This window comes from Geothrix sp. 21YS21S-2 (assembly GCF_030846775.1).
Taxonomy (GTDB): domain Bacteria; phylum Acidobacteriota; class Holophagae; order Holophagales; family Holophagaceae; genus Mesoterricola.
This window is the reverse complement of sequence record NZ_CP132910.1, coordinates 3,475,001-3,530,292: the sequence shown is the minus strand read 5'-3', so window position 1 is coordinate 3,530,292 and position 55,292 is coordinate 3,475,001. Positions and strand designations below refer to the sequence as shown.

Sequence of the window (55,292 nt, the reverse complement as noted above, 5' to 3'; positions counted from 1 at the left end):
CGCCATGAACGTGAACTTTCTTTCCGCCGCCGAAATCATCCGGGTCCTGCTCCAGGCTGCGCCCAACGGGAAGGCGCTCCGCGACATCCTGCTGATCTCAAGCATCTACAGCCGCCTGGGCGCCAAGGGCCAGGGCATCTATTGCGCCACCAAGGGCGCTGCCGACGCCTATGTGAGAGCCCTGGCCGCCGAGCTCTCGCCCCGTGTGCGGGTGAATTCCCTGTTGCCGGGAGCCGTCCTCACTCCGATGACCGAAGCGCTGCCGGCGGCCTACCTCGACCGGTGCCGGGAGGCGCACCCCCTGGGCCTGGGGGAGGTGGCCGACGTGGCCAGCTACGTGAAGTTCCTCCTTTCGGACGGGGCGCGGTGGGTCACGGGACAGAACATTGTCGTCGACGGGGGCTTCAGCGCCTGCAAGGGACTCTAGGAGGTTGGGATGGCCAGCGACTGCAGACTGTTCCGCGCCGGCTCGGGGGAGTGGGTCACCCGGGCCTCCCTCGCCGAAGGGCTGCGCCAGGTCGGCGCCTGCGGCCACCAGATCCTCTATGTCCACACGGACATCTCCTTCGGCCAGCCCAACTCCGACCTCGGCCGCGATGGCCTCCTGGGCGCGCTCCTGGAGACCCTCCTGGACCTGGGCGCGGGCACCCTCCTGGTTCCCACCTTCACTTTCAGCTTCTGCAACGGCGAGGACTTCGATGTCCGCCATTCCCGCTCCCACATGGGTGCGCTGAACGAATACATCCGCAAGCGGCCGGAAGCCCGGCGCTCCGTGGACCCGCTCATGTCCACCGCGCTGCTCGGAGCCAGGCCCTACCTCGTCACCGACGTGGGCCGGAACTCCGTGGGGGAGGGCTGCACCTTCGACCTTCTCCATCGCGAGCGGGATGCGCACTTCCTCTTCCTCGGCGTGCGCCCTTCCAAGTGCTTCACATTCTCCCATTTCGTGGAGGAGCGGCTCCAAGTGCCCTACCGCTACCCGCGCCCGTTCACCGGGCTCATCACCGAAGCCTCGGGCCGCGCCTACGAGGACACCTACACCCTGTACGTGCGCCACCAGGACGTCGTCCCCGCCTCCAACGGCGCCTTCGAGGCCGAAGCCGTGGCCACCGGCCTGATGCTTCAGGCGCCCTGTGGGGACGGCTTCCTGTCCGCCATGGACGAGAAGGCGGCGTACGACCTCTATGCGGCCCGGATCCAGGGGGACATCAACTACATGCTCGAGCGGCCCTACCCCGAGCAGCTGGTTGAAACGTTCCACGCGGACCACATGATCGCTCTCTGAAGGCCCCCCCATGTTCGTCGAGAAGATCGCCATCGATTCGCAGGCCCTGGGGCGGACCGTCCTGGAGTTGCGGGACCCCTCACCCCACGCGGATTTCCCGTCCTTCGAAGCCGCCTACCGGACCCAGCACGACCCCCGCTACTGCGTCTGCAAGGTGCCCATCGAGGACCTGGAAGGCATCCATCACTTGGAGGAAATGGGGTTCCGGTTCCTTGAGCTGCAGCTCAAGCTGGTGGGCCGGCCCCGGGAACGGGACACGTCGGCCTTCCCCTTTGAATTCTCCCCGGTGGCCGGCGAGGCGGAGCTGGCGGAGGTCCTGGCGATCGCCGGATCCACGTTCGTCGCCGACCGGTTCAGCGTGGATCCCATCCTCAGCGTCAGCGATCCGGGGGTCTCCGGGCGCCGATACCACCTGTACGTGGAGAAGTCTTACCGCATGGCGGACGAGCGGCTCTTCAAGCTCGTCAACCGGGAGTCCGGCCGGATCGTGGGGTTCAATACCCACAAGTACCTGGGAGCGGACGAGGTGCTCATGTTCGTCGGTGGCGTGCTCCCCGCCCTCAAGACGACTGGACTGGGGGCGATCACCGACTTCTTCCTGATAAATGAACTGAAGCAGCGAGGGGTCCGGAAGTTCTACACCCATGTCTCGGCGAGAAATTATCCGGTCATGAACCTGGAAATCGCCGGTCTGGGCTTCAAAGTCTTGCAGAACTTTGCAATACTTAGGAAAATTTACCCCTGATCCCTCCTTGGAAACCCGACGCCCCCCCCTCTGGACGCCTTGCGTCATCCCGGGTGACGCGGGACGGCACACAGCGACCCGATCCCAGAGCGAAAGATTACTTTTTCCCAACCTTCCCGCTTTGCTCAACTGATAATATGCTATAGGCCGCCTCACCCCAACCTCCCCCCCTCCCTAATGGCACTGGAATTGCTTGCATTAGGGTCCATCTCACGAAGGAGATCTTATGAAGAGACAGTCCGGCTTCACCCTCATCGAATTGCTCCTGGTGCTTGCCATCATCGGCATCATCAGCGCGATCGCCATCCCCGCCCTGCTCAGCCAGCGCGCCCGCGCCCGCGACAAGACGGCCATCTCCAACATGGAAGGGCGTGTCGGCGACCTCATCGGCCAGTACGACAAGTACAAGGAGATGGGCCTGACCTCCACGCAGATCACCACCAGCCTCGGCAAGTACCTGGCCCAGACCGGCGGTTCCGACAAGAACCCCTGGAACGGCTCCCTGCAGGCCTTCGACTCGGCCGTGAACGCCGCCGGTGGTCTTGGCACCACGCAGTCCGCCGCCATCTCCAACATCAAGGCCCTCGCCACCGTCCAGGGCCAGGCCAAATTCGCGATCCAGTACCCCAACGGGACCACCCCCGGCTGGCTCGGCGGCGCCGTCCTGATCAATGGTGTCGTGGCCAATTCCAACCACGTCGCCAAGGTTTCCGCCATCGAGTAATGGGCAGGGAGCTAAATTGAAAGGAGGAGCTTTCCGGCTCCTCCTTTTTTTTCGGAGAATCGCATGGGCCACAAACTTGGACGGTGGGCCGCGCCGCTGGCGGCGGGGCTCGTGGCTCTGCTGGCGCTCGCGATCGCCATGGCGGTGCGCATGCGGAGCGCTGAAGCCGGGTTGACCTCGGTGATGACCTCCGGGTTCAGCCTTCCTCCCGTCAAGCACTTCGCTTTCCGGTTCGTGACCCGGTTGCTGCTGCCCTTCTACCTGGGGGCCGCCCTCCTGCTGTGGGGCTCCACCCTGGTCCTGGCCAACGCCTTCCAGTCTGGCTGGTCCAAGACCTGGCGCCCGCTCGAGGGCTTCCTGTTCACGCTTTCGGCCCTGGTCTGGGTGCATCTCATCCTCTGGTGGCAGGTGCCCTCGACCCTCTGGCTCATCCCCGGCATGCGCCTCCTGCCGTTCTGGGTCGACTACCCGCTGCTCCTTGCGGCCTCCCTGGCCTACCCCGTCCTCTGGATACGGAAGCACGGCCTGGGCTGGCTCAAAGGAACCGCGTTGACAGCGTGCCTCCTGCTGGCCTGGTCCCTCCTCCCCTGGGCCCCAGAGCGGCTGCCCCGCTTGCTCACCACGAGCCTGGGCGGCACCGACAAGACCCAGGTCCTGCTCATCGGCCTGGACGGGTTGCGCGAAGACGTCGGCCAGGCCGCCACCACGGACTGGAAGGGGACGTCCTACACCAACGCTTACACGGTGATACCTGCCACCCGGCTCCTCTGGCACATCCTCTGGGGCGGCGATCCCCTCTTCTACACCATCGGCCACGCGCCCCCCACCCGGGAGGAGCTCATGGGCCAGCAGCCCCTGCCGGTAATTGACCAGGCATTCAAGAAGGCTTGGCGGCCCCGGTTCTACATCGATGATGGCGGGACCATCGGCCTCACCGGCAAGGTGGCGAGCTTCGACGATGTGGTGATGCCGGCTCCCGGGTGGGAGAACTTCGTCAACTCGAACCTGAGCTCGGCCTTCCCACTTTTCGCCGACTGGGAGAACTGGGGCCGCGCCTTCCCCACCACCAATCCCTGGGCCCCCCTGGACGGCGGCCTGAAAGAGGCCATCCGGCTGGGCCGGGGCGCCAAACTCGTGATGTTCCATTCCTGCCTCGCCCACCAGCCCATCTTCCTCAACCGGGAGGAACTGGCTGAGCTGCCCAGGTGGTGGACCATGGTCCCCCGGAACCTGGAGCCCTACCTGGCCCGCCAGCAGGTCACGGTGGCGCGCGCGGCCAATTACGACCTCCGCCGGGACCCCTTCACGGCCTACCGGATCCGCATGCGGAGCGTGCTCCGGGCCTGGTCCGGCATCTGGAACAACCTGGACCGGGACCCCGACTACGGGGGCGCCACGAAGGTCCTCTTCTCGGACCACGGGGAGCGGTTCTACCACGTGACCGAGACCATCCGCCTGGGAGGGGTCCACGGGTACGACATCGATCCCTGGGAGGCGCGGATCATGCTCAAGGTGGACGGCCCGGAATTCAAGGCGGCCCCCGGCGCGCCGCCGGTGGCCTCGACCGTCAGCGTCCTGTCCATCCGGGACGCCCTGGGCGAGGCCATCGCCAAGGACCGGCCCCTGTCCCGCCGGACCCTGGAGACCAGCTACCCCACGGCGCCCCTGCGGTACCAGACCCTGGGCCGGGACCTGTTCACCTCCGACCAGATCGGCCTGTATCGGGAGATGACGGTGGAGCGCCTCGCCATGCAGACCGCGGTGGCCCCGGACGGCATCTGGTTCGTGAACACGGATTCCACCGCAAAGGAACGGGCGGAGGAAGTGACCGTGGCCTTCGCCCGTGGCAGCGACCTGGAAGTGATCAAGCCCCTGAAGGCCGGCGGCGCCAACAAGCTCTTCTACCAGGGCTACCAGCTGAAGGCCGTGGACACGGTGCCGGAGGCGGACTACACGGCGGCCAAGGAGAAGGTCATGAAGATCCTCGCGCCCCCGGCGCCATGACCCTGCCCGCCCGTTCCTGAAGTGCCTGCAGGCGGCGGCAGGCTTCGCCGTTGCCCGGTTGCAGCACCAGGACCCGCTGGAACCAGGCCCGGGCCTGGGGGGCGTCCCCGGACGCATCCAGCGAAATGGCCAGGTTCAGGGCGAAAGCCGGGCTGGAGGGATTGAGCTGGGCGGCGGCCTTGAAGTAGGGAACCGCCTCCGCGTCCCGCCCCAGGGTTCGCAGAAGGAGGCCCAGGCGCATTCGCGCGTCCTGGGACTTGTCCAGCTGGCGGAACGTGTCGGGATCGTCCCGCAGCCGGACCGGCTCCAGGGCGAGGATGCCCAGACAGTACGGGATCGCCTCCTCCAGCCGCCCCATGGACAGGAGAAGGTAGGTGATGTCATCCATGGCCTGATGGTCCTGGGGATGGACCTCGATCCAGCGCCGGAAGCCGGCCAGGGCCTCCTCGTTCTGCCCCGACCAGGCCAGGGCGCGGGCGAGGTTGATCTGGGCCATGCGGACGCCCGGGTCCATGGCCACGGCCGCGCGGTATTCCACGATGGCCTCCTGCGCCCTGCCCCGGGAAAATAGGGCCTGCCCCAGGTTGTTGCGGGCGACCATGTTGTCGGCGGCGACCGCGCGTTCGTGGCGGAACAGGGTGAGGCTGTCGTGCCAGTGGGCGGCCTGGACCCGGGCCTGGCTCATCAACAGGACCGTTGCGAGCGACCCCAAGCCCCACGTGATCCAGGGCCGGACCCGTAGTCCGGCCGCCAGGTCCCGGCCGCCCCAGGCGATGGCCAGGAAAGGTCCCAGGAGGGGGATGTACGTGTAGCGGTCCGCCATGCTCTGGGAGCCCACCTGGATCAGCCCGATGACCGGCAGGAGGGAAACCAGGTACCACAGCCATCCCGCCAGCAGGTAGGGCCGGCTGCGCCTCTCCCGGAAGGCCAGGATGGACAATGCCAGGAGGGCTGCCCCGGCAAGGAGGCTGTTCCAGATCCGGATGTCGGCCGCGATGATCGGGTAGAGCGGCGCCAGATCGAAGGGCCAGACCATTTTCCGGAGGTACTTGGCATAGGCGAGCAGGGCGTTGCCGACCCGGTAGCCCAGGGGCAGCCGGGCCATGGTGATCACGGCCCCGCCGCTGTGCTGGACGAGAAAGGTCACCAGCGAAGAGGCGGCCGCCAGCCCGAACAGCGGGAGCTTCTCCAGGACCAGATCCTTCCAGGGGGCGGCCCTGCGCAGGGGCCAGCGATCCAGTATCAGCAGGAGCACGGGCAGCGTGACCAGCATGGGCTTGGCCATGAGCCCCAGGACGTAGCAGGCCAGGACCGCAGGCCGGAACCGCCGGTCCGAGCAGCTCCGGTGGTAGGCGGCGAGGGTGAGGAGCAGGAAGAACATGCTTAGCACGTCCTTGCGCTCGGCCACCCAGGCCACGCTCTCCACGTGCAGCGGGTGCGCCGCGAAGAGGGCCGCCACGAAGGCGCTGGGCCCGAGATCCCCGGTCATGGCCTTCAGGAGGAGAAAGAGCATCACCGCGTTGGCGGCGTGGAAGACCGCGCTGGTCACGTGGTGCATGCCCGGGTCCGGCCCGAACAGCGAGAAATCGGCCATGTGGGAAAGCCAGGTCAGGGGATGCCAGTTGGCCGCCGCCCCGGAGGTCAGGGCCCAGCCCAGATTGGCCCAGGTCAGTCCCTTTGCCGTGTGGAGATTCCCGGCCACGTACAGGGGATCGTCGAAGTTCAGGAACTCGAAGCCCCGCACCTGTCCGAAGATCACCCAGACCACAGCCAGGAGGGCAAGGGCCACGCCCGGGACCGCCAGCCTGGAGGCGCCGCTTCTCATGCGGGCGTGCGTCCGGCCCGGAAGCGCGGCGACCGGAACAGGCCCAGGCGGGCCATCCGGTAGTGGAGGGCGGTGGCAAGACAGCCGAAGCCGTAGCGCACGCTGCGCCGGAAGTTGATGGACGAGGCTTCGGCGAAGTAGCTGGCCGGGCAGGTGACTTCGGCGATGGTGAACCCGTGCCAGAGCACCTGGGCCAGCATCTGGTTGTCGAAGACGAAGTCGTCGCTGTCGGGGGCCAGGTCGATGGTCTCCAGTACCTGGCGGGAGAAGGCCCGGTAGCCTGTGTGGTATTCCGACAGCTTGGCCCCCATCATCAGGTTGCCGAACATGGTGAGGAAGCGGTTGGCCAGGTACTTCCACCCGGGCATGCCCTGGGCCATGGCACGTCCGCCCAGGATTCGGGAACCCAGGACGCAGGGGTAGAGGCCGTTGGCGATAAGCGAAGCCATGGCGGGAAGGAGCTTGGGGGTGTACTGGTAGTCCGGGTGGATCATCACCACCACATCCGCACCGGCCTCCAGAGCCAGCCTGTAGCAGGTCTTCTGGTTGCCCCCGTAGCCCACGTTCCGTTCGTGCACGTGCACCAGCGTGTTCGGCAGGCTCCGGGCCAGGGTGGCGGTCCCGTCCTGGCTGCAGTCGTCCACCAGGATCACCAGGTCCACGATCCCCTGGTCCATGACCTCCTGATGCGTCCTCAGGAGGGTGCGTTCCGCATTGTAGGCGGGCATTACGACGACGAGCTTCTTGTCCTTGATCATCGGTCCTTCCGGGAGCCAGGGTGGGTCCTTCCCAGCATAGCCGGGACATGCAAGGTCCGCGCCCCTACCCTGGCCGGTTCAGCTCGAGGGATCCACCTGCTCCCAGGTCACGCCGAAATGGGCGAGGATCCCCTGCCGCTCCTGGCGCTCCTGGTCGGCGATGCTCGCGTAGGGACGCAGGAAGACGACCCTGCGCACCCCGCGGCGTACCAGGGCCCGGGTGCAGGTCAGGCACGGCTCGTCGGTCACGTAGGCCGTGTGCACGGGGCCGTCGCAGAATCCCAGGGCGTTCTCCTCGGCATGGCTGGTATGGAGGCAGCGCGTTCCCGGTCCGCAGGTGTCCGGCGTGCAGTGGGGCATGCCGGGAAGGGCGCCATTGTAGCCGCCCGAGGCCAGGCCGCCGTCGGCCCTGAGCAGGACGCAGCCGACCTTCAGCCGGCAGCAGGTCCCCAGGCGGCTCAGCTCCAGCGCCATGCGGAGGAAGACGTCGTCCTTGAGTTCGGATCGGCTCATCGGCAGACTCCTAGCGGCCTGGCACCACTTCAATGTCTATCTGATGCACGGGGCCGTCGCCGCGTTCCTGCCAGAGGATATGGGCCCCCAGGGCCCGGGCAAGCTGGTTGACGCCCTCGCGGGTCTCGGGCTGCAGGGCGTTCTTGAGCTCGGAATGCAGGGTTAGCCGGAGCTGGGCGCCCCGCAGGCGCTCCCCCTGGCGGGCCATCTCCCGGTAGACGCCCAGCACCACGGTCTCCGCGCTCTGCCTGCGGCCCGAGCCCTCGCAGTGGGGGCAGGCGCTGGTGAGGAGCCGCTCCAGGCTGGGGCCGGTGCGCTTGCGGGTCATCTCCACCAGCCCGAAATCGCTGATCTCCACGGCCCGGGCGTGGTTCCGGTCCCGCTCCAGCTCCTCCTGCATGCGCTTCATGACGGCCTCGCGGTGGGCGGGGTCCATCATGTCGATGAAGTCGATGACCACGATGCCGCCCAGGTTGCGCAGGCGCAGCTGGCGCACGATCTCGGGGATGGCCTCCATGTTCGTGAGGAAGACCGTCTCCTCCAGGTCCTTCTTGCCCACGAACTTGCCCGTGTTCACGTCGACGCTTACGAGGGCCTCGGTCTGGTTGATGACGATGCTGCCGCCGTGCCGGAGGAAGACCTTGGGCTGGCGCGCGGCGTCGATCTCCTTCTCGATGGCGAAGGCCTCGAAGATGGGCAGGTCGGAGGTGAAGTGCTTGATGCGGCCCACCCACTCCGGGTGCAGCCGGCTCACGAAGTCCACCACTTCGCGGTAGGTGTCGTCCCGGTCCACCCAGAAGCTGGCCACCTCCTCCCGGAAGAGGTCCCGGAGGACCTTCTGGAGCAGGCGGAAGTCCTTCCACACCAGGCTGGGGGCCTGGAGGTGCTGGCAGCTGGCCTGGAGGTCGGTCCACAGCTCGCGCAGGTAGGCCACGTCGCTGACGAGGTCTTCGTCCTTTTCGCCGATGGCCGCGGTGCGCACGATGAAGCCCTCGCCGGGCAGCGCGTGGCCCTTGATGAGGGCCCGTAGCCGCTCCCTTTCGGCGGGGTTGGTGATCTTGCGCGAGATGCCCACGTGCTCGATGCCCGGCATCAGCACCAGGAACCGGCCCGGGAAGCTGATGTGGCGGGAGAGGCGGGGCCCCTTGCTGCCGATGGGATCCTTCACCACCTGGACGAGGATCTCCTCGCCCTCCTTCACGGGGGGCAGGGTCACGGGCAGAGCGGGAAACTCCAGGACCCCCTCGCCCCCCTCCTCCTCCTCGACCACCTCCTCCGAAGGCAGGCGGTGGGTCTCGGGCTCGTCCAGGTAAAGGAACCCGTCCTTGGCGCCCCCGATGGCCACGAACGCACTCTGCATGCCCTGCAGGAGCTTGGCCACCCTCCCCTTGTACACGTCCCCCACCTGGCTGACCTGGGTGGTTCTCTCGATGAACAATTCGCAGAGCTGGCCGTTTTCCAGTAGGGCAATGCGCATCTCCAGCGGGGTCGCATTGACCACGAGGGACCGTCGGACTTCCATGGCTTACACCTCTCAAGAATTCGGCGGAAACGCCTCGCGCGGTTCCCCAGTTGCTCCTGGTCCTGCCTGGCCAGGGGCTGACACTCTTTTAGCAAGTCTAAGGAATAATGGGAAGCTCGATTAGAAAAATACGCGTCCCGGGGTGCCGGAGGCGTCCTCATTCGCGGGCGCCGAGGGATCGTGCGACCTGGATCTCCCGGGCGGCCTCCTGGACCCGGCCGGCAAGTCCAAGCTCCCTGCCGAACTCCAGGTGCGCGGCGGACGAAGCGGGAGCCAGGGCCACGCAGCGACGGAACTGCTCGAGGGCATCCTGCCGTCGGCCTGCTTCCCGTAGGGCCAGGCCGAGATTGAGGAGCAGGCCCGGCTCCTGGGGATCGGCCTGGACCGCCGCCTGGAGTTCGGCACAGGCCTCCTCTGGCCTGGCCAACTGGCGCAGGATCAGGCCCAGCATCCGCCTCGCTTCCCGGGTTCCCACCTTCTGGGCCCTGGCGTCGGGTTCCTGCTCCAGGCGCCGGGGTTCCAGTGCGATGTAGGCCCGGAGGGGCGCGATCGCCTCCCCGTAGCGTCCCTGTCGCATCAGGATCGGGCCCAGGCGCAGGATGGCCCGGTAGTTTTCCGGTTCAAGGCTCCAGACGGCGCCGAAGGCCTGCCGCGCCTCATCTTCCCGCCCCAGCCCCAGCAGGGCCTCCCCCATCCAGTACCAGGCCAGGCCATGGCCCGGGACCAGGGCCACGGTCTCCCGGAATTCCCGCACGGCCTCCTCCCTGGCCCCGTCCCGGTACCAGCCTAGGCCCAGGCAGAGGTGGGCGACCGCGTTGTTCCCCACCACGGCCAGATCCCGGGTGAAGAGCGTCCGGTCATCCTTCCAGTAGCCGGCCTCCACCCAGCTCCTGGCCATCCCGGCCGCGGCCAGGAGGCCCAGCAGCGCGGCCGCCAGGCCCCGCGGCACCCGCCACCGGCGGAGCACATCGGACCCGAGCCAGGACAGGGCCGCGAAAACGCCCACCAGGGGCAGGTAGGTGTACCGGTCCGCGATGCTCTGGGCGCCCACCGGCAAGAAACCTGCGACCGGAACCAGGGCGACGAGGAACCAGGCCCAGCCCGCGAGCAGGTAGGGCCGCTCCCAGGCCTGGCGAAGGGCGGCCCAGGTGAGGACCACCAGCGCCGCCAGGGAGACCGCAGCCAGCCACGCCAGCCTCCCCGGGGGAAGCGCGGGGTAGAAGGCGGCCAGATCCATGGGCAGGAGCGTCATGCCCAGGTATCGGCCATAGGACGCAAGGGCGTTGAGAAGGTTGTGCCCGAAGGGCGACTCCGTGGAGGTTACGCGGCTCCCGGCCTGGGAGACCACCGTGATGACGCAGACCGCCGCAGCCATGAGCAGGAACGGTCCTTTCTCCCAGACCAGGCGGGCCATGGATCGTCCCCACGGCCTGCAGGTCCGCCCCAGCGGCCAATGATCCAGGCAGATCATCAGGATCGGGAGACTCACCAGCATGGGTTTGGCCATAAGCCCCAGGGCATAGAGGAGAAGCGTGCCGGCCAGCCACACCCGGGACCTGGAGCGCGTGTACCGGACGTAGGCCATGAGGGTCAGCAGGGCGAAGAACATGCTCAGGACGTCCTTCCGCTCCGCGATCCAGGCCACGCTCTCCACGTGGAGGGGGTGGATGGCGAAGAGCATCGCGGTCGCAAGGCTCGGCCAGAAGGCCTTCGTGGTGTCCTCCAGCAGGAGCAGGAGCAGCATGGCGTTGAGTCCATGCAGGACGACGCTGGTCAGGTGATGCCATCCCGGCGCGGCACCGAACAGGGCCACATCGGCCATGTGGGAGAGCCAGGTAACGGGGTGCCAGTTGGCGTAATGGGCCTCCGTGAAGGCCCACCGGAGGTTGTCCCAGGTGAGCCCGTGGAGGACGTGGGCGTTGAGGACATACTGCGGATCGTCGTAGGACAGGAAGCCGGCCCCAAGGAGGCGGCCGAAGGTCGCGAGAACCACAAGCAGGAGGAAGGCGCAGGCCAACCCGTTCCGCCTGGGTCCCGGGCCGGCCTCCACTCAGGCGCTCGTGTGGCCGGCGAACGCCAGGCGATCCGGGGTCCGTTCCCGGTCCACGGTCTCAAGGATGCGGTTGTGCGCGTCCACGAAGACCACCCTGGGTTTCCGGGCGGCGGCCTCCTCCTCCGTCATCCAGCCGTAGGCGGCCAGGATGACCAGGTCACCGGCCCTCACATGGTGCGCGGCAGCGCCGTTGATGCCGACCTCGCCGGACCCCTCCGTTCCAGGGATCACATAGGTGCTGATCCGGGAACCGTTGGTGACGTCGTAGATGTCGATCTTCTCGTTCTCCAGGAACCCGGCGGCCCGGATCAGGACCGGATCGAGGGTGATTGAGCCGACATAGTCGAGATCGGCCCGGGTTACTACGCAGCGGTGGATCTTCCCGAGCATGAAATTCCTGAGCATGGCTTCCTCCGGTCCAGGCCCGAAAAGGGGGTCCCGGCCAGCTATGAATAATGGGGCCCTCAGGGCTTTCCGTCCAGCGTTGAACCGCCAACCGCTACGTTTCCCAGCCGCTCCAGGCCGGATCGGGCCTCGGCGTTGCCGGGATCGGCCGCCAGGACGCCTCGATAGGCCTCCCAGGCTTCCGGCCAGCGTCCCGCCCGCTCCAGAGCGGCCCCGTCCGCAAGGCCGAAGTTGACCCGGGCCGTCCGGTTTCCGGGATCGGCCAGCAGGACCGCCTCGAAATGGCCACGGGCCTCCTGGGGCCGGTGAAGGCCCGCCAGCAGCAGGCCGGCGATCATGTGGGCATCTTCGACCATCCCCGAAGCCGGGTCCACTCCAGCCAGGCCCAGGAATTCCTGGAACCTCGCGAGGGCCTCCTCCCGTCGCCCAAGGGCCGCCAGGGCGCGGCCAAGGCGGTAGAGGGCCTCGCCTCCCGGGCGGAGCCGGTGGGCCTCGCGGAAGGAAGCCAGGGCCTCCTCGCGGCGCCCGGCGCTCCACTGGGCCTTGCCCAGCCCCGCGTACGCCTGGGCATCGCCCGGCGACATCGCCAGAGCCCGCCCGTACTCCCGGACTGCATTTTCGGCATCCCCTTCCAGCAAATAGCCCAGGCCAAGGTTCTTTCGCACAAGCGCACCGTCATTGCCCGAGTCCACCGCATGCCGGAAGAGCGCGACGCTGCTCCGCCACGTGGACGCCTGGGCCCAGGCCAGGCAGGAGAGGACGGCCACCACCGCCGTGGAGGCCGCCATCATCACGCGCGGCCGGGTCCGGGCCACCTCCTCCCCGGCCCAGGCCGCCATGCAGAACGGGCCGACCAGGGGGAGGTAGGTGTAGCGGTCGGCCATGGCCTGGATCCCAACCTGGACCAGTCCGATGACCGGCAGGAGGGTGATCAGGAACCAGGCCCAGCCCATCCAAAGGTAGGGCCGCGCCACGCGCGCCCGGAAAGCCGTGGCCGTCACCGCACCCAGGGCGGAAAGAGCCAGGGCGCCCTTCACCGCCAGCCCACCCAGGGGCGGAAAGGGATGGAAGGCGGCGAGTCCGGAGGGCCACACCATCATCCGGAGGTACCCCACCCCGGCGAGTCCCGCATTGGCCAGCCTCACCGGCAGCGGATGGGCCTGGAGGCTGGACAGGCTTCCTCCGGCCCGCTGCGCCACCACGGTGATGGCCGCCATGCACCCCGCCGCCAGGAAGAAGGGCCATTTCTCCCTAATCCGGTCAGCCCACGGCGTGACCGTGCCGCCCCTGCGCAGGGGCCAGGCGTCGAGCAGGAGCATCAGGACGGGCAGGGTCACCAGCATCGACTTGGACATCAGGCTCAGAAGGAAAGCCCCGAAGCTCACCTTGAGCCATGGTCCGCCGGGTTGCTTGCCATGCCGCACATAGGCAAGCAAGGCAAGCATACCGAAAAAGGTGGAGAGGACGTCCTTCCGCTCCGATACCCAGGCCACGCTCTCCACATGGAGGGGATGGATTGCGAACAGGCAAGCTACCAGAAAGCTGGGCCGGGCCTCCGCGGTCATGCCCTCCAGGAGCCAGAACAGCAGGACCGTGTTCGCGGCATGGATCCCGGCGCTCACCAGATGGTGGGCCCCGGCGTTCCGCCCGAAAAGGGTCACGTCCGCCATGTGGGAGAGCCAGGTGAGGGGATGCCAGTTGCCCCCGGTCCCGGTGCCGAAGGCCCACCCGAGCCCGCTCCAGGACAGGCCCCCCAGGACCTTGGGGTTGTCCGTGACGTACAAAGGATCGTCGAAGTTCACGAAGCCGAAGTGGCGGACCTGCCAGTAGACCGCCATGACCAGGAAGACCAGGGCGACCGGACCGAGCCAAGAGGATCTCGGCCAGGTCCGCTCCATCAGGCTTCCAGGTGGCTGATGAACTGCATCGGCTCGCCCGACGGCGTGAGGAGCACGTTGTCGATGAGCCGCGTGCCCCCGACGACCACCGCCGCGCAAAGCGCCGCGGGCCGGAGGACCATGCCCGCGATGGGATCGAGGCTGGAGGGGTCCACCACCTGGCAGTACTGGATCTCGCCCGCGCCCTCCATGCCCTTGCGGGCCAGGGCGGCCAGCGCCGCGGCGTCCCGCTGGCCCCCGTCGAAGGCGGCGGCCGCGGCGAACAGGCCCCGGCTGATGCCCAGGGCCCGGGCCCGCTCGGCCTCGGTGAGGTAGGCGTTGCGGGAGCTGAGCGCGAGCCCGTCGGCTTCCCGCACCGTGGGGGCCACGAGGATGTCCACGGGCAGGTTCAGGTCCTTGACCACCCTCCGGATGATGGCGGTCTGCTGCAGGTCCTTCTGGCCGAAGAAGGCCAGGTCGGGCTGGACCATGTTGAAGAGCTTGGCCACCACCGTGGCCACCCCCCGGAAGTGCCCGGGGCGGAACTCGCCGCACAGGGCATCGGCGATGGGGCCCACGGAGATGGAGGTGCAGAAGCCCGTGGGGTAGACCTCGGCGGCCTCGGGCATGAAGAGGATCGCCACGCCCAGGCGCAGGCAGAGGTTCTGGTCCCGCTCAAGGTCCCGGGGGTACCGGGACAGGTCCTCGCCGGGGCCGAACTGGGTGGGATTGACGAAGACCGAGACCACCGTGGCGTCGCACCGGGCGGTGCTCTGCTTGATGAGCGACGCGTGCCCCTCGTGGAGGTAGCCCATGGTCGGCACGAAGCCGATGCTCTTGTGGCTCTCGCGGAGCGCCTTGAGGGCGACCTTCAGTTCGGAGATGGTGCGGATGATGCGCATGGCTGAAACCTAGCGAGTGGGCTTCCAGGCCCTGACCTGATCCCGTGCGGGTTCTGGAAGCATATAGGACTCTTGGGGTCCTGGGAACCTTCCGGCACGCACATCCTCGCCCCAATGGACCATGGCCTCCGTCAACTTCTCGAAACCATTCATGTATGTCCTGACGAATTTTGCTGAAGGCGTTGGTAGGAGGCCGAGAATATCATGGAATACGAGTACCTGACCGGAACAGCCCGGGCCGGCGCCGATTCCGATCGTTGGAATTGACAACTCCTGGGTGATCCGTTCTGCCAGTTCGGCCGGTATGCCCTCCAGCACCACGCTGAAGCAGCCGGCGTCCTGGATCCGCAGGGCGTCCTCCAGCAGCTCGACGGCCGCCGACGCTTCCCGCCCCTGCACCTTGAAGCCGCCCATGGCGTTCAGGCTCTGGGGGGTGAGTCCCAGGTGGCCCATGACCGGGATCTCCGCCTCCACCAGGGCCCGGATGACCGGCACCCGGCGGGCCCCGCCCTCCACCTTGACCCCCTGGGCCCCGGACCGGATGAAGCCGCCGGCGTTGCGCAGGGAGTCCTCTGCGCCCAGGTGGAAGCTCAGGTAGGGCATGTCCACCACCAGCAGCGCCCGGGGCCTGGAGCGGACCACGGCCTCCAGGTGGTGGGCCATCATGGCCATGGTGACCGGCAGGGTGTTCTCGAATCCCAGGCAGACATTCCCCACGCTGTCGCCCACCAGCACCACGTCCACCCCGGAGGCGTCGGCGATGCGCGCGGTCACGGCGTCGTAGGCGGTGGTCATGACGATCCGGTCCCCCCCGTCCCGCATGCGCTGCAGGTCTGGGACGGTCACGGAACGGCTGGAGGCGGGGGCATGGCTCATGGGTTCACTCTGGGGTTCGGCACCGGGGGCAGGTTGGCCTGGGTGGGGCTCCAGTCTGCCAGATGATCGGATCTGGGAGGCAGGGTGAAGCGCATCCCCGTGGCCTCCACCGCCTGGCGGAAGGCATGGAGGTCGGGCCGGGCCAGGAAGCTCTCCTCGTATGGGGAGGGGAGCCGGGACCACAGCTCCTGCAGGCTGGGCAGGGCGTCCTGGATGCGGGACCTGGCGCCCAGCCGCTCCCCCCGGGCCAGGAGCAGTTCCGAGCTGCGGGTCTCGGCCTCCAGCACCTGCGCGTGGAACTTCAGCTCCCGGGCAAGGGCCACCACCTCGCCCCAGGCCAGCAGGGCCTCCGAGATCACCGCCTCCCCCGTGCCCGACCGGGACAGCAGCAGCGCATGGGCCCGGTGCCACTCCAGCTCCAGCCAGCGCGAGCCGGTGCCCTCGACCGGGCCCTTGAGCCGCTCCAGGTGGACCCAGGCCGATTCGGGAGCCAGGGGGCCCGCCTCCAGGGTCTCGGCCTGGATGTAGCGCAGCCGGGACAGGCGCTCCCGCCAGACGTAGCCCGCCTCGCCGAGGCGGTTGGCGGCCTCCAGGTACAGGCGCCGGGCGTCGCGCCAGGATTCCCTGAACGCGGCGATCTCTCCGCCCAGGAACACCGCCTCCCCCAGTTCCAGGGCCGTGGCCGCCTCCAGGGGGCCCTCCGAGGCCTTGACGAGCAGGAACTCCGCCTGGACGAAGTCGCCCAGGGCCGCCAGCGTCCGCGCCTTCCACGCCAGGGCCCGCGCGGCCAGGGGCCGGTCGCCCATGGCCTGGTACCGGCGCAGGGCGCTGTCGATGTGGGCCAGGGACGGCCCCAGCAGCTGCTGGCAGCTGCGCAGCATGCCCAGGTCCAGGTGGCAGGCCGCCTTAAGCCCGGCGTCGTCCAGGGACCGGGCGAGGCCCAGCGCATCGTTGAAGTACTGCCAGGCGGCCTCCATCTGGCCGAGGCCCAGGTGCGCCTGGCCCAGGGCCTCGGCGACGCCCGCGAGCCTCCTGTGGTCCCCCTCGTGCTCCAGGAAGCGCTTGCCCGCGCCCAGGGAGGCCACGGCGTGCTGGAACTGCGCCCGGTGCCCCTGGACCCGGCCCAGCTCCAGGAGAAGCGCCACATGGTCCTTGTGCCCGGCGCCCGCGCCCTTCTGGGCCAGGAGCGAGAGCCCCTCCTCCATGGCGCGCACCGCCTTGGTGCCCGCGCCCTGGGCCACGTGGAGCCGTCCCAGGGCCAGGCGGAGCCGGGGCTGTTCGGCATGGAAGGGATGGTCCGCAAGGCACGCCGCGGCCATGCGGATGGATTGGTGCGCGTCCCGGAACCTCCGCAGGCGTATTTCCAGGAAGGCCTTCTTGCGATGCAGCCTTGCGGCCTGCTCCTCCTCGTCGGCGCCCGGGCCGGGCTCGCCCAGGGCGCGGATGGCCCGGTCCAGGGCCTCCCAGGCCAGCTCGTACGGCGAGCGCTCCCCGGCGGACTCCCAGGCCACGTGCTCGCCCCCGGGGCCCAGGGTCCACGCGTCGGAGAGGAACTCCCAGAGCCTGGCCTGCTCGCGCGGGTCCGGCCCCAGGTCCAGGGCCTCGTTCACCACCTCCTGGGCCTCCAGGGGGCCCGGCAGTTCCCGCTCCACGGCCGCGAGCACCTGGGCCAGGGCCGTGCCGCGGTCCTGGGCGCAGGCCTGGAGCCGCACCGCGAGCACGGGCCTGCGTCCCTCCTCCTCCATGGCCCGGAGCAGGGCGCGGGCCAGCCTCGGCAGGTCCCCTGCGTGGCCCAGGACCAGATCCCGCACCTGCGGGCCCGGGATGCGGTAGCGCCCCTCCGCCAGCAGGGCCAGGCGCGCGCCCACCAGCGTCCCCAGCGGCTCCTCCGCGGTGTCGGCGTCCAGGCCCAGGGCCCTGACGAGGGTGGCCTGGTCCAGGGGCGCGTCGGCCAGGGCCAGGGTGCGGACCGCGGCCAGAGCCTCGGGCCCCAGCCGCTCCAGCCGGCCCGCAAGGATGGCCTGCTTGCGGCCCTCCTGGGTGTCCAGCGCCGGGGCCTCCCCCCCGGGGCAGGTCCAGCAGCCGCCGGCCCACACCAGGCGCCCCTGCAGGATGGCCATTTCGAGGATGCCCTGCAGCAGTCCCGGGTTGCCCAGGCAGGCCTGGCAGGCCTCCGCCACGAAAGCCGCGGGAAGGGCGTGGGGCCCCAGGAGGTCGCCCAGGATTTCCGGGAGCCGCGCATCCTCCAGGCGGTCCAGGAAGACGGTGGCGGCGGTGTCCTGGTTGCGCATGGACTCCAGGTAGGACTTCAGCCCCTGGCAGCTGCCCGCGCCCCGGAAGGAAAGGAGCCAGGGCATCCTCGAATGCCCCACCAGGCCCCGGAGCAGGTCCAGGATCTCCGGCGTGACCAGTTCCAGGCCCCTCACCTGGATGAGCCTCGGGTGGTTCGCGTGGGCGTAGTCCAGGGCCCCCACGGCGGCCTCCACCTCCTCCACGTCCAGCTTCCTTTCCGCGAAGCCCGGCCTGCGCCCCCCGCGCAGGAAGGCGAAGGTGGCCAGGCGGCGGGAGAGGGCCTTGGCCAGGGCGGGCTCCGCGGCGTAGAGGTCGGCCTCGAGGCCGGCGATGGCCTCCTGCAGGAGGCGCCCCAGGAATCCGCCGGCCCTTTCCCCGGGCAGCAGCTCGGTGGTGCACACCCAGATGCCCTCGGATTCCGCCGCGGCCGCGGTCCAGTCGCAGAGCCGGTCCTGGCCCAGGCCCTCCTCGCCCTGCAGAAGGAGGACGCGCTCCATGGGCACGCTGGAACCCAGGCCGAACATCAGCGACTTGGTGTAGGTGAGCTCCTGCGAACGCCCCCGGATGGGGCAGCCCGAGGCCTCCACCAGCTCGGGCGGCTGCTCCCAGATGCGCGGGTTCCCGACCCTGCGGGCAGGCACGTCGGGGAGGGCCACCAGCCCGTCGTGCCCCCAGGGCGCCGTGCCCAGCACCCGGGGCACCAGGATGCGCCCCGGCTTCACGCCGATGACCTCGGGTGCCAGCAGGCGCGGGAAGCGGGACCGCCCCATGGCCTCGCGAACCGTTTGGACGAGGCTCTCCCGGCCCGCTTCGTCCTCATCGCCCCAGAGCCGGAGGAAAGGGACCCCGTCCAGCCCCTGGAGGAACCAAGCCGCCTTGTCGTCGAAGCCCAGATGGCAGACCGGCGGATCCGCCGGTTCCCCGAGGCTGAAGCGCTCCAGGAACCCGGCCTTGATGCTGTCCAGGCCCTTGGGGCCGGGCAGCGGTTCCCAGAGCTGGAGCAGGTTGCGGGGGCCGTCCCCGTCCCGCCGCACGACCCACCACGTGCAGCCCTGGCTCCCTTCGGGCACGGGCAGCTCCTGGACCGCCTTGTACCAGCGTCCGTCAAGCCTCCAGCCCCGGCTCACCGGGACCTGCCGCGCAAGGTTGGGGTGGGGAGGGCCATGGGCGGATTCTACCCCGGGCCGGGTGCAAACACGATGGCGGCATCGTGTTTGGACCCGCGCCAGACGCGGCGTTGCGGGCCATTTTTCCTTTGACGGATATGCGAGTGATACGCAGAATCAAATTCATTGCGTGTCACAAGAATGGTTTCAATGTGGCATTAAGTTCCTATAGTTGTGGTACCGAAACCTGGTCATTGCGGAGCGTGCTAGATGGCACAAAGCGTTGAACTTACCAAAAACTGGGACAGCCGGCTGGCCGCGTGGGCGGACGAGGAGCACAGCGCCTCCAGGCGCTTCCTCATCAGCGCCGCCGTCTGGGTCCTGGTGGGAACCCTGTTCGGCCTTGTCGCCGCATCGGAATACTACTGGCCCGACCTCGTGCACAACCTGCCGCAGCTCCAGTTCGGGCGCCTGCGCCCCACCCACGTGAACGTCGTCGCCTTCGGCTTCATTTCCATGGCCAACGTCGGCGCCATCTTCTACGTCATCCCCGAGCTGTGCCGCACGAGGCTCTACAGCGAGCGCTGGGGCAACGTCCTCATGGTGGCCTGGAACGCCGTCATCGTCGCGGGGATCCTCTGCCTCACCAACGGCATCACCGAGGGCCGCGAATACGCCGAGCTCCCCTGGTTCCTGGACATCGCCATGATGGGCGCCCTCATCCTCTACATCGTCCTCGTGTGGGGCACGGTCCTCAACCGCAAGGAGAAGCAGCTCTACGTGTCCATTTGGTACATCGCCGGCACCACCCTCTGGTTCCCCGTGGTCTACCTCATCGGCAACCGGGTGTTCTTCGCCGTGCCCGGCATCGGCGACGCCATCGCGAACTGGTTCTACGGCCACAACATCCTGGGCCTCTGGTTCACCACCAACGGCATCGGCCTGCTGTACTACTTCCTGCCCAAGATCACCCGGAACCCGCTCTACTCCCATCTCCTGTCCATCGTGGGCTTCAGCACCATCGCCATGTTCTACACCCCCACGGGCACCCACCACCTGCTCCAGAGCCCGGTGCCGGAGTGGCTCAAGGCCGTGGCCGTCATCTCCTCCGTGATGCTGCTTGTGCCGGTCATGAGCGTGCTGGTGAACTTCTTCCTGACCATGAAGGGGAAGTGGTCGATGATGGCCACCCACCTGCCCCTGCGGTTCTTCATCACCGCCCTGGGCTTCTACCTGCTGACCTGCTTCACGGGCCCCTTCCAGGCCACCCGGTGGATCAACTGGTACCTCCACTTCACCCACTGGGTGGTGGGCCACGCCCATTTCGCCCTGCTGGGCACCTTCGGGTTCGTGGGCTGGGGCGCCATCTACTACGTCGCGCCACGGGTCTCGGGCCGGCAGTGGTACTCGAGGCGCCTGGCCAACGCGCACTACTGGCTCTCGCTCATCGGCACCATCCTCATGATCGTGGCGCTCACCGTGGGCGGCCTCATCCAGGCCTCGGCCTGGGAGGAGGGCATCCCCGTCTACCGGGGCGTGATCATGGTGGCCCCCTTCATGCTGATGCGGGCCTTCTCCGGGCTGCTCATCGTGCTGGGCCAGGTGCTGTTCCTCTACAACGTGGTCAAGACCCTGGTGTTCGCCGAGGCTTCGGTGGAGGGCCCCCTGGAGGAGCCCGCCACCCTCGCGCCCGCCACCGCCACCGCCCGCGTGCAGAGCTAGGAGTCCATACATGACCACGCAGCGAGCCAACTACCTCTACCCGGCCCTCGGGCTCACCCTCATCATGGCCTCCATCATCTTCGTGGTGGTCCTGGTGCCCCGGTGGACCTTCAAGCCCCCCGAACCCAGGGACCTGCGCGACTACACCGCCCAGGAGCAGCGGGGCCGGGAGATCTACAAGCGCGAGGGGTGCTGGTACTGCCACTCCATGGTGAGCCGCCCCCAGGACTGGGACCACGGCCGCCGCTCCAAGTCCTCCGACTACTACTACGACGCCTACCACCTCCTGGGATCCGAGCGCACCGGTCCCGACCTGGCCAACATCGGCGGGAAGTTCCCGGACCAGTACCACATGCTCCACCACAAGAACCCCCGGTACGTGAAGCCGGGCTCCATCATGCCCCGCTACGACTACCTCTCCGAGCAGGAGCTCACGGACCTCACGGCCTTCCTGCAGAGCCTGGGCCCCAACGGCACCCGCGCCCTGGACGTGAAGGACGGCAAGGCGAAGTACGAGGCCACGGGCGAGACGAAGTGGGCCAAGGTCCGCGACTACACCTGGGAGGGCGGCGACCTGAACGGCGTCACCGAGAAGGTGGCCATGTGGAAGCTGGACGTGGCCCAGCAGCGGGCCCTCAACGAGGAGCTCTACGGCGAGCACTCGGAAGTGCCCTTCAAGTACACCGCCGAGATCGAGGAGCTGATGTACGGCTCCAGCCACGAGGCCGCCAACGCCAAGGGCGCCCTCCAGGGCCTGGCCACCCCCGCCTTCCCGAACAAGGAGGCCCTGGACGAGGCCCGCAACCTGGACCCCGAGGCCCGGGCCTGGGTGGAGAACAGCTTCAAGGAGGGCCAGATCTCGGACAAGAACCGCCTCCTGGCCAACTACGGCAAGGGCCTGTTCAACAACCAGTGCTCCCCCTGCCACGGCGTGGCCGGCAACGGCAAGGGCCAGGCAGCCTTCACCATGACCAAGCGGCCCGCCAACTTCGACGAGGACAAGTTCGCCACCTACACCACGGACGCCTGGTACTGGCGCATCAGCCGCGGCGTGCCCGGCACCCAGATGCCCCGGTGGGAGTACACCCTGGACGCCAACCAGCGGCTCACCCTCACCGCCTTCCTCAAGTACGTCGCCCAGAACAAGGGCCTGGGCAAGCTGCAGGGCAACGAGAGCGACTACGAGAAGGCTCCCGTCCATGCCGCCCCGGCCAAGTGAGGTGCCCATGACCAACGAACCCGGCAAGGACAACCAGGAAGACGAGGACCTCATGGAGGAGGTGTCCGGCACCAAGGTCGGCCACGGCAAGGCCCCCTTCGCCCTCGTGATCATGTACCTCGTCATCCTCATCTGGGCCGTGCTGGCCTGGATCCGGCCCAGCGGCACCTAGGAGCGGTTGATGCGAAAATACCTCCTCCTCCTGCCCATCCTCCTCCTGGCATGCGCCGACAAGGGCCTGTCCACCCGCCGCGGCGCCGGCAAGGACGTCGTCCTCTCGGCTTCTGCCGCCCCCGCGGGGCTGGAGCCCGGCGCCGAGACCCCGTACCCCCTCGGCCTCCCCTCCGCCCTCAAGGGCAGGGCCACCTACACCGCCAACTGCGCCTCCTGCCACGGCACCCTCCTCACGGCCGCCGAAGCCGCCGACATCCGGAAGCAGGCCGCCCTGCCCCCCACCCACGCCGACTACGGCGCGAAGGTGAAGGAGCTCGCCGCCGAGGGCCGGTGGCCCGTGGTCCCCCCCAAGGTCGGCCCCGACTTCACCAGCCGCGCCTGGCGCTTCCAGCGCACCCCCAGCCAGCTGTACCGGCTCATCGCCCACGGCCGCGCCCCGAAGCTGGAGGGCGACCCCTCCCAGGGATTCTTCGAGCACCCCGGCCCCGGCGGCAAGCCCGGCGAAGGCTGGATGCGCGCCATCAAGGACCTGCGGGGCGACCAGCTGGTGGCCACCGGGGACCCGGTCCCGGTGTGGAACGCCGTCTACTATGTCTGGAGCCGCGCCATCGCCGCCGCGAGCCCCACCCAGTTCAAGGACGTGTGGGACCTGTACGGCCAGAACTGCTCGGTCTGCCATGGGGACACCGCCCAGGGCAACGGCCCCCTGGCCCGGACCCTCAACCCGCCGCCCTTCGACTTCTCCAACCGCAAGGCCCTCGCCCAGAGCACCGACGCCTTCCTCTTCTGGCGCATCTCCGAGGGCGGCCAGTTCAAGACCATCCCCGCCTCCGTCCGGGCCTCCATGACGCCCGAGTCGCTCCAGCAGTTCGTCCACCAGTGGTCCGCCATGCCCAGCTGGCGCGGCGTCCTCACCGAAGACCAGCGCTGGATGCTGGTGGACGGCGTCCGCAGCCGCACCTATGAGCACGAATAGGAGATTGTGATGAAGGAGAACCAGCGCCGGCTCTTCCTGAAGGCCATCACGAGCATCCCCATCCTCGGGGGCGCCGTGCTGGCCGCCAGTGCCCTGATCCGGTACTTCAAGCCCACCACCGTCGGGGGCGTCAAGGGCCTGGTGGCCCCCCCCGACGAGGCCGGCAGCAGCATCCAGATCGTGGCCGCCCTGAGCGAACTCACCCAGCCCTGGGACTTCAAGGAGTTCATCTACATCCGGAAATCCGTGGAGTACTCCAGCCGCAAGATCCAGGGAGCCAAGATACCCGGCTTCGTGGTGCGCCTTCCGGACGACCTCGCGGATCCGAAGGATCCCAAGTCGAAGTTCGTCGTCGTGCAGCGCATCTGCCCGCACCTGGGCTGCACGTTCAACTTCGTCAAGAGCCCCGAGGAACTGGCCGGCGGGTACAACTACAAGCCCCCCGCACCCACGCATCCCTACTTCGCGTGCCCCTGCCACCTCTCGGTGTACGACCCCACCCGCAAGACGGAAGTCAACCTCCAGGGACTGCTGCCGGGCAAGGTGGTCTCGGGCCCGGCGCCCCGGCCCCCGCGCACCATGTCCTTCGACATCAAGGACGGGCAGATCCTGATCACCGGCACGGAAGGAGGCGGCGTTGGTTAAGGCCATTCCCTATCTCATCCGGGGCCTCTTCGACGCCCCCGCCACCTTCCTCAAGTGGTTCCAGGAGCGGTGGACGAAGATGGAGCTGTTCGACGAGGGCCGCACCGAACAGGCCAAGTCCAATCCCTGGTACACCCTCGGGGGCATGTGGTACTGGGTCTGGATGCTGGTGATCCTCAGCGGCGTGGTGCTGATGATCTACTACGTGCCGGTCACCGACCAGGCCTACCACTCCATCGAGCGGATCCAGCACAACTGGCGCTGGGGCCCCGTGCCCATCGGCTCCCTCACCCGCGGCCTCCACAAGTACGGGGCGGACGCCTTCATCATCCTGGCCACCATGCGCGTCTACCGCATGTGGTTCACGGGCGAATACAAGCAGGGCAACGAGTTCACCTTCATCATCGCCCTGCTGCTGCTGATCATCGGCATGTATTCCGGCCTCACCGGCTACCTCCTCATCTGGAACCAGCGCGCCCTGTGGGCCACCAAGGTCATGGCCACCTTCCCCACCTACCTGGACCAGAACCCCAGCTGGCTCCCGGGCGGCGATTTCATCAACTGGACCAACCAGGGCAAGACCACCGCCCAGATCCTCCTGGGGGGCACCAGCATCGGTCCGGCCACCGTGACCCGGTTCTACGCCTTCCACTTCATGCTCAGTTTCATCCCGATGATCTTCTTCGAGCTGCGGGTGTACCGCCTGGGCTTCAAGCGCATGAACATCAGCCACTGGGCCAAGCTGGCGGTCTTCGGCGTGATCCTGGCCATCGCCATCATGATCCCCGCGGCCCAGGGCAGCCCCGCCAACCCCGAGGTGACCCCCAACCCCATCCTCTCGGACTGGTACTTCCTGGCCATGTATCACTTCCTGAAGCTCCAGGATCCCTACCTGGCCACCGTGCTCACCGTGGCGATCCCCTTCCTGGTGCTGGCCTCCATGTTCCTGGACCGGCGGCCCGAGCGGGAATGGGGCAAGCGCCAGATCTTCAACTGGATCGGCATCGGCGGGCTCATCTATTTCATCGTCTTCAGCTTCCTCATCCTCAACGGCATCGCCGACCTGCACCGGGACGCGCCGCTGTGGTACTTCTCCATGGGCGGCTTCCTCCTGGCGGGCTACCTCCAGGACTGGGCCTACGTCATGCGGCGGGACCAGAAGCGCTGGTGGGAGACCTTCCACCTCTTCTTCGTGGCCTTCATCCTCGTGTGCATGTCCGCCAACACCCTGTACCACTACTTCGGCGATATCCGGGAGTGGAACGTGCTCGGCAAGACGGAGATGCCCAAGGTCCTGGCCCGGCTGCAGCAGGCCAACCCCCTGGCCACCCCGGACATGGCCTTCGAGTGGCTGGAAAAGAACCGCCCCGGCCTGAACCTCTGGCTCACCAGCAAGAAGGGCCCCGGAAAGCCGCCGGGCATGGAGCTGTGGCTGGTGCACGTGGCCGCCTGGCTCGGGATCATCGCCTCCGGCATCTATATCGGCCTGGGCCGGTGGGGGCGCCGCAAGAAGGCCGAGGAGCTGGCGGCCCTGGCCAAGGCCAAGCCCAAGGCTGCGGGAGCCTGACATGTATTCCCTCCGGCAGATCCAGGCGTGCAAGTGGACCGGGACGGTCCTGGCGGTGGGGGTGCTCAGCGCCACCTTCAGCCGGTGGAACGCCTTCAAGGCCACCCCCACCCCGGGCACCTACGCCGGCATCCTGGCGGCCCTCACCGGCTTCCTGCTCCTCATGATCTCCCTGGCCGTGGTGGTCTACGCGGAGGAGAAGGCGCGGGGGCGCATCACCCGCCCCCGGCCCCTCCTCGATCGCATCGCCGACCGCCTTTTCCTGAAACGCGACGAACATGACCAAGGTTGAGCCCATGCGCAAGCGACCCATCTTCGGTGTGATCTTCCTGCTGACCGGCCTCGGCATCTTCGGGTACTTCATCCTGCACAGCGTGCTCACCGAGGTGGGCCCGCCCCCGGGCGTGCCGGTGCCGGCGCAGATGCGCCTGGAGACCACCAACAAGGAACCCTTCCGCGAATTCGACGTGGTCAAGTGGCTGGGCTGGGCCTTCGTGGTCGCGGCCCTGGCCGAAGTGGGCGCCGCCTACCTGCGCAAGCAGAGCACCACCCTGGACCAGTAGGGGACGACATGTACCGCAAATTCCTGCGCCTCACCAAGAGCCTCACGGTCAGCTTCGAGAAGCTGGTCAACTTCCTCACCACCCAGGAGCACAACCCCCTGTACTTCCACGGGGCGCTCCCCCTCTACACCTTCTGGTTCCTCATCTTCTCCGGGATCCTGCTGTGGATGTACTACATCCCCACCCTGGACAGGGCCTGGTCCAGCGTGAACTACATCTCCGCCCTCCCCACCCCGGGCGACCCCATCAACCTGGCCGCGGGCATCCCCTACGGCGCCGTGGTGCGCGGCATCCACCGCTGGGGCGCGGCGGCCATGATGATCGTCACCCTCCTGCACATGTTCCGGGTCTACTTCACGGACCGGCACCGCGCCTGGCGCTGGCTGCCCTGGGTCACGGGCGTGGGCCTGCTCATCTTCGTGCTCTTCGTGGGGCTCACCGGCTACCTCCTGGTGTGGGACGCCCGGGCCTACTACATCGTCGTGGCCACCCAGCACCTCTTCGACGGGGTGCCCGTCATCGGCGCGGCCCTGTCGAGCTTCCTGGTGGGCGGCGAAGGCATCACGGACTACACCCTCACCCGTTTCCTCTTCTTCCACGTGGGCGGGGCCGTGTTCATCTTCTTCCTCGTGTGGATGCACTTCATCCGCCTCAAGGAACCCGTGGTCACCCCCAGCCGGGCCACCAACTTCCTGCTGCTGGGCTTCATCCTCCTGGCCGCGGGCACCCTGCCGGCCATCAACATCACGCACGAGCTGCTGGCCAAGTACGGCCATGACCCCCGCATCGCCGCGCAGGCCGCCTACATCGCCAGCGACGCCCCGGCCCAGATCGGCACCCTGGTGGAGACCATCCGCTACGACGCCTGGTACATGTTCCCCTACTGGCTCATCCAGAACGTGGGCACCACCTGGACCTGGCTGATCCTGGGCGGCTCCACGGTGCTGCTGTGCGTGGCGCCCTTCTACCCCAAGGACCGCCGGGCCAACATCGCCGAGGTCATCGAAGCCAAGTGCACGGGCTGCACCTTCTGCAGCCTGGACTGCCCGTTCGAGGCCATCACCATGGTGGACCGGGCCCCGGGCAGCAAGTTCAAGCAGATCGCCGTGGTGCAGGCGGCCCGGTGCAGCGAGTGCGGCATCTGCGTGGGGGCCTGCCCCTTCCAGGCCATCGAGCTGCCCGAGCTGCACTCCAAGACCCTGGAGGCCGATCTCCTGGCCCTCGTGAAGAAGGGAGCCTGAATGTCAGAAACCAAGCGCACCATCATCGGTTTCGTGTGCGAGCGCAGCCTCCCCGTGGAGCGCATGCTGGACGCGAACAAGGCCCTGCTGGACGACCCGGAGACCAAGTTCGTCATCGTGCCCTGCTCGGGCATGGTCAAGCCCACGCTCATGGAGGCCGCCCTGGCCAACGGCGCCGACGCCACCTTCGTGTGCGGCTGCGCCATCGGGGACTGCCACTACCGCACCGGCAACCTCATGATCCGCGAGCGGCTCGAAGGCAAGCGCAACCCCAAGCTCCGCAAGACCACCGACCGCCGCAAGGTGGGCATGTTCTTCGTGACCATGAAGGACCGGGTGGCCTTCCTGGAGGCCCTGGCCGCCTTCAAGGCCGGCCTGGACGTCAAACCCGTGCTGGAGGACTAGGATGGCCACCCCCGCCAAGAAGGCCGAGCCCCAGGCCAAGGACTACGTGGTGATGCTCCGCTACCTGCTTTTCTACCTGTTCTTCTTCGGACTGCTCTACCTCGTCGCCCTTTTCGGCGAAGTGGCCGAGAAGTGAGGAGCCGCCCATGACCGAACCCCTCGAAACGCCCCGTCCCGAAGGTGAGGAGCCCCCCGTATCCCTCCTCAAGATCCTCCAGGAGAACCCCTTCCTGGTGAAGATGCTCGTCTTCTTCTTCCTGATGCTCTTCGTGCCGCTGGTGCTGGCCTGGAAGTTCGACCTGTTCCTCGTGGCCAATTAAGGAACTCCCATGGACCATCCCAACTGGACCCTCATCATCGTCTTCACCGCCGTGGGCATCGCCTTCGCGGCGGGCTTCGTCCTCTTCGCCCTGTGGGCCATCCGCGACGGCCAGTTCAAGGATGTCGAAGGGGTGAAGTTCCGCATGCTCGAGGACTTCAATCCCAAGAAGGGCAAGCGCGAGGCCAAGGACTGATGTGCCTCATCCTCGTCGCCTGGCAGGCCCACCCACGCTTTCCCCTGGTTGTGGCCGCCAACCGTGACGAGTTCCACGCCCGCCCCAGCGCCCCAGCCGCTCCCTGGCCGGAGGACCCCCGGGTGACGGCCGGCCGGGACCTCGAGGCCGGTGGAACCTGGCTCGGCATCCGGGAGGATGGCCGCTTCGCCGCCGTCACCAATGTCCGCGAACCGGGCGTGCCCAAGGGCAGCCTCTCCCGGGGCCACCTCACCCGCGACTTCCTCCTGGGCGACCGTTCCCCCGGCGATTTCGCCGCCGCCATCGACGGCTCGCTCCACTCCGGCTTCAACCTCCTGGTGGCCGACACCGGGGAACTCTGGTACCGCTCCAACCGCGACGGCGCTCCCCGCAGCCTGGAACCCGGCGTGTACGGCGTGTCCAACCACCTCCTGGACACCCCCTGGCCCAAGCTGACCACGGCCCGGAAGCGCTTCGCCCTGGCCCTGGCCTCCCTCCCCGCGCTGAACCCCTGCTTCGACATCCTCGCGGACCGGGAGATCGTCCCGGACGAACGCCTCCCCGCCACGGGCGTCCCCCTGGAGTGGGAGCGCCTGCTCTCCGCGGTCTTCGTTCAGTCCGAGGCCTACGGGACGCGCGCCTCCACCGTGCTGGCCCGGGACAGGGCCGGCGCCTTCCTCTTCGAGGAGCGCCGCTTCGGCCCCGGGGGCGAACGGATCTAGGAGCCCTCCCCGCCCAGAGGCGTGGTGACGGTGCAGGTCCAGGGTCCGCCCCCCATGTCGGGGACGGTCGCGAGAATGAGGTTGTCGCCAAGCACCTTGAAGATGATGGCGGGAACCGCTCCCAGCCGCACCCTCGTGGCGCCCGTGAAGCCCGAACCCGTGACGAGGAGATCCCGGTGGCCGGAGAAGACCGGGCCCGCGTGGACGGCGGACACCACGGGCCTCATCAGGGCCGTGAGCTTCTCGGCGGCCGGATTGCCGGGCATGGTGGCGGCCGTCCAGAACAGCTTCCGCACGGAATTCGTTGTCTTCGCGCGGGCATTCATGACCATCTGGTCGGCATCGTTCAGGAACAGGTGGAGGGTCGCCGCCGCCCGGTCCCCAAGCCGGACCAGGGTCCAGAAGGCCGCGGTGGTGGTGTGGTCCAGACCCTCGAGGTTCATGACGGCAGCCGGTGAGGACAGGACAAAGCGGCCGTCGTCGTGCACGTGCACGGGGCCCGGGAAGAAATCGTCCGGTCCGTGCCCCTGGAAGTGGAAGGCCGGGGCGGCGTCGAACAGGCCCACATCCACCGTGCGGTTCTCGTTGTAGGCGCCAGGGGCCGTCACGGTGGCCGGGGCGTCCGGGTCCGTCCAGTAGTGGGGCCGGAACAGGTAGCCCGCGTCATCCAGGTACGGCATGTCCTGGCTCACGCAGTAGAGGTCCACCCGGTCCTCCGCCAGGCCAAGGGCATGGACCTTGTCCCGGAGCGTCCGTGGCACCGCCTCCAGGAAGGCCTGGGGCAGCTTCAGGGCGAGGGTACAGAAGGTCCCGGTGTGCCTTCCCGGGCGGACGTTGTCCAGGTAGGGATCGTAGTTATGGAAAAGGGGTGCCTTGGGGAAGTTCAGGATCCCATACTGCTGGGTTCGCATCCCCGCCGGGAAATCCAGGAGGTCGAAGCCCGGATTCGTGGGGTCCAGGAACGGCATGGCACCGGGCTGGACCCGCTTTGGAGCCAGGGGGGTGTCCAGGAAGGCCACCCGCTGCGTGGGCGGGGCGGTGACCGTGAACGCCGGGGTCGCGGGCACGGTGGCGTCGGACAACGCCCGGAACGTCAGCGGGCCGCTGGCCATGCCCGGCGGGATGGGGACGTGGAGCGTCGTCCCGTCCACGAGCAGCTGGTTCGGGATCTCCACGCCGTCCTTCATCAGGGGGCCGGCCCGGTCCAGGTCCTTTCCCCGCAGGGTCACCACCGTCCCCGGGGGACCCGCCAGGGGGCTCATGGCGTCCACCCGGATGTCCAGCACCCGCGACACCAGGAACGGCCTGCTTTGCGCGAGACCCGTCAAGGTCTCCACTTCGATGGGCGCGAGGGTCGCCGGGGCCGCCGGCGGAATCCGCAGCAGGATGCGGTCGGGTCCGGCCACGGTGTAGGAGCCCGGGGGCAGCGGGATGCCGGCGAACCTGACGGCCTTGACCGAGGTGAAGTCGGTCCCGGTCACGACGACGTCGGCACCCACCGGTCCCGTGAGCCGATTGAGCCCGGTGATGGTGGGAGCGGGTGCCGGACGTGGGGTCGGAGCCGGTGTCGGCTTTGGCGTCGGCGTCGAAACCGGGGTTGGCGTCGGAGTCGGGGTCGGGGCCGGCGCCGGAGACGAGGTTGGCGTCGGAGTCGGGGTCGGAGCCGGCATCGGAGACGAGGTTGGCGTCGGAGTCGGCGTCGAAGATGGGTCAGGCGCCGGAGCCGGAGCGGGCGTCGAAATCGGGTCGGGGGTCGGAGCCGGAGTGGGGGCCGGCGTCGAAGTCGGGTCGGGGGTTGGTGCCGGGTCCGGCGAGGCCTCCACCGTGAAGTCCATGCCCTGGGTGGCCGCGCCCTGGTCGTTGCGGGCGGCGATGGTGACGGTGCCGCTGGCGCCGGCGGGCACCACCACCACCATTACCGTGTCGGTCCGGGTCCGGACCACGGCCTCCCCGCCGCCGAAGGTCACCATGGCCCCCAGAAGGTTCCTTCCCGAGATCCTCACCAGGTCGCCGGGCTTTCCCTTGCCGGGGGTGATGGAGACCAGTTCGGGCACCCTTGAGCCGGGGGCCACCTCGGGCACGGCGGCGGCGCCCCCCTTGCCCGAGCCGCCACCGCAGGCGAGCAGGAGGGTCAGCCCCGCGGCGGCGGGAACCAGATCCTGGAGGAATTTGGAAATATTAATATTGCTGCACATAATTACAAAGCTCTCTCCCGTCCGGAAGGTGGGACCTCCGGACCGGAAGTTCCCGCGGGGGATCTTCTACGCCCCCGGCATGGACTTCATTTTCGAAACCTCCTTTCGGAACCCCGGAGGACCGCGTGGCCCTCCCGGCATCCGCGCGCTGGAAGGGTTCCACGTGGGCGGAGACCTGTGGATCGGCCTGACACCTAGAGCACCCGCCGCACCGCCGCGGTGGTCACGCCCTCCAGCCTGAAGCTGCGGCAGGCCGCCGCTTCCTTTTCCGTCATGCGTCCCCCGGGGAAGTCCCAGCTACCCCCGAAGCGGCCCTTGCCCTCCTGGTCCTCGGCCAGGAGGTCGATCCTGCGGAGGACCTCCTGGATTTCGCCCTGGGTCAGGTTCTTCACGACGATCACGGCCAGGGTTCCCTCCTTCCACTCGAAGAAGGCTTGCCGGGTGAGGTAGCTCTCCCGCGTGCTCCCCGGGGCGGCCTCCGGCGCTTTGGGGGACGCCTCTTCCCGCGGGGCCGGACGGACCGGGGCAGCGGGGGCCTTCTCCGCCTTCACGGGGACCGCTTTCGGTGCGGCCCTGGGGGTCTCGGCGGTGCGGGCCCAGAGGCCCGCCCCGCACATGACCGACAGCGCCGCCCCGCAGAGGAGCGCGGCCCAGGGGATCCGCGCGGGATCGGGGCGGGGAGCGAGGAGCCGCTTGATTCTCAGCATCACGTTGCCTCCTCCGGCAGCCAGGGCCGGGGCTGGAGTCCGGAGATCGTCCAGACGGTTCAGGGTGCGGGCATAGAACTCAGGGTCACCCCCGAAGGCCACCGCGGCGTCGTCGCAGCAGAGCTCCCGCTCCGCGCGAACGCGGCCGGAGATCCACCACACGCACGGGTGGTAGAAGAGCAGGACCTCCACGGCGCCCTGCGTCAGGTTGACGAGGTAGTCGTGGCGCCGCACGTGGCACAGCTCGTGCACGAGGATGAGGTCCAGGGCGGCGGGGCTCAGTCCGGTCACCACCGCCGCCGGCAGGAGGATCAGGGGGCGCAGCGCCCCCAGCACCACGGGCATCTCCACCCGGGAGCTGATGCGCAGGCGCACCGGGCGCCCCAGGCCCAGCACCCCCGCCAGGACCTCCACCCGGTCCTGCAGGTCCCTGGCCAGGGAGAGCCCCGTCCACCGGAGCCGCTGCACCCGGACCCAGCCCCCGGCCAGGCGCAGCCCGAGGACCAGGGCCCCCGCCGCCCAGGCCGTGAAGAGCGCCGGCAGGTGGGGCAGGAGCCGGACCTTGAGTCCCAGGGGCCAGGTGGGCGCCGGCACCAGGGCCTCCGCCGCGAGCCGGATGGGCTGGGCCGGACCCGCCATGGGCCCTCCGGGCAGCCCCAGCAGGAAGGTCGCCAGGGGCCATGCCACGCAGGCCGCCAGGCCCAGGCAGGCCAGGACGTACCGCGCCCTCGGCCCCCGCGCCAGGCGCAGCGCCAGGGCCGTGGCGGCCCAGATGACCAGGCCCTGCCAGAGGAAGTGCAGCAGGGCCCACGCCAGGCTCTGCAGCTCCGGGCCCAGGGTCCTCATGGCTTCCTCCCGTCCAGGAGCCTCTGGATCTCCGCCTTTTCCGCGGGCTTGAGCTTCCCGGCCTGCAGCGCCAGCATCACCAGCTCCCGCGCGGAGCCCCCGAAGGCCCGGTCCAGCAGGTCCCGCAGCAGCCCGCGCTGGGCCTGGGTCCGCTCCAGCGCCGCGGCATAGACGTGGCTGCGTTCCGTGTCGTCCCGCACCACCAGTTCCTTGTCGAACATCGTCTGGAGCATCTTCAGGACCGTGGTGTAGGCCACGTCCTTGCGGGCGGCCAGCACCTCGTGGACCTGGCGCACCGTGGAGGGACCCCGGTCCCACAGGACGTTGAGGATGGTCAGTTCCACATCGGTGGGCTGGGTGGAGGCGTGTCGCACGGGTCACCTACATTTTCTTTCGTAGTATCAATCTACGAAAGAAAATGTAGATGTCAAGCTCCCGGCAGGATTTCTAGGGACGGGCCTCCATGCGGAAGGCGAAGGTCTTCCAGGCCGCGTCCAGGGGGATGCGGACCTCGCCGGAGGCGCCTCCCGAGGCATCCGTGCAGCGTACGCGGACCGTGGTGCCGCCGCGCAGGTCCATGACCACGCTGGGGCGCGACTCGGTCCAGGCGTCCCGGGGCTCCCCGCCGCCCGCCTTCACCGTGCCGTACGGCTTGCCGTCCGGGTTATCCGGCAGGAACTCCAGCTTCAGGCCGCCCCGGTGGCTCACCCGGGTCCACACGGTCCAGGTGGATCCCGTGCGGCGCAGGGTGCCGTCCACCCACCCCTGCCCCAGGGGCGCCGCGGGCTGCACGGCCCGGGCCTTCAGGAGGTCCAGCACGAGGCCGCGGTAGTTCTCGGCCTCGGTGCCGGCGCGTCCCGCGTCCAGGGCCTCCTCGCCGCAGTTGTAGGCCGCTACGGCCCGGGCCGTGTCGCCCTGGTAGCGGTCCAGCAGGAACTTCAGGTAGCGGGCGCCGGCGGCGGCCACCTCCGCGGGATCCGCGAGGTTCCGGGCGCCGAAGCGCGTGGCGGTGGCTGGCATCACCTGCAGGATGCCCAGGGCCCCGAGGGGGCTCTTCGCCTTGGGATTGAGGCCGCTTTCGGCCCAGGCCACGGACCTGAGCAGCTGGGGATCCAGGCCCTCCCGCGCGGCCAGGGTGTCCAGGCCGGCGATGGCGCCCGGATCGGCGTTGATGGGTGGAGCCGCGGGAGCGCCCGCGCGCAGCGCCAGGACGGCGAAGGGCGCAAGCAGGAGGATGGCGGGCCCCGGCGACCACGACGAGGTGGCTGGGGGCGGGTTCAGGAGTCGGCGTATGCGTTCGTGCAAGATTCCTCCGCGGGCCGCGAGGGCCATTGAGGTGAGGTTGGGCTGGACGTCGTCCAGCGCGTCGAGGGCCAGGGCCAGGCGCCGCGGATCGCCGATGGCCCTGACGGCCAGATCGTCGCAGAGGTGTTCCCGCACGGTCCGGATCCGGCGGGACAGCCACCACACCACGGGGTGGTGGAAGCAGAGCACCTCGATGACGCCCTGGATGAGGTTGACGAGGTAGTCGAGGCGCGCCACGTGGGCCAGCTCATGGGCCAGGAGCGCCTCCAGGTAGGCTTCGGGCAGGGCCGTGAAAAGGGCCGCCGGCACCAGCACCACGGGACGCCAGAGTCCCACCGCCACGGGCGTGGCCACCCGGGCCGAGGCCAGGAGCAGCACCCGTCCCCGCACGCCCAGGGCCCGCGCGAGGCCCGCGAAGCGCCCCTGCCAGGCATCGGGCGCCGGACGCGCCCGGCGGCGCCAGGCCACGGTGGTCAGCCAGCCCCCTCCGAGCCGCGCGGCCATCCCGGCCACGCCCAGGCTCCAGGCGGCCGCGACCCAGCCCAGGTGCCCGGCCATCCAGGCCAGGCGCCTCCCGGATTCAGCCACGGGAGGAGCGGCCTGGAGGGCCTGCAGGGCCGGTTCCGTGCCCGCGGGCCCCGGCATGGCCTCGGCGGCCACCGCGAGCCCCTGGGCGAAGCCCAGAGCCGGCAGGACCAGGCACAGCACCAGGGCGCCCAGGGCGATGCCGTACTGGGCCCGGGGCCGCTCCGGTCCCGCCACCCGCAGCAGGACCGCCGCGACGGCCCCCACCGCGGCGAGCTGCCAGACGGAATGGACCAGGGCCCACCCCAGCGCCGGCGCCGCGCCGTTCATTTCGACGTCCCCAGCAGCCGCCGGATGCGGTCCTTTTCCTCGGGGGAGACCGATCCCGCCTGCAAGGCCGCCTGCACCAGCGCCAGGGCCGACCCCCCGAAGAGCCGGTCCCGCAGGTCCGCCACGAGCCCCTGCTCCATGGACTCCCGGGGATGGGCCGCGCGGTACACATGGGAGCGGGCCGACTCGTCCCGGGCCACCAGCCCCTTCTCCAGCATCACCTGCAGCATCCGCAGGGCCCCGGTATAGGTGTACTCCTGGTGGCAGGCCAGGGCGGCCTGGACGTCCTTGACGGGCACCGGCCCCAGGTCCCAGAGGATCCTGAGGATCTTGAGCTCGGCTTCGGTGGGGCGGGGGGGGTGGGTCATGGGGGCCTCGACTACTCAAATTGGTCTACTCAATTTGGTGTAGTTTGGATCGCCCGTCAAGGGGGAGTTTCCAGAGGGGCCTTCTAGGGCATCCCGACCCAGAGCCCCAGCAGGCCCAGCCTGCGCGCCAGCTCCGAGAAGCGCTCCACGGGGAAGCCCATCACCGTGGCGAAGCTGCCTTCGATACGCTCGATGAACAGGGCGGCGATGCCCTGGGCGGCGTAGCCCCCTGCCTTGTCCATGGGCTCGCCGGAGGCGGCGTACCATTCCGCCTGCTTCTTCTGCAGGGGGCGGAGGAACACGTTGGCGGTGTCCACCAGGGTGTAGACCTCGCTGTTGCGGCGCAGGCAGAGGCCGGTGTGCACCTGGTGGCTGCGGCCCTGGATGAGCATGAGCATGCGCACGGCGTCGGCCTCGGACACGGGCTTGCCCAGGATGTGGTGGTCCACGGCAACGGTGGTGTCGGCGGCGATGACCCAGCGGTCGGGGTTCACGATGCCCACGATCTCGGCCTTGGCCTGGGCCAGGCGGACCACCATGGACTCGGGATCCTCGCCCGGGCGGGGCGTCTCGTCCACTTCGGGCGCCCACACCTCGTAGGGGATGTGCAGCGCCTCCATCCAGTGGCGGCGCCGCGGGGACACCGACGCCAGGATGGGGGGCGGCACGTGCAGGGTGATGTCGTCGGGCATGGCGGACCTTCCGGCCGGGAGAGGCCAATCTCCGAGTCTCCCATCAACCGTCCGGGTTTTTGATCGAAAATGCGTTTCAGATAAGGGGCGCCAGCAGTTCCCGGTAGACAGGGATGGGCCACCGGGCGGCGCTGCAGTCCTTCTCCAGCTGGTCCAGCACGTCGCGCAGCAGGTCCTGGGCGTGGCGCACGCTGCCCCCGTAGGCTTCGGTGCGCGCGTGGTGCGACTCCAGGGCCTCGGCCGCCACCATGGCCGCCTTGAGGGCCACCAGGCGCTCCTGGGCAACCCCGGCGAGCCGGGTCTGGGTCTCCAGCGCGGCCTTGAGCGGGGCCGGCACGGGGATGCCCACCGCGGCCAGCTTGCCGAGGGCGTCGGCCCGGGCCCCCAGGTCCTCGACGATGGCCGGGAGGAGCAGGGTCTCCGCCATCTCCCGCAGCACCTGCGCCTCGATGGACAGGGCCTTCTGGTACTGCTCGTGCCGGATGTGCAGGCGGGCATCGCACTCCCCGGCGGTGAGGATGCCGCTGCGGCTGAAGACCTCCTTGGACTTGGCCTCCTCCCAGATGCGCAGGGCGGCGACGGTGTCCCGGGCGTGGGGCAGGCCCCTGCGCTCGGCCTCGACCGTCCATTCCTCGGAATAGCCGTTGCCCTCGAACCGGATGGCCCGGGTCTCGATGATGGCCTCCCGGATGACCGCGATGGCGGCCGCGCGGGTGCCCTTGCCGGCGGCCATCTCCTCGTCCATACGCGTGTTCATGGCGTCCAGGGCCTCGGCCACCGTGGCGTTGATGACCGTGAGCGGGAAGGCGATGGCCTGGGAGGAGCCCACGGCGCGGAACTCGAACTTGTTGCCCGTGAAGGCGAAGGGGCTCGTGCGGTTGCGGTCCGTGGCGTCCTTCTCCAGGGCGGGCAGGCTCCCCAGCTTCAGGTCCAGGAGCTGCTTCTCGCTGGCGTCGGCCACGTCGCCGCGTTCGATGGCCTCCAGGATGTGGTTGAGCTGGGAGCCCAGGTAGGCGCTCATGATGGCCGGGGGGGCCTCGTTGGCCCCCAGGCGGTGGTCGTTGCCCGCGAAGGCGATGGAGGCCCGCAGGAGCCCCCCGTGGCGGTGGATGGCCTTGAGGGTGGCGCCCAGGAAGTACAGGAACTGCAGGTTCTCCTCGGGGGTCTTGCCGGGGTCCAGCAGGTTGTGGCCCTCGTCCGTGGCCATGCTCCAGTTCACGTGCTTGCCCGAGCCGTTGACGCCGGCGAAGGGCTTCTCGTGCAGGAGCACCGCCAGGTTGTGGCGCTCGCCCACGCGCTTCATGATCTCCATCAGGAGCTGGTTGTGGTCCGAGGCCAGGTTGGCGGGCTCGTAGATGGGGGCCAGCTCGAACTGGTTCGGGGCCACCTCGTTGTGGCGGGTCTTGGCGGGGATGCCCAGCTTGAAGCACTCCAGTTCAACGTCCTGCATGAAGCCCAGGACCCGCTCCTTGATGCTGCCGAAGTAGTGGTCCTCCAGCTCCTGGCCCTTGGGGGGCCGGGCGCCCTGGAGGGTGCGGTTGGCGAAGATGAGGTCGGGCCGCTCCCGGGCCAGGTCCAGGTCCACGAGGAAGTACTCCTGCTCGGGCCCGCACTGGGGCACCACCTGGGTGGCCCGGCTCTCGAAATGGCCCAGGGCGTGAAGGGCGGCCGTGCTCACGGCCTCCATGGAGCGCAGCAGGGGCAGCTTGTTGTCCAGGGCCTCGCCGTGGTACCCCACGAAGGCGGTGGGGATGCAGAGGGTCGTGCCCAGCGGGCTCTCGATGAGGAAGGCCGGGCTGGTGGCGTCCCACACGGTGTAGCCCCGGGCCTCGAAGGTGGCCCGCAGCCCCCCCGAGGGGAAGGAGCTGGCGTCGGGCTCGCCCTGGATGAGCTGGCTGCCGCTGAACTTCTCGATGACCACCCCCGCCTCGTCCCAGGCGATGAAGGCGTCGTGCTTCTCGGCGGTGGCGCCGGTCATGGGCAGGAACCAGTGGGTGAAATGCGTGGCGCCGTGCTCCAGGGCCCACTCCTTCATGGCCTGGGCCACCCCGTGGGCCGTCTCCGGGGACAGGGGCTCGCCGCGCTTGAGGCTGTGGCGGAAGGCCTTGAAGACCTCCCGGGGCAGCCGCTCACGCATGGTCCGCTCGTTGAAGGTGTTGCAGCCGAAGAAGCGGCTCACCTTCATCTCGTCGAGGCTGTGGATGTCGGAACCTTTGATCGTCTGGGCGTTGGACATGATCCCTCCTCGGAATGGGAAAAGCGAGCCGCCGGGGACGGGGCCCGGGACCTTTCTAGGGGTGTGACTCACGTCACAGGATAGGGAGTCCCCCATGCCCCCTCAAGCGATTCGTGTAAATCCAACTATCTAATATGATTAGTGGTTGTAAAAAATAAATTTCGACAGTGCGGTAGAATCACCCCATGAGCGCGCCCGCCCCCTACGTCCCCGACCTGGAAACCATCGACCCCGCCCTGGACCTCCTGGCGGAGATCGCCCGGCTCCGGAAGGAGCGCAACGCCGTGCTCCTGGCCCACTACTACCAGGAGCCCGAGATCCAGGACCTGGCGGACTTCGTGGGCGACAGCCTCCAGCTGGCCCAGGCCGCGGCGCGCACCGAGGCCTCGGTCATCGCCTTCTGCGGCGTGCATTTCATGGCCGAGACCGCCAAGATCCTCAACCCCGGCAAGCGCGTCGTCATCCCCGACCTGGACGCCGGGTGCAGCCTCGCGGACCGGTGCCCCGCCGACGCCTTCGGCGCCTGGCTGAAGGACTACCCCGACCACGTGGTGGTGAGCTACATCAACTGCTCCGCCGGCGTGAAGGCCCTCTCAGACATCATCTGCACCAGCTCCAACGCCGTGCGGGTGGTGGAGAGCATCCCCGGGGACCGGAAGATCGTCTTCGCCCCGGACCGCCACCTGGGGCGGTGGGTCATGCGCCAGACGGGGCGGGACATGGTCCTGTGGCCCGGATTCTGCATCGTCCACGAGCAGTTCACCGCCACCCGCCTGGCCCAGCTCAAGGCCCGCCACCCCGCGGCCAAGGTCATCGTCCATCCCGAGTGCGACGCCACCGTGAGCCGCATGGCCGACTTCGTGGGCTCCACCGCGGCCCTCCTGAAGTTCGTGGAGAAGGATCCGGGCAAGGAATTCATCGTGGGCACCGAGGCGGGCATCCTCCACCAGATGAAGCGGCTCCGGCCCGAAGCCGAGCTCGTCCCCATCCCGGCCGACAGCGGCTGCAACTGCGCCCTGTGCCCCTACATGAAGCTCAACAGCATCGAGAAGCTCTACCTCTGCCTGCGGGACCTCAAGCCCGAGATCCTCCTGGACGAGGACCTGCGCCGGCGCGCGCTGGGGCCCGTGGAGCGGATGCTCGCGCTGGGCTAGGGGCTACTGCAGGGTGGGATGCACCAGCGACTCCGCGAGGCGGAGCGTGAGGGTCTCCAGGGGCGACGCGATGCGCGCCACGCCTCCCGGCTGCTGCGGGAGCGCGCGGAAATGGGGCGGAGGCGCGAGAACCACTTCCGCCGGCCGCGGATCCCGGGGCTCCAGGTCCCGCCAGGTGTCCAGGGGCACGCGGCGGCGCCGGCCCCCGAGGCCCAGCTCCAGGGCGCCCGTCCAGTCCATGTCCAGCTCCAGCCAGGCCCCCAGCACCACGCCCGGGGCGTTGTCCAGGGCGAGGCAGCAGCCCGCCACGGCCCCGCCAAAGAGGCCCACCCAGGCCAGGGTGGGCGTGGGCGGCTGGCCCAGGATGCCCCCGGGGCCCTGCACCGCCAGATGGTCCAGGAAGGTGCCGTCCCAGCGCCGGACCGCCGCGGGCCGCGGCAGGCAGGGCAGCAGCTCCACCTGGGCCGCCAGGGGCGCCAGGGCCTCCGGCAGGCCCTGGCGCCCCTGCCACTTCTCCGCGTAGGCCACCACCTGCCGGGCCCGGTTCAGGGCCCTGGCGCCGCCTTCCAGGAGCTGACGCAGGCTGGGGGGCACGAGCTCCGCGGCCAGGGCCTCGGCCCGGCCCTCGCCAAGCTTGGCCAGGCGCAGGCGCTCCAGCCGGTTGAGATCCACGACCCGGGCGGGATCGCTGGGCAGCTGGGCCACCAGGGCCCGGCGTTCCGTGGGGCCCTCGGCCCAGCAGGCGGTTCCGAGCCTCATGCCTACTCCTGCGTGCGAAGCCACGCCTGGGTCTCGGGCCGCAGCGGCCTCGGGCGCCCGGTGGCGAAGTCCATCATGACCTGCACGGTCTGCCCTTCGGCCAGCACGACGTTGTCGGTGGCGCGCACCACCTTGTAGGCCAGGGAGAAACTGGTGTTGCCCTGGTGGGAGCAGCGCAGGTCCACCCGCACCGCGTCCCCCAGGAGGATGGGCTTGCGGTAGTCCAGCTCCACTTTGGCCACGACGAAGCCCTCCTCCTGGAAGGGACGGCCCGCCAGGAGCCTTGCCCACCAGCCGACGCGGGCGCACTCCAGGTAGGTGACGAAGGTGGCGTGGTTCACGTGCCCGAGCGCGTCCAGGTCCGCGAACCGCACGTCGATGGACTGGGAAAAGGCCATGGGGACTCCTGCTGACAATGTATCATCCTGGGTCATGGACAGTCGCGGCCCCGAGCCCTGGAACCCTGACCGGACGTGGGCCGATCCCTTCATCGCGACCCTCGCGCTGCTGGTCGTGCTCGCCGTGGGCTTCAACGCCGGCGCGCGCCGCGCCAGGCCCGCGCGCCCCTCCACCCGGGTGGAGCTCCAGGGCCGCATCGCCGACGTGACCCTGGCCGCGCCCCGGGTCCTGGGCGCCCTGGCCGGCACCGCCCTGGGCTCGGGGGAGGCCCTGGGCAGCCTCGAGAAGAAGACCGCCCCCGGCTGGGACCGCGCCATCCTCGCCGTGCACGCCGCGGAGCGCGGCGACCTCGCCTCGGGCGCGCGCCTTTCCGGCACGGTCCCCGACGCAACCTTCCGGGAGATCTGGTCCTGGGCCTATCAGGGCGCGGGGCGCACGCCCCTCCCCGGGGAGCTGGCCGGGGTCCTCCGGGCCCTGGGCGAGGGCTATGCCGCTGGGATGCTCGAGGCCCGGTGCGCGGCCCGCGCCGGCGGCGATCCGAAGCCCGCCGAGGCCCGGGCCTCGGCCTGGGTGCTGCCGCGGCTGGCGGCCCTGGCCGCCGCCGGGCTCGCCGCCGCGGTGCTGGCGCTGGGCGGCCTGGCCATGGCCATCTTCCTCGCCGCGGTCCCGGCCCGTCCCCACGCCCCGCCCCGGTTCGCCATGTCGGGAAGGGCCCTGCTCATCGTGCTCCTGGGCTGGTTCCTCACGCACCTGGGGGCCGGCTTCGTCACCGGCACGGCGCTGATCCTCCTGCCCTTCCTGCGCCCCGCGGCCCTGCCCCTCACCTACGCCCTCCACGCCCTGCTGGGCACCGCCTACCTCTGCTGGGCCGAAGACATCGGACCTCGCGAACTGGCGGCGCGGGTGGCGCCGGGTCGCGCGGGGCGCGCGCTGGCGTCGGGCCTGGGCTTTTTCGCCCTGGCCTTCGCCGCCGTCCTCGCGGTCTCCGTGGCCCTCAGCCCCTTCCTGCACGCCGCCGAGCCTCCCCAGAAGGACCTGATGGACCTGCTCTCCCGCATGCGCGGGCCGCTCTCGGTCGGGCTCCTGTTCCTCACGGTGGCCGTGGTGGCGCCGGTCTTCGAGGAGCTGCTGTTCCGGGGCCTCCTGCTGCCGTGGCTGGGGGAACGGCTCGAGGCGCGCCTGGGAAGGCGCCCAGGCTGGCTCCTGGCCGTGGCCGTCAGCGGCCTGCTCTTCGGCGCCATGCACCTTCAGCCCCTGGGCCTGCCCACCCTGGGCACCCTCGGCATCGTCCTGGGCTTCGCCTTCCTGCGCACCGGCAACCTGCTCACCAGCATCCTCGTGCACGGACTCTGGAACGGCGGGATCTTCCTCTTCATGAGGTTCTTCGCCTGAAGGCCACTATTGTTGCTTCGGGCCATTATCGGCCTAATCTGGGGGGAGGAGGATCTCCATGTCCCGGAGTCCGAACACCGCCCTTCCCGTCCAGGACGACCCCTCGGCCCTTGCCTTCCGCACCTTCCTGGCCGTGGCGGAACGCTGGGGCCTGCCCGTGAAGGAGCGCCTGGCCCTGCTGGGCATCGCCAAGAGCACCTACACCGTCTGGCTCAAGCGCCTGGAGGCCGGCGACCTGCGCGACGTGGACGGCGACAAGGTGGACCGCATGGCCTACGTGCTGGGCATCTACGAGCTGTCGGGCAGCGTCTTCCCGGACGGCGTGGCCTGGGCCACCCGGGCCAACCAGGCGCCGGTCTTCGGCGGAAGGCGGCCCCTGGACCGCATGCTGGACGGGCGCATGGAGGACCTCATCGAGACCCTGGGCTACCTCAAGACGGCGTCCATGGGCCTGCTGTGAACCACGTCCACTTCCTCAGCCATCCCTGGCACCAGCTGAAGTTCCTTTCCGTCTCCCCCCTGGCCCAATTGGTCCCGCCCGGGGACCGGCCCGAACTGGCCGCCCTGCTGGCCCGGGCGGGCGTTTTCCAGTCCTGGCCCTCCGGCGCCCGCAGGCCCGACCGCCTCCCCCAGCTGCGGGCCTACCTGCAGATGCCCGGCCGCGGCCCGGCCAGCCGCTTCTGCGACGGCACCTTCCGGGCCGTCTACGCCGGAGGGACGCCCGAGACCTGCGTGGCGGAAATGGCCTACCACCACGGGCAGGCCCTGAGGGACAGCGGGGAGCCGGCGGGCGCCGCCCGCATCTTCGAGTCCCTGGCCCTGCGGGTGGGCGGCTCCTTCGCGGACGTTCGGAAAGGGCGGGGGGAACTGCGCCGGAAGGACGACTACGGGCCTTCCCAGGCCTTCGGCGCCGCCTGCCGGGCCGGGGGGGAGCCGGGCATCCTCTACCGTTCCGTGCGGCGGAAGGACGGCGAGTGCCTCGCCATCTTCCAGGGTTCAAGCGTCAAGGCATGCAGCCTGAAGGAGGTCATCGCGCTGCGGTGGGACGGGAAGAAGCTGGGCTGACCCATCCCAATTCCTCGGCGAACCTCGGCCCCTCGGCTGCCCCCGCGATGCTTTCTGGTTCAAGCCGTTGCGGCGCACAGAACCTTTGCGCCGCAAATCATGGAAAAGAAAGGCATCGCCGAGGCAGCCGAGGGGCCGAGGTTCGCCGAGAAAAGAGGGGAGCTACCTTGCGTATTCCACAGCCCGGGTCTCGCGCATGACGGTGACCTTGATCTGGCCGGGGTACTGCATTTCCCCTTCGATGCGCTTGGTGACGTCCTTGGCGAGCCAGAAGGCCTGGTCGTCGTTCACCTGGCCGGCGTCCACCATGATGCGGATCTCGCGCCCCGCCTGCATGGCGAAGCTCTTCTGGACGCCCTTGTAGCTGTTGGCGATGGCCTCCAGGGCCTCCAGGCGCTTGACGTAGGTCTCCAGCATCTCGCGGCGGGCGCCTGGGCGGGCAGCGCTCAGGGCGTCGGCGGCGGTGATGAGCATGGCCTCCACGGTCTTGGGCTCGAAGTCCCCGTGGTGGCAGCTCATGGCGTGGATGACGGGGTCCTTCTCGCCGAAGCGCTTCAGGAGCTCCATGCCGATCTCGATGTGGGTGCCCTCCACTTCCCGGTCGATGGCCTTCCCGATGTCGTGGAAGAGGCCGGCACGGCGGGCGAGCTTCTGGTCGGCGCCCAGTTCGGCGGCCATGTACTCGGCGATGCGGGCCACCTCCTTGGTGTGCTCCAGGACGTTCTGCCCGTAGCTGGTGCGGTAGTTCAGGCGGCCGATGAGCTTGTGGAGCTTGGGGTGCACGTCGGGAAAGCCCAGGGAGATGGCCGCGGCCTCGCCCAGTTCCTTGAGGTGCTGGTCCATGTCGATCTTGGTCTTCTCAACCACCTCCTCGATGCGGGCGGGGTGGATGCGGCCGTCGGCCAGGAGCTTGAGGATGGCCTGGCGGGCCACCTCCCGGCGGATGGGGTCGAAACTGCTCACGACGATGGTCTCGGGCGTGTCGTCCACGATGAGGTCGCAGCCCGTGGCCTTCTCCAGGGCCCGGATGTTGCGGCCCTCGCGGCCGATGATGCGGCCCTTGAGGTCGTCGCTGGGCAGCTGCACGGAACTCACCGCGGCCTCGCTCACCACGTCGGAGGCCAGGCGCTGGATGGCGGAGACGATGGTCCAGCGGGCCTTCTTCTGGGCCTCCTCCACGGCTTCGTCCTCGATGCGGCGCACCAGCTTGGAGGCGTCCATCTTGGCGGTGTACTCCAGCTGGCTCACCAGTTCGAGCTTGGCGTCCTCCCGGGTGAGGCCGGCGATGTCCTCGAGCTTGCGGGCCTGCTCCTCGGTCAGGCGCTTGGCCTCGGCCTGGAGGGCGGCCAGCTTCTCCTGCTCCTCCTTGACCCGCTCGGTCTTGGCTTCCACGTCCTTCTGCTTCTGGTCCACCTGGGTGAGCTTCTTGTCGAGGCTGTCCTCCTTGCTCTGGAGGCGCTGCTCCTGCTTCTCGAGGGTCTGCAGCCGCTCGTTGGCGAGCTTCTCCGCCTCCTGGCGGGCCTGCAGGGCCTGCTCCTTGGCCTTGAGCTCGGCTTCCTTGCGCAGGGCGTCCGCCTCGCGCTGGCCCCGGTTGATGACCTTCCCGGCCTCCTTCTCGGCCTCGGCCAGCAGACGGTCCCGCTCGGCCTTCAGTTCGGCCTCGGCCTTGGCCGTGGCCTTGGACACATCCACCACGGCGGCCTGGGCCTTCTTCATCTGGAAGAAGAACCCCACGGCGGCCAGGACCGCGAGGGCCAGAAAGACATAATCCAATGGGTTCATGGGACAACTCCTAGGGGGGGTTGGAGGTGTCGGCTTCAGAACCCATGGACGATTGAGGATCCCCGCTCGGTCGTGGAGGCTTGCCGTGTTCCCTAGCAAGTAGGGGGGCTACCAGGTTCCCAGTTTAAGGCGCGCCGTCGCGCGGAACGCACAAGGCTGGGGGGAAGGTCTCCCGTGGCGTAATACGGAACAAGCGCTTGGCCGTCTCACGGGCCTCGCAGGGATCAGATTCCAGCTTCCTCTTCCGTCCCCTTGAAAAGGGGGCCGACCGAGGGATTCTCTTCGTCCGGAACATCGTCGAGTAGCTTGGAGAGGGTCAGTTCCAGGTCCTGTGTCTGCCGACTTTTGTCCTGTTCCAGTCGCGCCACGCGGTGCGCCAGGTTCAGGGCCCCCATCAGCAGCCATGTGGATGTGTCCAGCGCTGATGGTGGAACACCCCATCTTAGCTCATAGGCGCGTTCCATGTCGCGGAAGGTGTCCTCAAGAATGGAGGTGGCCCGGGGCAGGTCCTCGGGACCCGCCGTGGAGTGGATCCGGATGGACCGGCCCAGAACCTCCAGCTGGACCTCCTTGGGTGGGGTCATTCGATGCCCTCGACCATCTTAAGAATTGATTCCACTTGCTTCCTCACGCCGTCCCTTTCCTTCTGCCAGGCCGCTTGGTCGGCCTGGAGGTCCTCCAGGCGCCGCCGCAGGTTGCGGAGCTCCTCGTCGCTGCTTCCCATGTCCGCCTTCAGGGCGGCCAGTTCATCCCGGTACTGGTTCCGCTGCTGCACCAGTCCCTGAAGCTTCGTCTCGAGCTGTTTCAGAACGTCCATGGGGGCCTCTTTAGGATTTATTCTAGCCCCGAAGTTGGACTCCGAGGCCCTGGGCGGCGTTCAGGGCCGAAAGAACCCAGGTTTCCACCTCCTCCCCGGTGAGGGTGCGGTCCATGGCCTGGAACCTCAGGCGCATCAGCCAGGCCTGCCGGCCCGGGGGCAGGCTCTTGTGGCGGAAGACGTCCACGCAGCGCAGGTCCTGGAGGGGGGTGGCCGCCAGGGCGGCCTCCATGGCTGCCGTCAGGGCGCCGTAGGGCTGGTCCAGGCCCACCAGGAGGGACAGGTCCCGTTCCACGGTGGGGAAGCGGCTGAAGGGGGCGAAGCGGGGGATGACCCGTTCCCCGGCGTCGGGGATGGCGTCGATGGGCAGCTCGAAGTGCCAGCCCAGGACCGTGCCGCCGCCTTCGGTGAATTCCCACCGGCCGAAGGCCTCCGTCTCGGCCCGGGGCACGCCCAGGGCCTGCAGGACGCCCTGGAGGTGGCTGCGGCCTTCGGGGCCGGAGAGCTTCCGGGGCGGGGTGAGGGGGTCCTCCCCGCCCATCTCCCCGCCCCACACGAGGCCCAGGGTCCAGGTCTCCTTCAGGGGCTGGCCGGGCCGGGCCTCGAACACCGGGGCGATCTCGAAGAACCGCACGTCCCGGGCGCCCTTCTCCAGGTTCAGGCGGGCCACCTTGTCCAGGTCCCGCAGGAGGGTGCCGCGCATGAGGGAATAATCCTCTCCCAGGGGATTGGCCAGGGTCCGCCGGGCGGGCCCGTCGCCCAGGACGTCCTCCTGGGGGTCGCCGAAGCCCAGGGTGACGGTCTGGAAAAATCCCAGGTTGGCCAGGCGGGAGGCGAGCTTGCGCCGCTTGAGATACCCGGGGGCCAGGGGTTCCGGGCTGCTCTCCAGGGGGGGAAGCACGGAAGGGATGCCGTCGTAGCCCAGGAGGCGCAGGACCTCCTCGGCCAGGTCCTCGGGACAGGCCAGGTCGTGGCGCCAGGTGGGGGGCGTCACGCGGGCGCCTCCGGGGACCGGCTCCAGGGCGCAGCCGAGGGCCCGCAGGAGGTCCGCGGCCCGGCCGGGATCCACGGGGTGCCCGGCGACCCGGTCCACCATGGCCCAGGGGAGCGCCACGGGGGCCTTGGGGGTGGGCAGCGCGCCCACGCTCCAGGCCGACTGCAGCGTGGCGCCGGCCCAGTCCCGCAGGCGCAGGGCGAGCAGGTCGCGGGCCGGCACGGCCATGGCGGGGTCCGCCCCGCGGCCGAAGCGGTGGGAGGCGTCCGTGTGCAGCCCGTGGCGGTGGGCCATGGCGCGCACGGTGCGGGGATCGAACCAGGCGCTCTCCAGCAGGACCCGTCGGGTTGCCCCGGTGACCTTGGTGGCGTCGCCGCCCATGACGCCCGCCAGGGCCACGGGGCCGGCCCCGTCGGCGATGAGGAGGTCCCTGGGCGTGAGCTTGCGCTCCACGCCGTCCAGGGTCACGAGGGTCTCGCCGTCCCGGGCCCAGCGCACCGCCAGGAAGCCCTGGATGCGGTCCGCGTCGAAGGCGTGGGTGGGGTGGCCGTAGCGGTGGAGCAGTTCGTTGGAGGCGTCCACCGCGGGCATGTCCTTGGCGGAGGATCCCAGGGCGCCCAGGAAGGCCTTCACCGCGGCGGGGGTGCCCTGGCCCCTGCCCAGCTCCAGCACGGCCGTGGCGTAGAAGGGGCCGGCCTCGCCGGCCTCCAGGCGGACCGGGAGCAGGGGCTCGCCCGGGGCGGGCGCCTGGACGGGGAGGGCCGCGAGGGCCGCGCCCAGCTTGGCGGCCAGGTCCCGGGCGATGCCCCGGTGGGACTGGGCGTCGCCGCGGTTGGCGGTGATGTCCACGTCGAGGACCGTGGTGCCGTCCACGGTCTCCACCCCGTCCACGGGGAAGCCGAGGCCCGCGAGCAGCTCGCAGAGGTCGGGGGTGGACGTTCCCGCGAGGGCCGGGAGCTCCTGGTGCAGTGCGCCGCGTTCGATGAGCATCAGTCCAGCCCTCCCATGGTCTTGAGGAACCTCTGGTCGTTTTCGAAGAAGAGCCGGAGATCCGGGGTCTGGCTCACCATCATCGCGGTGCGCTCCACGCCCATGCCGAACGCGAAGCCGCTCCACACCGCCGGGTCGATGCCGGCGTAGGCCAGCACGTTGGGGTGGATGAGGCCGGAGCCCAGGAGCTCCACCCAGCCCGAGCCCTTGCAGACCCGGCAGCCGCTCCCGCCGCACAGGGGGCAGCGCACGTCCATCTCGGCGCCCGGCTCCACGAAGGGGAAGTAGCTGGGCCGGAACCGCACCTCGGCCCCGGGCCCGAACAGGGCTTTCATGGCGTAGGCCAGGGTCCCCTTCAGGTGGTGCATGCCGATGCCCTTGCCGATGAGCATGCCCTCCACCTGGTGGAACATGGGGCTGTGGGTGGGATCGATCTCGTCCTTGCGGTAGACCCGGCCCGGGGCCAGGAAGCGGATGCCGCCGCTGCGCTCGAGGGCGGAAAGGCCGTCGGGGCCCTTCTCCGCGATGCGCTTGAGGACCCGCACCTGCACGGGGCTGGTGTGGGTGCGCAGCAGGAGGCCGTCGGCGTCCCTGAAGTAGAAGGTGTCCGCGCTGCCCCGGGCGGGGTGGTCCTCGGGGATGTTCAGGCCGTCGAAGTTGTGCTCCTCGGTCTCGGCCTCGGGCCCCTCCTCCACGTGATAGCCCAGGGGGCGGAACACGTCCACCAGGCGGTCCATGAGGCGGTTCAGGGGGTGCAGCGCCCCCTGGGCCGGCAGGGGCGGCGGAAGGGCCGGGTCCCAGGCGTTGGCCAGGGCGGCGGTGGCCTTGCGGGCCTCCTCCAGCTCGGCCTGGCGGGCCTTGAGCCCTTCCTCCCACCGGGTCTTGAGGGCGTTGGCGGCCGCGCCCAGCTCGCGCTTCTGGTCCTTGGGGGCCGCCTTGAGCAGCTCCATGAGGCGCGCGGCGTGGCTGCCCTCGCGGCCCACGTAGGCGCCCTTCAGGCGCAGGAGGGCGTCCAGGTCGGCGCAGGCGGCGAGGGCCTCGGGGAAGATCCGGTGGGCCTCTTCGATCTCGGGTGGCAGCAGGGAGGTTTCCATGGCGTTTCCTCAAAACAGAGGAAGGCCGCATATGCGGCCTTCCGGTCTGTTGCGATGGTGGAGATTGCTTCGCTCAGCCCTTGGCCACGGCCACGAGCTTGGTAAAGGCCTCCGGATTGCGCACGGCGAGGTCGGCGAGGATCTTGCGGTCCAGGTCGATGCTGGCCTTCTTCAGTCCGCCCATGAAGCGGGAGTAGGACATGCCGTTCTGCTCGGCGGCGGCGCCGATGCGGACGATCCAGAGCCGGCGGAAATCGCGCTTGCGCACCTTGCGGTCGCGGTACGAATAGAGGAGGGCCTTCTCGACGGCTTCCTTCGCGCTCCGGTAGAGGCGGGACTTGGCGCCGTAGAAACCCTTGGCGAACTTCAGCATCCGCTTGCGGCGCTGAACCCGCTTAAAGCCACGTTTGACTCGAGTCATCTGTTCTTCCTTTCCTTGTGGCAATCCCGGAGGATTTTGAAGGCCACTGCGGGGGCGGCGTCAGCCGCCGGGGTCGTGGGTTTCCTGATCAGGCGTAAGGCAGCATGGCGCGGACGCGTCCGAGATCGGACTTGTCCACCATTCCGCCCATGTCCAGCTGGCGCTTGCGCTTGCTGGACTTGCTGGTCAGGATGTGGCGCTGGTGGGAACAGCCGCGCTTGAAGAGACCGCTGCCGGTCTTCTTGAAGCGCTTCTGGGCGCCCTTGTGGGTCTTGAGCTTGGGCATGACATACCTCTAGCGGGTGAATGGATCAGAGCGATCCGGCTACCTTCGCCCCTTCTGGCGTGGAACCAGGTTCGTCGGCCGCGGGGGTTGGGGGTTTGGTGGGCTTGACCTTCTTGATCAACTGCTCGACCGGCCTGGGGATGATGATGGCGTGCATGTCGCGGCCATCGATTCCGGCGGGCTTCTCGACGATGCATCGCTCGCCGATCCGGGTCAGCACGTCTTCAATGATCCGGTAGCCGATGTCCCGGTGGACCACTTCGCGGCCCCGGAACATGACGACGACCTTCACCTTGTCCCCCTCTTCGAGGAAGCGGAGGATGTGCTTGACCTTGAAATCGAAGTCGTGGTCGTCGGTGCGGGGGCGGAACTTCACCTCCTTGACCACGATGTTCTTCTGCTTCGCCCGGGCGGCGTGTTCCCGCTTGGCTTCCATGAACTTGTACTTGCCGTAGTCCATGATCCTGCAGACCGGGGGGTTGGCGGTGGGGGACACCTCAACCACATCAAGGCCTTTGGCCTCAGCGACTCTGACGGCCTCATGCGGGGTCATTACACCCAGCTGGGTTCCATCCTCGTCGATGACTCTGACCTCCGCTGCGCGGATGCCATCGTTGATTCTCGTTTCGTTAGCTCGGATACGTTCCTCCCCATCATTGCAAGGAAAGTGATGTTATCAGTCATTTCCCAAAAAATAAAGCAAAGATCACCGCGCCCTCGTCCGGATCTCCTGGATCAGGCTCTCGAAGAACCCCTCCAGGGGCTGGGCTCCCAGGTCGCCCCGGTGGCGATGCCGCACGGAGACCGTGCCGGCGGCGGCTTCCCGGTCCCCCAGCACGAGCATGTAGGGAACCTTGCTCAGCTGGGCGTCCCGGATCTTGGCGTTGACCTTCTCGTTGCGCAGGTCCAGGTCCACCCGCACGCCCAGGTCCAGGGCCCTGTCCCGGATGGTGCGCGCGAAATCGTGGGCCCGGTCCGTGATGGGCAGGATGGCCACCTGGACGGGAGCCAGCCAGGTGGGGAAGGCCCCGGCGCAGTGCTCGATGAGGATCCCCATGAAGCGCTCGAGGCTGCCCAGGATGGCCCGGTGGAGCATGACGGGCTGGCCCTCGGAGCCGTCGGCCTTGACGTAGATGAGACCGAAGCGGCTGGGCATGGAGTAGTCCACCTGCAGGGTGCCCAGCTGCCAAGGCCGCTTGAGGGCGTCGAGCACCTGGAAGTCGATCTTGGGCCCGTAGAAGGCGCCGTCGCCCGCGTTGATGTTGTAGGGCATGCCGGCTTCGTCCAGGGCGGAGGCCAGGGCCCCCTCGGCGTGGTCCCAGATCTCATCGCTGCCCAGCCGGCTCTCGGGCCGCGTGGACAGGTTCACCCGCAGCTCGTCGAAGCCGAAGGTGTGGTAGACGTTCCGGATGAAATCCAGGAAGGAGGCCATCTCCTCCTTCATCTGCTCGGGCATGCAATAGATGTGGGCGTCGTCCTGGCAGAAGGTGCGCACCCGGGTCAGGCCGTGGGTGACGCCGGAGCGCTCGTACCGGTGCAGCCGGCCGAAGTCCGCGTACCGGATGGGCAGGTCCCGGTAGCTGTGCCGGCCGTTGCCGTAGATGAGGCAGTGGCTGGGGCAGTTCATGGGCTTGAGGGCGTACTCCCGCTCGTCCACGGTGGTGAAGTACATGTTGTCCACGTAGTGGTCGTAGTGGCCGCTGGTCTTCCACAGGGCCACGTCCAGGGCCTGGGGGGTGATGACCTCGGAATAGCCCTGCCTGGCGTACAGGGCACGCATGTAGTTGACCAGCTCGGTGTAGACGATGGTGCCCTTGGGGTGGAAGAAGGGCGAGGCCGGCGCCTCCGGGTGGAAGGAGAACAGGCCCAGCTCCTTGCCCAGCTTGCGGTGGTCCCGGGTGCGGGCCTCCTCCAGGAGGCGCAGGTGCTCCTCCAGTTCCTTGGCCGTGTGGAAGGCCGTGCCGTAGATGCGGCAGAGCTGGACGTTCTTCTCGTCCCCCTTCCAGTAGGCGGCGGCGGTGTTCAGAAGCTTGAAGGCCTTGAGCTTGCCCGTGTCCGGCACGTGGGGGCCGCGGCAGAGGTCATAGAAGTCGCCCTGGCGGTACCCGGAAATCCGCTCATCGGCCGGAATGTCCGAAACCAGTTCAACCTTGAGCCCTTCGCCCATTCCCTGGAACAGGGCCACGGCCTGGTCACGGCCGAGTTCCTCGCGCTGCACGGGGACGGCCTCCTGGCTGAGCCGATGCATTTCCGCTTCGATGGCGACGAGATCCTCGGGAGTAAAAAAGGGATCAACCATGAAATCATAATAAAAACCATCCTCGATGACCGGGCCGATCCCGACCTTGGCCTTGGGAAATAGCCGCTTGACCGCCTGGGCCAGGAGGTGGGCCGCCGAGTGGCGGATCACATCGAGGGACTCCGGATCCTTGTTGGTGACCACGGCGACCTTGGCGCCCTCGGTCAGGGGGGCCTTCAGGTCGGTGAGCTTGCCGTCCACCCGCAAGGCCAGGGCGGCATCAAGCAGGCGGGGGCTGATGCTCAGGGCAAGGTCCGCGCCGGTCGCCCCATCCGGCAGTTCGCGGATGGAATCATCGGGAAGACGGACTGAAACTGCCATGGCGATCCTCGCGTCAAACCTCAAGCTTACTCCAAACCCGCACACCGCGCCCGCTCCAAGTGTCGCGGCGTCCCCGGAAGCGCGTTGGCGCCGGGTTTCCCGTGCCATCGCCATCCTGCCGGGGAACCTCGGGGTGCTTCAACGAACTATTAATCTATCTGACGCGGGGGAGGGGGAAGGTGTTGGACATTCTCAAAGGAGCTCTCGTTGCGGGCACGCTTGCCGCAACCTCGGCCGGCGCCACCCCGACGGACGCGCAGGTCTGGGCCCAGTGCATGGAGGCCCGGGCCGCCCTGGAGGCCTGGCGGGCCAACCCGGATCACCGCGGCAAGGTCCAGCTCGTGCTCGGAGCGCGCACGCAGGAGGCCGCCCGTTTCCAGAAGGCCTCCCACCCTCCCGCATTCGCTCCCAAGTGGATCTTCGTGAGCATCGAGGCCCATGACCCTTCGGCCGAGCCCCATGTCCAGCTGGACTTCAACCAGCCGAGGCACCTCGGCTACCTGGCCAGCGCCCTGGCCGGAAAGGTCGACGCCGTCCTCTTCGATCATTCCGTGGTCAAGTTCACGGAATGGACGACGATCCACTACGTTTTCATTAATAAGTTAATGAGCGAACACGGCACCTTTTTTCTGCCCCTGGAGAGCTGGGGTGCCCTCGCCTTCGGAACCGACCCCGGGAACCCCAATGAGCCCTTGAATTTCCAACGACCAACCGGCGATCGCGACTACGACGCCAGGCAGTTCGGCCGGACCCTGCATCTGGCCATGCTCAAGGCCGACGCCAAACGGAGCGAAGGCGGAGGCCTCCAGCCCTGGTTGCCAGGCATGCTTCATGTGCCCATGAATTGGCTGAGCCTGGACGGCGCGACCCGGGCAGGCGCCCTTGCGTTCTGGAAGACGACCTACCTGGTACCGGAACTGGAGGCGAGCCTGAAGTACCGGGCAGGATTCAGGACGGTCACCCGCGTGAGGTTCACACCGACCTTCCTCAAAGGCAATCCCGAGTGCGCTGGCGGCGTGGATTACCTCGCCTGCAGGCGCTGAACGCCGCCGCGGAAGGCGGAGTGCCGGGAGGGAAGGGTCCCGGAGGCGAGCGGGGCCCGACCTTGACGTGGTTCATATTTTATTTATGCTTCCATTGCCGATCAACCCCATCCAGCGCGTTCCCTGTGACGGCCAGGAGCACCCACCTCGGAAAGGAATTCATCCGTGAGCAGCCATCTCAAAACCCTCCTCCTGCCGGCCTTGATCCTGGCAGCTGCCTCCGCCGCCTGGGCTGGCTCCTATTCGGTGCGGAACGATTCAGGATCCGACGCCATCTTTTTCGTCGACAACTGGGTTCATTCGGCCCAGTTCGTTGCCCCGGGAAAGACCGCCAATTTCAAGTCGGGCCCGTTCCATTCCGTGACGATGGTGATCAACAATGGCAGCAAGCCCGTGCTGATCCAGACGCCCTACAGCGAAATTCGTCACGGCGCCCAGGTGTGCAACGGAAATGATAATTTCATATTGACCGCGAAGGGTGTGATCCTCTGGAGGTGACCTTCCCGCCACCCCACCCCAGCGAACCGGACAAAAAAAAAGCCCCCCATCGCATGGGGGGCTTTGGATTTTAACGTCGCGGCGACCTACTTTTCCACCTGTGTGCCAGGAAGTATCATCGGCCCTCTGGAGCTTAACTGCCGTGTTCGGGATGGGAACGGGTGTGACCTCCAGGGTAAAGCCACGACGAAGGGGTCAGACTTCGAAGTGTTGAAGCGAAGGGTGAGGCGAGACGAGCCTAAACATAAGCATTGTCTCATTGATTGGATGCAATTGATTGATGAAAAGTCAAGCCAGTGGACCAATTAGTATCGCTCAGCTCAACGCGTTACCGCGCTTACACATGCGACCTATCAACGTCGTGGTCTACGACGGGTCTCGTGGGGAGATCTCATCTTGAGGGGTGTTTCGCGCTTAGATGCTTTCAGCGCTTCTCACTTCCCGACATAGCTACCCAGCATTGCATTTGGAAACACAACTGGAACACCAGAGGTCAGTCCATCCCGGTCCTCTCGTACTAAGGACAGGTCCTCTCAAATCTCCTACGCCCACACTAGATAGGGACCGAACTGTCTCGCGACGTTCTGAACCCAACTCACGTACCGCTATTGATCGGCGAACAGCCGAACCCTTGGGACCTGCTTCAGCCCCAGGATGCGATGAGTCGACATCGAGGTGCCAAACCTTGCCGTCGATATGAACTCTTGGGCAAGATCAGCCTGTTATCCCCGGCGTACCTTTTATCCGTTGAGCGATGGCCCTTCCATGCGGAACCACCGGATCACTATGACCTGCTTTCGCATCTGCTCGACGTGTGTGTCTCGCAGTTAAGCTCCCTTATACCATTGCGCTCTGCGGCTGATTTCCAAACAGCCTGAGGGAACCTTTGCACGCCTCCGTTACTCTTTAGGAGGCGACCGCCCCAGTCAAACTACCCGCCTGACACTGTCTTCCACCCGGATGACGGGCGTGAGTTAGAGATCAGCATTGCGCAGGGAAGTATCTCAACGACGACTCCACCGACCCTAACGAGCCAGTTTCAAAGTCTCCTTCCTATCCTGCACAGCACAATGCCAACCTCAATGTCAAGATGTAGTAAAGGTGCACGGGGTCTTTCCGTCTAAGTGCGGGTAACCGGCATCTTCACCGGTGCTACAAGTTCGCTGAGTCTCTGCTGGAGACAGTTTCCAGATCGTTACGCCATTCGTGCAGGTCGGAACTTACCCGACAAGGAATTTCGCTACCTTAGGACCGTTATAGTTACGGCCGCCGTTCACCGGGGCTTAAATTCGCAGCTTCGCTTGCGCTAACCGCTCCTCTTGACCTTCCGGCACCGGGCAGGCGTCAGCCCCTATACCTCCTCTTTGGAGTTTGCAGAGACCTGTGTTTTTGTTAAACAGTCGCCTGGAACATTTATGTGCCACCACCTCGGGCTATGAACCCTACCGTGGTACCCCTTCTCCCGAAGTTACGGGGTTAATTTGCCGAGTTCCTTCAGCAGAGTTCTCTCAAACGCCTGAGGATTCTCTCCTCGACTACCTGTGTCGGTTTGCGGTACGGTCACACGTGGCTCTCCTTAGCAGCTTTTCTCGGCAGTGTAGGATCAGGACTTTTCGTCAGAGCGCTTGGGCTCATGCCCACCGGACTTCCCTGGCGGACACCCTTGCGAACTTTCGCAGCACATTCCATAGCGCTGCGTCCCTACCTTCCTGCGTCCCTGCATCGTACAAACGAACCACACATGGTGCGGGAATATTAACCAGCTTTCCATCGCCTACGCCTTTCGGCCTCGGCTTAGGGACCGACTAACCCAACGCGGATTGACCTTGCGTTGGAAACCTTAGTCTTACGGCGGACGGGGTTCTCACCCGTCTTTACGCTACTTATGCCGACAGAGTCTCTTCCCATGTCTCCAGCTGTCCTTACGGTCAACCTTCACAGACGTAGGGAATGCTCCCCTACCACAAAGTTCGCAGCTTCGGTACTATGCTTGAGCCCCGTTGAATTGTCGGCACAGACCCGCTTGACCAGTGAGCTATTACGCTTTCTTTAAAGGATAGCTGCTTCTAAGCTAACCTCCTGGCTGTCTAAGCACATCCACATCCTTTTCCACTTAGCATAGATTTTGGGACCTTAGC

Annotated in this window: 53 protein-coding genes and 2 rRNA genes (2 of these 55 running past the window's edge); 25 read left to right on the top strand and 30 right to left on the bottom strand. The window is 68.2% G+C overall.

Annotated features, from left to right (window positions below; genetic code table 11):
- The 5 genes from RAH40_RS15575 to RAH40_RS15555 all read left to right on the top strand — a co-directional run.
- A protein-coding gene (locus tag RAH40_RS15575; protein ID WP_306598483.1) for an SDR family NAD(P)-dependent oxidoreductase crosses the window boundary here: on the top strand, positions 1-427 show its 3' portion. 314 nt of this gene lie to the left of the window's left edge; 427 of the gene's 741 nt are visible here — the last part of the coding sequence; its start codon lies beyond the left edge, outside the window; it ends in the stop codon at positions 425-427.
- 9 nt (positions 428-436) lie between these two features.
- Positions 437-1,285 carry an AAC(3) family N-acetyltransferase gene (locus RAH40_RS15570; RefSeq protein ID WP_306598482.1) on the top strand — a complete coding sequence of 283 codons (849 nt, stop codon included), beginning with the start codon at positions 437-439 and terminating at the stop codon, positions 1,283-1,285.
- A 10-nt stretch (positions 1,286-1,295) separates the two neighbouring features.
- Positions 1,296-2,030, top strand: a complete 735-nt coding sequence (locus tag RAH40_RS15565; RefSeq protein ID WP_306598481.1) for a hypothetical protein — start codon at positions 1,296-1,298, stop codon at positions 2,028-2,030.
- A 226-nt stretch (positions 2,031-2,256) separates the two neighbouring features.
- Positions 2,257-2,754 (top strand): type II secretion system protein, encoded by a 498-nt coding sequence (locus tag RAH40_RS15560; protein WP_306598480.1) that lies wholly within the window; start codon positions 2,257-2,259, stop codon positions 2,752-2,754.
- Positions 2,755-2,817: 63 nt separating this feature from the next.
- Complete coding sequence (locus RAH40_RS15555) at positions 2,818-4,758, top strand: hypothetical protein (protein ID WP_306598479.1); 1,941 nt, start codon at positions 2,818-2,820, stop codon at positions 4,756-4,758.
- Here the strand turns inward: RAH40_RS15555 and RAH40_RS15550 are convergent.
- The 10 genes from RAH40_RS15550 to RAH40_RS15505 all read right to left on the bottom strand — a co-directional run bounded on the left by RAH40_RS15550 (position 4,727) and on the right by RAH40_RS15505 (position 18,851).
- Positions 4,727-6,583, bottom strand: a complete 1,857-nt coding sequence (locus RAH40_RS15550; protein ID WP_306598478.1) for a tetratricopeptide repeat protein — start codon at positions 6,581-6,583, stop codon at positions 4,727-4,729. The two genes, RAH40_RS15555 and RAH40_RS15550, sit on opposite strands and share 32 nt — an antisense overlap.
- The gene (locus RAH40_RS15545; RefSeq protein ID WP_306598477.1) at positions 6,580-7,341 is read right to left on the bottom strand and encodes a glycosyltransferase family 2 protein; all 762 of its coding nucleotides are present in this window, start codon (positions 7,339-7,341) and stop codon (positions 6,580-6,582) included. Before RAH40_RS15545 ends, RAH40_RS15550 begins: the two co-directional genes overlap by 4 nt.
- A 78-nt stretch (positions 7,342-7,419) precedes the next feature.
- A complete protein-coding gene (locus RAH40_RS15540) occupies positions 7,420-7,854 on the bottom strand; it encodes a hypothetical protein (protein ID WP_306598476.1) in 435 nt (144 codons plus the stop codon).
- A 10-nt stretch (positions 7,855-7,864) separates the two neighbouring features.
- A complete protein-coding gene (locus RAH40_RS15535) occupies positions 7,865-9,376 on the bottom strand; it encodes an Rne/Rng family ribonuclease (protein ID WP_306598475.1) in 1,512 nt (503 codons plus the stop codon).
- A gap of 157 nt (positions 9,377-9,533) precedes the next feature.
- The gene (locus tag RAH40_RS15530) at positions 9,534-11,393 is read right to left on the bottom strand and encodes a tetratricopeptide repeat protein (RefSeq protein ID WP_306598474.1); all 1,860 of its coding nucleotides are present in this window, start codon (positions 11,391-11,393) and stop codon (positions 9,534-9,536) included.
- Between the two features lie 33 nt (positions 11,394-11,426).
- Positions 11,427-11,834: an aspartate 1-decarboxylase gene (gene panD / locus RAH40_RS15525; RefSeq protein ID WP_306598473.1), complete on the bottom strand. Its 408-nt coding sequence runs from the start codon at positions 11,832-11,834 to the stop codon at positions 11,427-11,429.
- Positions 11,835-11,893: 59 nt separating this feature from the next.
- Positions 11,894-13,732 (bottom strand): tetratricopeptide repeat protein, encoded by a 1,839-nt coding sequence (locus RAH40_RS15520; protein ID WP_306598472.1) that lies wholly within the window; start codon positions 13,730-13,732, stop codon positions 11,894-11,896.
- On the bottom strand, positions 13,732-14,613 hold the full coding sequence (gene panC, locus RAH40_RS15515) for a pantoate--beta-alanine ligase (RefSeq protein ID WP_306598471.1): 882 nt from the start codon (positions 14,611-14,613) through the stop codon (positions 13,732-13,734). Before panC ends, RAH40_RS15520 begins: the two co-directional genes overlap by 1 nt.
- A 9-nt stretch (positions 14,614-14,622) precedes the next feature.
- Positions 14,623-15,489, bottom strand: a complete 867-nt coding sequence (panB, locus tag RAH40_RS15510) for a 3-methyl-2-oxobutanoate hydroxymethyltransferase (protein ID WP_306598470.1) — start codon at positions 15,487-15,489, stop codon at positions 14,623-14,625.
- Positions 15,486-18,851: a hypothetical protein gene (locus RAH40_RS15505; protein ID WP_306598469.1), complete on the bottom strand. Its 3,366-nt coding sequence runs from the start codon at positions 18,849-18,851 to the stop codon at positions 15,486-15,488. Before RAH40_RS15505 ends, panB begins: the two co-directional genes overlap by 4 nt.
- Before the next feature lie 306 nt (positions 18,852-19,157).
- Here RAH40_RS15505 and RAH40_RS15500 point away from each other — a divergent pair, with 306 nt between their 5' ends.
- Genes RAH40_RS15500 through RAH40_RS15435 form a run of 14 tightly spaced genes read left to right on the top strand, consistent with a single transcriptional unit; the run spans position 19,158 to position 28,636 of the window.
- Positions 19,158-20,609 (top strand): cbb3-type cytochrome c oxidase subunit I, encoded by a 1,452-nt coding sequence (locus RAH40_RS15500; RefSeq protein WP_306598468.1) that lies wholly within the window; start codon positions 19,158-19,160, stop codon positions 20,607-20,609.
- Positions 20,610-20,619: 10 nt separating this feature from the next.
- On the top strand, positions 20,620-21,828 hold the full coding sequence (locus RAH40_RS15495) for a cbb3-type cytochrome c oxidase subunit II (protein WP_306598467.1): 1,209 nt from the start codon (positions 20,620-20,622) through the stop codon (positions 21,826-21,828).
- 7 nt (positions 21,829-21,835) lie between these two features.
- The gene (locus RAH40_RS15490) at positions 21,836-22,000 is read left to right on the top strand and encodes a hypothetical protein (protein ID WP_306598466.1); all 165 of its coding nucleotides are present in this window, start codon (positions 21,836-21,838) and stop codon (positions 21,998-22,000) included.
- A 9-nt stretch (positions 22,001-22,009) separates the two neighbouring features.
- Positions 22,010-22,978, top strand: a complete 969-nt coding sequence (locus RAH40_RS15485; RefSeq protein ID WP_306598465.1) for a c-type cytochrome — start codon at positions 22,010-22,012, stop codon at positions 22,976-22,978.
- 9 nt (positions 22,979-22,987) lie between these two features.
- Entirely contained in the window at positions 22,988-23,623 is a 636-nt protein-coding gene (locus RAH40_RS15480; RefSeq protein WP_306598464.1) for a ubiquinol-cytochrome c reductase iron-sulfur subunit, read from the top strand.
- A complete protein-coding gene (locus tag RAH40_RS15475; protein WP_306598463.1) occupies positions 23,616-25,190 on the top strand; it encodes a cytochrome b N-terminal domain-containing protein in 1,575 nt (524 codons plus the stop codon). Before RAH40_RS15480 ends, RAH40_RS15475 begins: the two co-directional genes overlap by 8 nt.
- A 1-nt stretch (position 25,191) precedes the next feature.
- Positions 25,192-25,482, top strand: a complete 291-nt coding sequence (locus RAH40_RS15470; RefSeq protein ID WP_306598462.1) for a hypothetical protein — start codon at positions 25,192-25,194, stop codon at positions 25,480-25,482.
- Positions 25,483-25,486: 4 nt separating this feature from the next.
- Positions 25,487-25,753 (top strand): hypothetical protein, encoded by a 267-nt coding sequence (locus RAH40_RS15465; protein WP_306598461.1) that lies wholly within the window; start codon positions 25,487-25,489, stop codon positions 25,751-25,753.
- Positions 25,754-25,761: 8 nt separating this feature from the next.
- The gene (locus RAH40_RS15460) at positions 25,762-26,994 is read left to right on the top strand and encodes a cytochrome b N-terminal domain-containing protein (RefSeq protein ID WP_306598460.1); all 1,233 of its coding nucleotides are present in this window, start codon (positions 25,762-25,764) and stop codon (positions 26,992-26,994) included.
- Positions 26,995-27,399, top strand: coding sequence for a hydrogenase iron-sulfur subunit (locus RAH40_RS15455; RefSeq protein ID WP_306598459.1), 405 nt, complete (start codon positions 26,995-26,997; stop codon positions 27,397-27,399).
- A 1-nt stretch (position 27,400) separates the two neighbouring features.
- Complete coding sequence (locus tag RAH40_RS15450; protein ID WP_306598458.1) at positions 27,401-27,535, top strand: hypothetical protein; 135 nt, start codon at positions 27,401-27,403, stop codon at positions 27,533-27,535.
- Positions 27,536-27,545: 10 nt separating this feature from the next.
- Positions 27,546-27,719 carry a hypothetical protein gene (locus RAH40_RS15445; RefSeq protein ID WP_306598457.1) on the top strand — a complete coding sequence of 58 codons (174 nt, stop codon included), beginning with the start codon at positions 27,546-27,548 and terminating at the stop codon, positions 27,717-27,719.
- Between the two features lie 9 nt (positions 27,720-27,728).
- On the top strand, positions 27,729-27,914 hold the full coding sequence (locus RAH40_RS15440) for a cbb3-type cytochrome oxidase assembly protein (RefSeq protein ID WP_306598456.1): 186 nt from the start codon (positions 27,729-27,731) through the stop codon (positions 27,912-27,914).
- Positions 27,914-28,636 (top strand): NRDE family protein, encoded by a 723-nt coding sequence (locus RAH40_RS15435; RefSeq protein ID WP_306598455.1) that lies wholly within the window; start codon positions 27,914-27,916, stop codon positions 28,634-28,636. Before RAH40_RS15440 ends, RAH40_RS15435 begins: the two co-directional genes overlap by 1 nt.
- Here the strand turns inward: RAH40_RS15435 and RAH40_RS15430 are convergent.
- From RAH40_RS15430 to RAH40_RS15400, 7 genes are all read right to left on the bottom strand, one after another.
- Entirely contained in the window at positions 28,633-30,831 is a 2,199-nt protein-coding gene (locus RAH40_RS15430) for an IPT/TIG domain-containing protein (protein ID WP_306598454.1), read from the bottom strand. The two genes, RAH40_RS15435 and RAH40_RS15430, sit on opposite strands and share 4 nt — an antisense overlap.
- A 194-nt stretch (positions 30,832-31,025) precedes the next feature.
- Positions 31,026-32,384 (bottom strand): M56 family metallopeptidase, encoded by a 1,359-nt coding sequence (locus RAH40_RS15425; protein ID WP_306598453.1) that lies wholly within the window; start codon positions 32,382-32,384, stop codon positions 31,026-31,028.
- On the bottom strand, positions 32,381-32,758 hold the full coding sequence (locus RAH40_RS15420) for a BlaI/MecI/CopY family transcriptional regulator (RefSeq protein WP_306598452.1): 378 nt from the start codon (positions 32,756-32,758) through the stop codon (positions 32,381-32,383). The genes RAH40_RS15425 and RAH40_RS15420 overlap by 4 nt, the downstream gene beginning before the upstream one ends.
- Before the next feature lie 73 nt (positions 32,759-32,831).
- Positions 32,832-34,544, bottom strand: coding sequence for a transglycosylase SLT domain-containing protein (locus RAH40_RS15415; RefSeq protein ID WP_306598451.1), 1,713 nt, complete (start codon positions 34,542-34,544; stop codon positions 32,832-32,834).
- A complete protein-coding gene (locus RAH40_RS15410; RefSeq protein WP_306598450.1) occupies positions 34,541-34,912 on the bottom strand; it encodes a BlaI/MecI/CopY family transcriptional regulator in 372 nt (123 codons plus the stop codon). The genes RAH40_RS15415 and RAH40_RS15410 overlap by 4 nt, the downstream gene beginning before the upstream one ends.
- A gap of 83 nt (positions 34,913-34,995) precedes the next feature.
- The gene (locus RAH40_RS15405; RefSeq protein WP_306598449.1) at positions 34,996-35,604 is read right to left on the bottom strand and encodes a nucleoside triphosphate pyrophosphatase; all 609 of its coding nucleotides are present in this window, start codon (positions 35,602-35,604) and stop codon (positions 34,996-34,998) included.
- A 76-nt stretch (positions 35,605-35,680) separates the two neighbouring features.
- Positions 35,681-37,840 carry a glutamine synthetase III gene (locus tag RAH40_RS15400; RefSeq protein ID WP_306598448.1) on the bottom strand — a complete coding sequence of 720 codons (2,160 nt, stop codon included), beginning with the start codon at positions 37,838-37,840 and terminating at the stop codon, positions 35,681-35,683.
- A gap of 185 nt (positions 37,841-38,025) precedes the next feature.
- Here RAH40_RS15400 and nadA point away from each other — a divergent pair, with 185 nt between their 5' ends.
- Positions 38,026-38,994, top strand: coding sequence for a quinolinate synthase NadA (gene nadA / locus RAH40_RS15395; RefSeq protein WP_306598447.1), 969 nt, complete (start codon positions 38,026-38,028; stop codon positions 38,992-38,994).
- Between the two features lie 3 nt (positions 38,995-38,997).
- On the opposite strand, the gene RAH40_RS15390 is transcribed toward nadA, so the two are convergent.
- Entirely contained in the window at positions 38,998-39,753 is a 756-nt protein-coding gene (locus tag RAH40_RS15390; RefSeq protein ID WP_306598446.1) for a hypothetical protein, read from the bottom strand.
- A gap of 2 nt (positions 39,754-39,755) precedes the next feature.
- Positions 39,756-40,151, bottom strand: coding sequence for a thioesterase family protein (locus RAH40_RS15385; RefSeq protein WP_306598445.1), 396 nt, complete (start codon positions 40,149-40,151; stop codon positions 39,756-39,758).
- A 34-nt stretch (positions 40,152-40,185) separates the two neighbouring features.
- Between RAH40_RS15385 and RAH40_RS15380 the strand changes: the two genes are divergently transcribed.
- From RAH40_RS15380 to RAH40_RS15370, 3 genes are read left to right on the top strand one after another with little or no spacing between them, the layout of a single operon-like run.
- Complete coding sequence (locus tag RAH40_RS15380; protein WP_306598444.1) at positions 40,186-41,544, top strand: CPBP family intramembrane glutamic endopeptidase; 1,359 nt, start codon at positions 40,186-40,188, stop codon at positions 41,542-41,544.
- Between the two features lie 58 nt (positions 41,545-41,602).
- On the top strand, positions 41,603-42,004 hold the full coding sequence (locus RAH40_RS15375) for an antitoxin Xre-like helix-turn-helix domain-containing protein (protein WP_306598443.1): 402 nt from the start codon (positions 41,603-41,605) through the stop codon (positions 42,002-42,004).
- The gene (locus RAH40_RS15370; RefSeq protein WP_306598442.1) at positions 42,001-42,609 is read left to right on the top strand and encodes an RES family NAD+ phosphorylase; all 609 of its coding nucleotides are present in this window, start codon (positions 42,001-42,003) and stop codon (positions 42,607-42,609) included. The genes RAH40_RS15375 and RAH40_RS15370 overlap by 4 nt, the downstream gene beginning before the upstream one ends.
- A 162-nt stretch (positions 42,610-42,771) precedes the next feature.
- On the opposite strand, the gene rny is transcribed toward RAH40_RS15370, so the two are convergent.
- From rny to thrS, 9 genes are all read right to left on the bottom strand, one after another.
- Complete coding sequence (gene rny / locus RAH40_RS15365; RefSeq protein ID WP_306598440.1) at positions 42,772-44,391, bottom strand: ribonuclease Y; 1,620 nt, start codon at positions 44,389-44,391, stop codon at positions 42,772-42,774.
- A gap of 224 nt (positions 44,392-44,615) precedes the next feature.
- Positions 44,616-44,975 carry a cell division protein ZapA gene (locus RAH40_RS15360; RefSeq protein WP_306598439.1) on the bottom strand — a complete coding sequence of 120 codons (360 nt, stop codon included), beginning with the start codon at positions 44,973-44,975 and terminating at the stop codon, positions 44,616-44,618.
- A complete protein-coding gene (gene zapB / locus RAH40_RS15355; protein ID WP_306598438.1) occupies positions 44,972-45,208 on the bottom strand; it encodes a cell division protein ZapB in 237 nt (78 codons plus the stop codon). The genes RAH40_RS15360 and zapB overlap by 4 nt, the downstream gene beginning before the upstream one ends.
- A 22-nt stretch (positions 45,209-45,230) precedes the next feature.
- Positions 45,231-47,192, bottom strand: coding sequence for a phenylalanine--tRNA ligase subunit beta (locus RAH40_RS15350; RefSeq protein WP_306598437.1), 1,962 nt, complete (start codon positions 47,190-47,192; stop codon positions 45,231-45,233).
- The gene (gene pheS / locus RAH40_RS15345; RefSeq protein WP_306598436.1) at positions 47,192-48,286 is read right to left on the bottom strand and encodes a phenylalanine--tRNA ligase subunit alpha; all 1,095 of its coding nucleotides are present in this window, start codon (positions 48,284-48,286) and stop codon (positions 47,192-47,194) included. Before pheS ends, RAH40_RS15350 begins: the two co-directional genes overlap by 1 nt.
- A gap of 73 nt (positions 48,287-48,359) precedes the next feature.
- The gene (gene rplT, locus RAH40_RS15340; protein WP_306598435.1) at positions 48,360-48,707 is read right to left on the bottom strand and encodes a 50S ribosomal protein L20; all 348 of its coding nucleotides are present in this window, start codon (positions 48,705-48,707) and stop codon (positions 48,360-48,362) included.
- Between the two features lie 88 nt (positions 48,708-48,795).
- Complete coding sequence (gene rpmI / locus RAH40_RS15335) at positions 48,796-48,993, bottom strand: 50S ribosomal protein L35 (protein WP_306598434.1); 198 nt, start codon at positions 48,991-48,993, stop codon at positions 48,796-48,798.
- Between the two features lie 25 nt (positions 48,994-49,018).
- Entirely contained in the window at positions 49,019-49,633 is a 615-nt protein-coding gene (infC, locus tag RAH40_RS15330) for a translation initiation factor IF-3 (protein ID WP_306602306.1), read from the bottom strand.
- A gap of 66 nt (positions 49,634-49,699) precedes the next feature.
- Positions 49,700-51,613, bottom strand: coding sequence for a threonine--tRNA ligase (gene thrS, locus RAH40_RS15325; RefSeq protein WP_306598433.1), 1,914 nt, complete (start codon positions 51,611-51,613; stop codon positions 49,700-49,702).
- A 182-nt stretch (positions 51,614-51,795) separates the two neighbouring features.
- On the opposite strand from thrS, the gene RAH40_RS15320 reads away from it, so the two are divergent.
- Entirely contained in the window at positions 51,796-52,656 is an 861-nt protein-coding gene (locus RAH40_RS15320; RefSeq protein ID WP_306598432.1) for a hypothetical protein, read from the top strand.
- A 165-nt stretch (positions 52,657-52,821) separates the two neighbouring features.
- Complete coding sequence (locus RAH40_RS15315) at positions 52,822-53,154, top strand: hypothetical protein (RefSeq protein ID WP_306598431.1); 333 nt, start codon at positions 52,822-52,824, stop codon at positions 53,152-53,154.
- Positions 53,155-53,227: 73 nt separating this feature from the next.
- Here the strand turns inward: RAH40_RS15315 and rrf are convergent.
- Positions 53,228-53,343, bottom strand: a 5S ribosomal RNA gene (gene rrf / locus RAH40_RS15310).
- 95 nt (positions 53,344-53,438) lie between these two features.
- Positions 53,439-55,292: ribosomal RNA gene (locus tag RAH40_RS15305) — 23S ribosomal RNA — on the bottom strand; it runs 1,084 nt beyond the window's last position.

Excerpts from the sequence above, each read along its gene's own strand:
- RAH40_RS15570 (WP_306598482.1), top strand. The coding sequence starts at position 437 with ATGGCCAGCGACTGCAGACTGTTCCGCGCCGGCTCGGGGGAGTGGGTC.
- RAH40_RS15565 (WP_306598481.1), top strand. The coding sequence starts at position 1,296 with ATGTTCGTCGAGAAGATCGCCATCGATTCGCAGGCCCTGGGGCGGACC.
- RAH40_RS15560 (WP_306598480.1), top strand. The coding sequence starts at position 2,257 with ATGAAGAGACAGTCCGGCTTCACCCTCATCGAATTGCTCCTGGTGCTT.
- RAH40_RS15555 (WP_306598479.1), top strand. The coding sequence starts at position 2,818 with ATGGGCCACAAACTTGGACGGTGGGCCGCGCCGCTGGCGGCGGGGCTC.
- RAH40_RS15550 (WP_306598478.1), bottom strand. The coding sequence starts at position 6,583 with ATGAGAAGCGGCGCCTCCAGGCTGGCGGTCCCGGGCGTGGCCCTTGCC.
- RAH40_RS15545 (WP_306598477.1), bottom strand. The coding sequence starts at position 7,341 with ATGATCAAGGACAAGAAGCTCGTCGTCGTAATGCCCGCCTACAATGCG.
- RAH40_RS15540 (WP_306598476.1), bottom strand. The coding sequence starts at position 7,854 with ATGAGCCGATCCGAACTCAAGGACGACGTCTTCCTCCGCATGGCGCTG.
- RAH40_RS15535 (WP_306598475.1), bottom strand. The coding sequence starts at position 9,376 with ATGGAAGTCCGACGGTCCCTCGTGGTCAATGCGACCCCGCTGGAGATG.
- panD (WP_306598473.1), bottom strand. The coding sequence starts at position 11,834 with ATGCTCAGGAATTTCATGCTCGGGAAGATCCACCGCTGCGTAGTAACC.
- RAH40_RS15520 (WP_306598472.1), bottom strand. The coding sequence starts at position 13,732 with ATGGAGCGGACCTGGCCGAGATCCTCTTGGCTCGGTCCGGTCGCCCTG.
- panC (WP_306598471.1), bottom strand. The coding sequence starts at position 14,613 with ATGCGCATCATCCGCACCATCTCCGAACTGAAGGTCGCCCTCAAGGCG.
- panB (WP_306598470.1), bottom strand. The coding sequence starts at position 15,489 with ATGAGCCATGCCCCCGCCTCCAGCCGTTCCGTGACCGTCCCAGACCTG.
- RAH40_RS15500 (WP_306598468.1), top strand. The coding sequence starts at position 19,158 with ATGGCACAAAGCGTTGAACTTACCAAAAACTGGGACAGCCGGCTGGCC.
- RAH40_RS15495 (WP_306598467.1), top strand. The coding sequence starts at position 20,620 with ATGACCACGCAGCGAGCCAACTACCTCTACCCGGCCCTCGGGCTCACC.
- RAH40_RS15490 (WP_306598466.1), top strand. The coding sequence starts at position 21,836 with ATGACCAACGAACCCGGCAAGGACAACCAGGAAGACGAGGACCTCATG.
- RAH40_RS15485 (WP_306598465.1), top strand. The coding sequence starts at position 22,010 with ATGCGAAAATACCTCCTCCTCCTGCCCATCCTCCTCCTGGCATGCGCC.
- RAH40_RS15480 (WP_306598464.1), top strand. The coding sequence starts at position 22,988 with ATGAAGGAGAACCAGCGCCGGCTCTTCCTGAAGGCCATCACGAGCATC.
- RAH40_RS15470 (WP_306598462.1), top strand. The coding sequence starts at position 25,192 with ATGTATTCCCTCCGGCAGATCCAGGCGTGCAAGTGGACCGGGACGGTC.
- RAH40_RS15465 (WP_306598461.1), top strand. The coding sequence starts at position 25,487 with ATGCGCAAGCGACCCATCTTCGGTGTGATCTTCCTGCTGACCGGCCTC.
- RAH40_RS15460 (WP_306598460.1), top strand. The coding sequence starts at position 25,762 with ATGTACCGCAAATTCCTGCGCCTCACCAAGAGCCTCACGGTCAGCTTC.
- RAH40_RS15455 (WP_306598459.1), top strand. The coding sequence starts at position 26,995 with ATGTCAGAAACCAAGCGCACCATCATCGGTTTCGTGTGCGAGCGCAGC.
- RAH40_RS15450 (WP_306598458.1), top strand. The coding sequence starts at position 27,401 with ATGGCCACCCCCGCCAAGAAGGCCGAGCCCCAGGCCAAGGACTACGTG.
- RAH40_RS15445 (WP_306598457.1), top strand. The coding sequence starts at position 27,546 with ATGACCGAACCCCTCGAAACGCCCCGTCCCGAAGGTGAGGAGCCCCCC.
- RAH40_RS15440 (WP_306598456.1), top strand. The coding sequence starts at position 27,729 with ATGGACCATCCCAACTGGACCCTCATCATCGTCTTCACCGCCGTGGGC.
- RAH40_RS15435 (WP_306598455.1), top strand. The coding sequence starts at position 27,914 with ATGTGCCTCATCCTCGTCGCCTGGCAGGCCCACCCACGCTTTCCCCTG.
- RAH40_RS15430 (WP_306598454.1), bottom strand. The coding sequence starts at position 30,831 with ATGTGCAGCAATATTAATATTTCCAAATTCCTCCAGGATCTGGTTCCC.
- RAH40_RS15425 (WP_306598453.1), bottom strand. The coding sequence starts at position 32,384 with ATGAGGACCCTGGGCCCGGAGCTGCAGAGCCTGGCGTGGGCCCTGCTG.
- RAH40_RS15415 (WP_306598451.1), bottom strand. The coding sequence starts at position 34,544 with ATGAACGGCGCGGCGCCGGCGCTGGGGTGGGCCCTGGTCCATTCCGTC.
- RAH40_RS15410 (WP_306598450.1), bottom strand. The coding sequence starts at position 34,912 with ATGACCCACCCCCCCCGCCCCACCGAAGCCGAGCTCAAGATCCTCAGG.
- RAH40_RS15405 (WP_306598449.1), bottom strand. The coding sequence starts at position 35,604 with ATGCCCGACGACATCACCCTGCACGTGCCGCCCCCCATCCTGGCGTCG.
- RAH40_RS15400 (WP_306598448.1), bottom strand. The coding sequence starts at position 37,840 with ATGTCCAACGCCCAGACGATCAAAGGTTCCGACATCCACAGCCTCGAC.
- nadA (WP_306598447.1), top strand. The coding sequence starts at position 38,026 with ATGAGCGCGCCCGCCCCCTACGTCCCCGACCTGGAAACCATCGACCCC.
- RAH40_RS15390 (WP_306598446.1), bottom strand. The coding sequence starts at position 39,753 with ATGAGGCTCGGAACCGCCTGCTGGGCCGAGGGCCCCACGGAACGCCGG.
- RAH40_RS15385 (WP_306598445.1), bottom strand. The coding sequence starts at position 40,151 with ATGGCCTTTTCCCAGTCCATCGACGTGCGGTTCGCGGACCTGGACGCG.
- RAH40_RS15380 (WP_306598444.1), top strand. The coding sequence starts at position 40,186 with ATGGACAGTCGCGGCCCCGAGCCCTGGAACCCTGACCGGACGTGGGCC.
- RAH40_RS15375 (WP_306598443.1), top strand. The coding sequence starts at position 41,603 with ATGTCCCGGAGTCCGAACACCGCCCTTCCCGTCCAGGACGACCCCTCG.
- rny (WP_306598440.1), bottom strand. The coding sequence starts at position 44,391 with ATGAACCCATTGGATTATGTCTTTCTGGCCCTCGCGGTCCTGGCCGCC.
- RAH40_RS15360 (WP_306598439.1), bottom strand. The coding sequence starts at position 44,975 with ATGACCCCACCCAAGGAGGTCCAGCTGGAGGTTCTGGGCCGGTCCATC.
- zapB (WP_306598438.1), bottom strand. The coding sequence starts at position 45,208 with ATGGACGTTCTGAAACAGCTCGAGACGAAGCTTCAGGGACTGGTGCAG.
- RAH40_RS15350 (WP_306598437.1), bottom strand. The coding sequence starts at position 47,192 with ATGCTCATCGAACGCGGCGCACTGCACCAGGAGCTCCCGGCCCTCGCG.
- pheS (WP_306598436.1), bottom strand. The coding sequence starts at position 48,286 with ATGGAAACCTCCCTGCTGCCACCCGAGATCGAAGAGGCCCACCGGATC.
- rplT (WP_306598435.1), bottom strand. The coding sequence starts at position 48,707 with ATGACTCGAGTCAAACGTGGCTTTAAGCGGGTTCAGCGCCGCAAGCGG.
- rpmI (WP_306598434.1), bottom strand. The coding sequence starts at position 48,993 with ATGCCCAAGCTCAAGACCCACAAGGGCGCCCAGAAGCGCTTCAAGAAG.
- thrS (WP_306598433.1), bottom strand. The coding sequence starts at position 51,613 with ATGGCAGTTTCAGTCCGTCTTCCCGATGATTCCATCCGCGAACTGCCG.